This is a genomic window from Nocardia rosealba, assembly GCF_020216065.1.
GTDB lineage: Bacteria > Actinomycetota > Actinomycetes > Mycobacteriales > Mycobacteriaceae > Nocardia > Nocardia rosealba.
The window spans coordinates 372088-428266 of record NZ_JAIWNA010000005.1 but is presented as its reverse complement, the minus strand read 5'-3'; the positions used below and the strand labels follow the sequence as shown (position 1 = coordinate 428266).

Below are 56179 nucleotides of genomic sequence, written 5' to 3'. Positions count from 1 at the left end.
ACCACCGACATGACCTCGGCGATGTTCTCGAGATCCGGCGGTGCGTGCTCGCTGACCGACCGCTTCACCGATTCCTGCAGTACCGGGTCGAGAGTGGTTCTGATCAGGTAGCCGCCCTTGTCGATCTGTTCGCGGCTGATGCCCGACTCGGCCAGGTACTGCAGGGCGTAATCACAGAAGAAGCCTTTGTCCTGGGCGGCGATACAGCCGCGCGGCAGACCCTTCGGCTCGGGCAGCACGCCGAGTGGTTCGGTCTTGGCCTTGCGGAACTCCTCGGCCCGGCTCGGGATGTTCTGGATGAGCGTGTCGAGCACGGTGTTGCGGCGGTCGGTGACGCCCTGGACGTTGGTGTAGGGGTTCAGCTTGGAGCTGGACTGCACCATGCCCGCCAGCATCGCCGACTGGGTGATGTTCAGGTCGGCCGCGTCGACACCGAAGTAGGTCTGGGCGGCGTCCTGGATGCCGTAGGAACCGTTGCCGAAGGGCACCAGGTTCAGGTAGCGGGTGAGGATCTCGTCCTTGGACAGCTCGCGGTCGAGGGTGAGCGCCATCCGGATCTCGCGCAGCTTGCGCGCGGGGGTGGTCTCGATGGCGGCGCGCCGTTCGGCGTCGGTCTTGGCGACGACGAGCAGGTTGAAGTTCTTCACGTACTGCTGATCCAGCGTCGAGGCGCCTTGCTGCACCTCACCGGAGGACGTGTTGGTCAGGAACGCACGCAGCGTGCCCTGCCAGTCGACACCCTTGTGGTCGGCGAAGCGCTTGTCCTCGATGGACACGATCGCCAGCTTCATGTTGTTCGAGATCCGATCGCTCGGCACCTCGAACCGTCTCTGCTCGTAGAGCCAGGCGATGGGTGTCCCGTTGGCGTCGACCATCGTCGACACAGCCGGGACGGTGCCCTCCACCAGCTCGGCTGACACGTTGTCGACGGCATCGGCGGCTCGGTTGGAGATGAACCCGAACCCACCGGCCAAGGGGAACAACAGCCCGGCGACTAGCACGGCGGCCAGCGCGCAGCTGCCGGCCAGCCTCGCAAGCGTTTGAGTGATCGGCACCGGTCCAGACTAAAGGGTGGCGTGTCGAGGGACACGGTCTGCTGGCCGACGTCAGTTGTCCGCCCGGTGCCAGGGGGGTTGCTCGGGCGTGTCAACAAAATGATCACATCGGCGTGTCGCGGCCGGGCACGCCGGTGAACAGCGCCGCTGCCGCGTCGACACGCGATTTGAATGGACGCCCGTACCAAAAAATCGGCGGCCGGTCTTGCGTAACGGCCATACCTTTACCTAGATTGAGAACCCAGTGTGATAGAGCTAACACTCAAAGTGGAATGTGGTGCGGAACGCAGCGGTAGTTGGGTTGCTGTGATCCGCGCTCGCGATTCTGGAGCGCCGCACAACGGTGTTCGGACTGCAAAGGGGCACATCAAATGCACATCACAACCCCCATCGCTCGACTGGATGTAGAGCAGGCCGAGGCAAGGATCGCTTGGGTTGCCCAGGCGCGATGCAAGGAAGTGGACCCGGATCAGCTCTTCGTGCGCGGTGCGGCGCAGCGTAAGGCGGCCACCATCTGCCGTCATTGCCCGGTATTGATGCAGTGTGGCGCCGACGCTCTCGACAATCGGGTGGAGTTCGGCGTGTGGGGCGGCATGACCGAACGCCAGCGGCGAGCGTTGCTCAAGCAGCACCCCGATGTGACCTCCTGGGCCGACTTCTTCCAGGCTCAGCGCCAGCACCAAGTGGCCATCTGACAGAGCGAAACCGCCCGTTACCACAACGGCGCCGAGACCGCTGGGTTTGCGGGATCGGCGCCGTTGGCGGGTACTACCGCCGAAGCAAGCGATAGCCGATATGTCTGATTAGGAAGCAGTCTTGCCGGTCAGCTGATCGCCGACCGCACGCAAGGCGGTGAGGTCGGAGACCTCGAACGGCAGCGCGGTCACGGACACGATCCGGACCTTGGGATGCGCCCCGGTGAACCGGTGCAGCAGCCGTTGCTCCCGTTTGTCGGTAGCCACCCGCTCGGCATGGATGCGCAACACCGACGCGGTGAGCGGGTCGGTGTCGGCGAGCTGATCGGCGGCGGTGAGCGCGTGATCGCCGGACAGGCTCGTCAGCACGGGGTGCGTGCGGTTGAGCACCAGACCGGCGAGCGGCATCTGTTCGGTCGACAACCGGTCGACGAAGAACGACGCCTCCCGCAGCGCGTCCGGTTCGGCCGCGGCGACGACGAGGAAGTGGGTGCCCGGCTTGGCCAGCATCGCGAAGGTGCGTTCGGCGCGGTCCTGGAAACCGCCGAACAGCGACTCCAGCGACTGCAGGAACGTCGAGGCGTCCTTGAGCATCTGCCCGCCGACGATCGTCGACACCCCGCGCATGGCCAGGCTCATCGCCCCGGTGACGAACCGGCCGACACCGCGACCCGGCGCCATGATGAGCCGGATCATCTTCCCGTTGAGGAACGTGCCGAGCCGTTTGGGCGCGTCGAGGAAGTCGAGCGCATTGCGCGAGGGTGGGGTGTCGACCACGATCAGGTCCCACTCCTTGCGCGCGGCCAGCTGCCCCAGCTTCTCCATCGCCATGTATTCCTGCGTGCCACCGAACGACGACGCCACCGTCTGATAGATCGGATTGGCGAAGATCTGCTCGGCCTTCTCGGGACTGGTGTGCTCGAGCACCATGTCGTCGAAGGTGCGGCGCATGTTCAGCATCATCGCGTGCAGTTCACCGGGCACCTCGGGGCCGAGCTCCACGCGCTGCGGTGAGTTGTCGAGTTCGGCGACGCCGAGCGACTGGGCGAGCCTGCGCGCCGGGTCGATGGTGAGCACCACGACTTTGCGGCCCGACTCCGCCGCGCGCAACGCGATCGAGGCGGCGGTCGTCGTCTTGCCGACACCGCCGGAACCGCAGCACACGATGACCTTGGCCTGCGGGTCGGCGATGATCTCGGCGACATCGAGGGGAGGCGGGGTGGTCACACGGTCGTTCATCGCACTCCCTGCGCGGATAGCTGTTCGGCCAGTTCGTAGAGCCCGCCGAGATCCATGCCGTCGCTCAGCGCGGGCAGGTGCAGCTGGGGAACATCGACCTCGGCCAGTTCGGCGGCGCTCGCGTCCTGGGCGGTGAGCATCGTCGCGTGGTCGGCCGTTTCGGTGATCAGGCCGGCGAAATCGTTGTCGGACAAAGTGATTCCGGCCTTGGTGAGACCGGCGGCGATCGCGGCGGTGTCGAGTTCACCGCGCACGGCGGCGACCCGGTCGGCGGGTGCGAGCTGACCGGCGGCCGCCCGGTTGACGATCACCGTGCCGATGCGCAGATCGTTCGCGGTGAGTTCGGCGACCGCGTCGGCGGTCTCCTGCACCGGCAGCGCCTCGAGCAACGTCACCAGGTGGATCATCGTCTGATCCGAATGCAGCAGCTTGGAGACGCCCTCGGCCTGCGAGGCGATCGGGCCGCCCTTGGCGATCTCGGCCATGGCCTGGGTGACGTCGAGGAACGACGCGATCCGACCGGTCGGCGGCGAGTCGACGACGATGTCGTCGTAGGCGGGCTTGCCGTCCTTGCCGACGCGCACCGCGCATTCCTTGATCTTGCCGGTGAGGATCACATCGCGCAGACCGGGCGCGATGGTGGTGACGAACTCGATGGCACCCATCCGGCGCATCGCCCGGCCCGCGAAGCCGAGGTTGTAGAACATGTCGAGGTATTCGAGGAACGCGTACTCGGTGTCCAGCGCCAGCGCCACCACCTCGCCGCCACCGTCGGCGGTGGCGATCTGGGTTTCGGTGGGCGGCAGCGGCGGCCGGTCGAACAGCTGCGCGATGGACTGGCGGTTCTCGACCTCCACCAGCAGCACCTTGCGTCCCCCTGCGGCCAGGGCGAGGGCGAGCGCGGCCGAAACCGTCGACTTACCGGTGCCGCCCTTGCCTGTCACGTAATGCAAACGGGCCTTGACCGCGCGCTCTGGCCACCCGGTCGTCGGCTCCGGAACCGAGGAAACCGGCTCTGCTGTTGGTGCTCCCACGTCGCCGAGCCTATAACCCGTTTCGCGGGGATGGTCGGGGTGAGCCCTAAACTCACACCATGAGTGAAGTCACCCTGTGGGAGTACGCGACCGTGCCGCTGTTGACGCACGCGACCAAGCAGATCCTCGATCAGTGGGGCGCCGACGGCTGGGAGCTGGTCACGGTGCTGCCCGGACCGACCGGCGAACAGCACGTCGCCTACCTGAAGCGGCGGAAGTAGTCGTGGCCACCGCGTGGAAGGACGCGCTCGACCGGCTCGGGGTCACCCTGCCGCCGGTCGCCGCTCCCGTCGCGGCCTACATTCCGGCGATCCGCACCGGTTCGCTGGTGTACACCTCCGGTCAGCTGCCCTTCGTCGACGGTGAACTGTCGGCGGTCGGCAAGGTCGGCGCCGACGTCGATGTGGAGCAGGCCAAGGAGGCCGCGCGGTTGTGCGCGCTCAACGCGCTCGCCGCGGTGCACGATCTGGTCGGGCTCGACCAGGTGGTGCGCATCGTGAAGGTCGTCGGATTCGTCGCTTCGGCGCCCGGATTCACCGATCAGCCGATCGTCATCAACGGTGCCTCGGAGTTCCTCGGTGAGGTGTTCGGCGAGGCGGGCGTGCACGCGCGTTCGGCCGTCGGCGTCTCGGAGTTGCCCAAGAACACCCCCGTCGAGGTGGAACTGATCGTCGAGGTCGGATAGGTAGCCGTCATGGCACTGGAACATCCCGCGTACGGCCAGGTCAGGCCGGTCACGCCGACCGCGTCGGTGCTGCTGGCCGACAACCCGTCCCAGATGACGCTCGACGGGACGAACACCTGGCTGCTGCGCGGACCCGGCAGCGACGACTATGTGGTCGTCGATCCGGGCCCGAAGGACAAGAAGCACACCGCCGACATCGTCGCGGCCACCGGTGGGCGCATCGCGCTCACCCTCATCACCCATCACCATCCGGACCACACCGGCGGTATCGATCACCTGGTGAAAGCCACCGGGACGCCGGTGCGGGCGGTGGATCCGAAGTACCTGCGCGGCGCCGTGACTCCGCTCGCCGACGGTGAGGTCATCGAGGCGGCGGGGTTGCGGATCACCGTGCTCGCGACGCCGGGCCACACGGGTGACTCGGTGAGTTTCCTGCTCGATGACGCGGTCGTCACCGGTGACACGGTGCTCGGCCAGGGCACCACGGTGCTCGAGTCGTCGGGTGGTGCGCTCGCCGCGTTCCTGTCGTCGCTGGAGCTGCTGCTCGAGCGCGGCGCGGGCAAGGCGCTGCTGCCCGCCCACGGTCCCGATCACCCCGATGCCGAGCCGGTGGTGCGGTACTACCTGAACCACCGCCGCGAACGGCTCGATCAGGTCCGGGCGGCGCTGGTCGAGCTGGGCTCCGACGCGGGCGCTCTCGCGGTTGTTCGCAAGGTGTACGCCGATGTGGACAAACGCCTGTGGCCCGCGGCGCGTAGCTCGGTGCGGGCCCAGCTGGAATACCTGCGGGCCGAGAAGGGCTGACCGCTTCCTGATCGCCGGCACAGCACGTGTCGGCGATCAGGTCGTGTGCGAAAACGCCGAAGTCCCGGCATGACGGAACCGCCTTGGTGTGGACGAGGCCCTCATCCTCATGAGCCACACGCAGCGGACCGCCGTACCGGGACGGCAGACGAATCTCCGGACGTCAGCGCGCGCGACGCGCGAGGCGCTCCGAATCCGAGATCAGCACGCTCTTGCCCTCGAGCCGCAGCCACCCGCGATGCGCGAAGTCGGCGAGCGCCTTGTTCACGGTTTCACGAGAAGCACCGACCAGCTGGGCGATCTCTTCCTGGGTCAGGTCGTGCGTCACGCGCAGCGCACCGGCCTCCTGCGTGCCGAAACGCTGTGCGAGCTGCAGCAGCGCCTTGGCCACACGGCCGGGCACGTCGGTGAAGATGAGGTCGGCGAGGTTGTTGTTGGTGCGGCGAAGGCGTCGGGCAAGCACGCGCAGCAGCTGCTCAGCGATCTCGGGGCGCTGATCGATCCACGACTTGAGTGCGTCGCGGTCCATCGTGACGGCGCGGACCTCGGTGACCGTGGTTGCGGTCGAGGTACGCGGACCCGGGTCGAAGATCGACAGTTCACCGAACATGTCGGACGGACCCATGATGGTCAGCAGGTTTTCCCGGCCGTCGGGGGAGCGACGACCGATCTTCACCTTGCCCGTCGTGATGATGTACAGCCGATCGCCGGGTTCGCCCTCGTTGAAGATGACGTGGCCGCGCGGAAAATCTACGGGCTGCAGCTGCTTGGCGAGCGCGGCCACCGCGGTGGGCTCGACGCCTTGGAAGATGCCTGCTCTGGCGAGGGCCTCGTCCACGAATGTGCTCCTTATGGGATATGGCTTGCGAACCTGGTCGAGCGAATCGACCAACAGCGCAGTCTACGCGGCATTACGGCAGCACAGTGACAGACACCACGTAAAGAGTGGATTGCGCGAGCCGCGACACTGTGGCTGAGGGGATCGGGAGATGGGTCAGCTGGCCCGGGCGACATCCATGTCCGGGGTCCGTGCGCGGCGCTTGCGCACCCGCGCGACCGCGGCGGGAAGCCCGAGCTTGGTCAGTTCTTTCACTTCGGCGTTGCTGGCGTTGTCCAGGTACTGCTGAACCTCTTCATCGGGTTCGAGAAGTTTGCGGAGCCGATTCTCGACCCGCTCCATCCCCAGCGCGAACAGCATCAACAGCACTGGGAAGAGCACCACAGCGAGTCCTTGCATGACAGGCAGTAAACACGGTCCAGGTCTCAGATGGAACACAGGTGCCCAACTCGGTCGCGCAATGTTGTCGGACCGGTTCCGTATGGTGGTGCGGTGCCCGTTTCCCCCGCAACCGCCGCCGCAGGCGACGCCGTTCCGGTGCCGGTGACCACCGGGATCACGGCGGCCCGCAAACGCAAGAATCGCGCTATAGCTGCGGAAACGCGGATCGGAACGGTCCGTCGTGCCCGCCGGATGAACCGCACGCTCGCCGAGGCTTTCCCGGACGCGCACTGCGAGCTCGACTTCACGACTCCACTGGAATTGGCGGTCGCGACGATCCTGTCGGCCCAGTGCACCGACGTCCGGGTGAACCTCACCACTCCCGCGCTGTTCGCCAAGTACCGCACGGCCCGCGACTATGCCGAGGCCAACCGCGTGGAGCTGGAGGAATTCATCCGGCCCACCGGCTTCTACCGCAACAAGACCAGTGCGCTGATGGGTCTGGGCCAGGCGCTGGTCGAGCAATACGACGGTGAATTGCCTCACACCCTCGACCAACTTGTGAAGTTGCCCGGCATCGGGCGCAAGACGGCCAACGTCATCCTCGGCAACGCCTTCGATGTGCCGGGTATCACCGTCGACACCCATTTCGGCAGGTTGGTGCGCCGCTGGGGGTGGACCACGGAGGAAGACCCGGTGAAGGTCGAACACGCGGTCGGCGAGCTGTTCGAGCGCAAGGACTGGACGATGCTCTCGCACCGGGTGATCTTCCACGGCCGCCGCGTGTGCCATGCGCGCAAACCGGCCTGTGGCGCGTGCGTGCTGTCCAACGATTGCCCGTCCTTCGGTGCCGGGCCGACCGATCCCGCCGTGGCCGCCGAGTTGGTGAAGGGGCCCGAGCGCGATCACCTGCTGGAAATGGCCGGGCTGTGAGCGAGGCGTCCCCGCTCGCCCGTCCCGGAGTTCGCTGGGTGCTCGCCGCGCTGATTCTCGTCGTCGCGGCGACGGTCGCTCTGTGGCCGCGCGAGGATTCCGGCTCCACCGAAACTCGCAAAACTTCGCAACAGGAGTCGGGCGTGTCGGCCGCCGAACGTGCCGCCGCCGGTTTGACAGCCTGTCCGGCCGCCGCCCCCGGTACGCCGGGTTCGGGACCGCTGGCCGGACTCACCGTCGGCTGCCTCGCCGACGGGACCCGAGCCGACCTGGCCGCCGCCCTCGCGGGCAAGCCCGCACTCCTCAATCTCTGGGCCTACTGGTGTGGTCCGTGTGCCACCGAGCTTCCTCACCTGCAGGAATTCGCGCAGCGGGCGGGTTCGGCGCTCACCGTCCTCACCGTGCACAGCGATCCCGACGAGGCGAAGGCGCTGGCCCGGCTCGCCGGTCTCGGCATCACCCTGCCCGGCGTCTCCGACCCGGCGGCCGCGGTGCGTGGTGCGGTCGGCGCGCCGCCGGTACTCCCGGTTTCGGTGTTGCTGCGGGCCGACGGCAGCGTGGCGAGTGTGGAGGTGCGAACCTTCGCCGACGTGACCGACATCGCCGATACGGTCGCCGCGAAGCTCGGTATCACGGTATGACAGACAGCGTTGTGTGGTGGCAGGCGAAGAGGATGACAGCGTGAACGGTGTGGCGAGACTGGACGACTCCGGGATTCCGGCCTGGCTCCACCCGGCGACGAGGCACGGCGGCCCCGACGCCGACGACACCCTCGCCACCTCCCGCGCCCTGCGCCGGGCCATGTCCATCACCGGCAAACCGAGGCGAGCGGCGGTACTCGTGCTGTTCGGCGGCTCCGCCGACGGCGGCCCCGGCGCGCCACCCGCCGACGCCGAGGTGCTGCTCACCCAGCGTGCCTCGACCATGCGTCAGCACCGCGGCCAGGTCGCCTTCCCCGGCGGCGCCGAGGATCCCGGCGACGACGGCCCGGTCGGCACCGCGCTGCGCGAAGCCGTGGAGGAGACCGGTCTCGACCCGGCGGGTGTGCAACCCTTCGCGACCCTGCCCACCCTGTTCGTTCCACCGTCGAAGTTCGACGTCACCCCCGTGCTGGCCTGGTGGCGGGAGCCGAGCGACGTGCGGGTCGTCGACCAGGGCGAAACCGAACGGGTGGTCCGGGTGCCGCTGAGCGAATTACTCGATCCCGCACACAGATTCATGGTGCGTGGCAGTCTCGGCTACCAGAGTCCCGCCTTCCAGGTCGACGGCATGCTGGTGTGGGGGCTCACCGGCGGTATCCTCGCCGGCGTCATCAAAACTGCTGGGTGGGAACGAGACTGGGATCGGGGCGACGTGCGTGATCTGGAGAGCTCGCTGGCTGCGGTCGGAATGACCCTGTGAGCGCGCGGCACATCGGCACAGCTGCCATCGCGGTCAGGTCGGAGCCGAGCGGCTGCGAGGCGCAAGCATGAGCGCCTCGGTTTGGCTCGATATCGCGGTGGTGTTGATCGCGCTGGTCGCGGCGTCCACGGGGTGGCGGCAAGGGGCGGTGGCCTCGGCGCTGGCGTTCTTCGGCGTCGCACTCGGTGCCGTCGCGGGCATTCTGATCGCACCGCACATCCTCAAGCACCTCAGTGAGGGCCGCAGCCGGGTACTCGGCGGCATCCTGCTGATCGTGCTGCTGGTGATCGTCGGTGAGGTCGCGGGCATGGTCCTCGGCCGGGCCGCCCGCTCCGGTATTCGGCATCCGTTCGCGCGCAGCGTCGACAGCGGTGTCGGGGCGGTGCTGCAGGCGCTCACGGTGCTCGTCGCCGCCTGGTTGATGGCATTGCCCTTGGCCACCGCCTCCCAACCGGGTGTGGCTGCCGCCATCAACGGTTCACGGGTGCTCGCCGATGTGAACGCGGTTGCCCCCGCCTGGCTGCGCAAACTGCCCAACGAGTTCTCCAAACTGCTCAACACCTCCGGACTTCCGGACGTCATCGGACCGTTCGGCCGCGCGCCCATCGCCGCTGTGGAACCGCCCGACCCGAGCGTTCTGGCCAGCCCCGTCGCCGCGTCGTTGCAGCCGAGCGTGCTGCGCATTCGTGGTGTCGCCCCGAGCTGCCAGCGGGCACTGGAAGGTTCCGGCTTCGTCGTAGCGCCGGAGCGCGTGATGACGAATGCCCACGTCGTCGCCGGCACCACGAGCGTGTCGGTCGACACCGCACGTGGACCCCTCGATGCCGACGTCGTGCTGTTCGACCCGTCAAAGGACATCGCGGTCCTCGCGGTTCCCGGCCTGACTTCGCCGGTGATTCCGCTGGCTCCCACACCCGCGACGTCCGGCGAGAGCGCGATTGTGCTCGGTTACCCCGGCGGTGGGCCGTACACCGCCAGCGCGGCCCGCGTCCGCGAGACCTTGGACCTGACCGGCCCGACGATCCATCGCGACGGAACTGTCGAACGCGAGGTCTACACAGTTCGCGGCCAGGTCCGCGCAGGCAACTCGGGCGGCCCCCTGGTCGACACCGATGGCCAGGTCCTGGGCGTCGTCTTCGGCGCCGCCGTGACCGACGACGACACAGGCTACGTGCTGACCCTCGACGAGGTCGCCTCGGAGCTGGCAGCCGCCCGCGTCAGCAACGCTTCGGTCGACACAGGAGCCTGCGTATTGAGCTGACGCGAACACCGGAAACCCGCTAGGTGTAAGTCAACCGCTAGGTGGAAGTCGTGAGTGATGCGCGTCCCTGGTGGGATTCCCAGCAGTCCGCCATGACCGCATTCCCAACCCCGTCCGACCCGACCTCGAGGAGGGTCCGCCGCGAAGCGGCGTAGCGGCCCGGCCGCGCGAACAGCGCTCGAAGCGCATGCGCGAAGCGCGAGTCTCGAGCGCTGTTCGCGCGGCCCCTCAGGGGCCGCGCTCGAGCGCGCCAGCGCTCCAAAAACACAGCCCAATACCTCCTTGGTGCACAAAACACCGAGGTGGCGCCGCACGGCTGGGTGTGCGGTAGGCGGCGGTTTGGAGTGGTGCCATGTGGCTGGAGTTCGACAGGCAGCCCATTACGAGTGGGTGCCACTCGGCTGAAAGCGCCCACCACCGCGCCGTCAGACAACGTCAGGGCGAGACCAAGTCATCCTTCGGAGTGTCATTGGCACCGTTCTGTTCATGCCAGTACGCGGTAAGCACCTCATTGACCTTGCCCGGGTTCTCCTGATGGGCGTAATGCCCCGCATTCGGAATGGTCACCAGCGCCCGACGAGGGGAGAGCTCCTGATCCCGTTCGATGGTCGCGGCCAGCAGATACTGGTCGTTCGCACCGCGCAACCCGAGTACAGGTATGTCGATCGGGTTCCGCATCGTCGCCATGAACCGCTTGCCGTCCGGCCGCCATTGGCTCCGAAAGGCCCATCGCTGGTACTCCAGTGCGCTGTGGGCGGCGCCGGGGATGCGGATAGCGGTCCGCATACGTGACGCGGTCTCGGTGAATTCGGCGGTGCGCGACCAGGAATCGCCGACACGCTCGCGGAGTAGGCGCTCCACCTCGGCTCCGCCGCGCCGGGTCAGCAGGTTCTCCGGGTATCGGGGCAGCTGGTAGCGCAGGAACTGGGGCAGCCAGGCGGAGCGTTGGGCGGGGTCGCGCAGGACGGCGCTCTTCAGAGCGGCGGGATGCGGCGAGCTCACGAGCGCGATGGATCGAACCAGCCGGGGATGCAGAACCGCGGTGGCCCAGCAGACGAGGCCGCCGTCGGCGTGGCCGACGAGGGTCGCCTCGGTGTGGCCGAGCGCGCGGATGAGCCCGGCGATGTCACCGGCGAGCGTCCATCCGTCGTAGCCGCGGGGTGGTTTGTCCGTATCGCCGTACCCGCGCAGGTCGACGGCGACGGTCCGGTACCCGTGGTCGGCGATTCCGGTGAGCTGATGACGCCAAGACCACCAGAAGTCGGCGAATCCGTGCAGCAGCAGCACCAGCGGCGCGTCGGCGCGCACCGTGGCGTCGGCTTCGACGACGTGGAAGCGGATCCCGTTGGCGTGCACGTCCCGGTGGGTCCACGGGCCGTCGTAACGGACGGTGGACGGATCCGGGAATGAGTTGGACGACACGCCGATCGAGCCTAGTGGGCGGGTCCGGTCGTGGCGACCGGGCCCGCCGGGGTCGGACCCGTCAGTTCTTCGCCTTCTCCAGCGACGGGGCGTGCTCGCGGTGGGCCAGTGCCTGCGGCAGCACCTCGGCGCTCTGCTTGAGCGAGCCGATCGTCTTCTCCGGCGCCTTCAGCTTCTTCACCTTGCGATAGCCGAGGAAGGCCAGCAGTGCGGTGGCGAGCACCATCAGCGTGAAGACGATGAGGAACGCCGCCCACCGGTACAGCCACACGTCGAGCAGTTCGGCGAGGAAGAAGAAAAAGAAGAACGAGCTGAACAGCAGGATCGTCAGCGCGAGGATGAAGAAAACGCTGCCGGTGAGGCCCTTCTTGACCTCGCCGGTGACCTCGGCCTTGGCCAGCGCGACCTCGGCGCGCACGAGCGTGGACAGCTGCTCGGTGGCGTCGCGGACAAGGCTGCCGATGCTGGCCGATCCGGGCGGATTGGCGTCGGTCAACGGGATGGAAGTGACCGTCCGACCGTCATTTCCGCCTTGGGTGTAACTCACTTCGTCGACCCTTCTCCCTGTGGTAACTGGTCCGCATCGCGGCGCGCGGTGTGCACACGTCTTGGCGCAACACTAGCGCCGATCCGATCAGCGATGCTGCCCTGGAGGTGACCGACACGGCTATCGCCGCAACCGTAGCGTGCCGGTCCCCGATCAGTTGCCGCCGGTGCGGATGGCCTCGAAGACGGCGGGGTCGACGAGGGTGGAGGTGTCGCCGAGTTCGCGTCCTTCGGCGATGTCGCGTAGGAGGCGGCGCATGATTTTGCCGCTGCGGGTTTTGGGGAGTTCGGGGACGATGTGGATTTCGCGGGGTTTGGCGATGGGGCTGATCTGTTTGGATACCTCGGCTTTGAGGGTGTCGGCGAGGGTGTCGTCGGGGGTGGTGGAGCCGGTGAGGATGACGAAGGCGACGATGCCTTGGCCTGTGGTGGGGTCGGTGGCGCCGACGACAGCGGCTTCGGCGACGGCGGGGTGGCCGACGAGGGCGGATTCGACTTCGGCGGTGGAGATGCGGTGGCCGGAGACGTTCATGACGTCGTCGACGCGGCCGAGGACCCAGAGGTCGCCGTCGGTGTCGAGTTTGGCGCCGTCACCGGCGAAGTACCAGCCCTGCTCGGCGTAGCGCTCCCAGTAGGTGGAGCGGTAGCGGTCCATGTCGCCCCAGATGCCGCGCAGCATCGACGGCCACGGCTTGTCGAGCACCAGGTACCCGTTGGCCTCGGTCTCGCCGAGCTGAACCGCCTTGCCTTCTTCGTCCACGACCTTCGCCGAGATACCGGGCAGGGGACGCATGGCGGCGCCGGGCTTGGCAGCGGTGACGCCGGGCAGCGGCGAGATCATGATGGCGCCGGTCTCGGTCTGCCACCAGGTGTCCACGATGGGGGTCTTGTTGTCGCCGAACACTTCGCGGTACCAACGCCAGGCTTCTGGGTTGATCGGTTCGCCCACCGAGCCGAGCAGACGCAGGCTGGTGAGGTCGTGGGCATCCGGAATTTCGCGACCCCACTTCATGAACGTGCGGATCAGGGTCGGAGCGGTGTAGTAGATGGTGACACCGTATTTTTCGATGATCTCGAAGTGTCGGTGCTCGTTGGGCGAGTTCGGGGTGCCTTCGTAGACGACCTGGGTGGCGCGGTTGGCCAGGGGTCCGTAGACGATGTAGCTGTGCCCGGTTACCCACCCGATGTCGGCGGTGCACCAGTAGACGTCTTGTCCGGCCTTGTGATCGAAGACGTTGTGGTGGGTGTAGGCGGCTTGGGTGAGGTATCCGCCGCTGGTGTGCAGGATGCCCTTGGGCTTTCCGGTGGTCCCGGAGGTGTAGAGGATGAACAGCGGATGCTCGGCCGGGAACGCCTGCGCCTCGTGTGAGGGCGAAGCGGCGGAGACGGTTTCGTGCCACCACAGATCGCGCCCATCGGTCCACGGCACCTCGGTCCCCACGCGGCGCACCACCAGCACGTGCTCCACCGACGACGGCACATCGCCTTTGGCGGCCAGCGCCTCGTCGACAGCCTCCTTCAGCGGCGCGGGCTTACCCCGCCGCCACTGCCCGTCGGTCGTGATGACCAGCCGCGCCTGCGCGTCGTCGACCCGCTGACGCAGCGCGCTCGGCGAGAACCCGGCGAACACCACCGAATGGGTGAGCCCCAGCCGCGCACACGCCAGCATCGCCACGATCGCCTCGGGCACCATCGGCATGTAGATCGCGACCCGGTCCCCGGCGACCAGCCCGAGCTCGGTCAGGTAGTTGGCCGCCCGCGAAACCTCCTCGAGCAGTTCCCGATAGGTGATCGCCCGCGAATCGCCGGGTTCGCCCTCCCAGTGGATGGCCACCTGGTCGCCGTGGCCGTCGAGAACATGGCGGTCGACGCAGTTGTAACTAATGTTCAGCTCGCCATCGGCGAACCAGCGCGCCACGGGTGCATCGTCCCAGTCCAGGACCTGTGTGAAGGGTGTGTGCCAGTGCAGGCGGCGCGCCTGTTCGGCCCAGAAGCCCTCGCGGTCGGCGTCGGCCCGCTCGTAGAGTTCGGCACCGGCATTGGCGGCAGCCGCGAACTCGACGCTCGGCGGATACGAATCCTGATGTCCTGCAGCGGTTTCGGTCATGTCGATGTCAGCCTCACATGCCTGGTGCGGTCGGGTCGGTCGCCAGGGCGCAGCCGTGGCACCTCGACAGTAACGAACGTATCCGCCCCCTTGTGAGCGTTGCGTGAGCTCGGTTTCCGAGACGTTCAGTGGGCTTGATTCATCCGGTGAGTTCGCGGACAGGGCAGGCGATCCCGGGCTATCGTTTTAGATCAACCGTTCAGCTGATGGTTCCGAGAATTGTTCATTTTTTTCTGTCGAACAGGAAGGGTTCGGCAATCTTTTCCGCGTATTCGGCATGTAACCGTAGGGATACATGTGACGCGGAAGATGACTGCGCCCCCTTCATGTCATGGAAGCGAACCGGGAGAGATCGTTGAGATTCATCAGAGCGACCGCGCTGATCGCGGCGGGACTCGTGGCCACAAGCCTCGGTCTCACCGCGTGCTCGTCCGATGACAGTGCCGATGCAGGCATTGTCACCACCAATGCGGGAGAGCCACAGAATCCCCTGGTACCGACCAATACCAACGAGAACATGGGCGGTCGCGTGGTCGACCGTTTGTTCGCGGGCCTGAAGTACTACGACGCCAACGGCGAAGCACGCGACGAGATGGCCGAGAAGATCGAGACCACCGACCGCAAGTCGTATCGCATCACCATCAAGCCGAACTGGAAATTCACCGACGGCACAACGGTCACCGCCAAGTCCTTCGTCGATGCCTGGAATTACGGTGCGCTCGGCACGAACGCGCAGTTGCAGGGCTACGCATTCAGCCAGATCGCCGGTTTCGACGAGGTGAATGCCGAACAGCCCAAGGCGCAGACCATGTCCGGCCTGAAGCTGGTCGACGACCGCACCTTCACCGTGGAACTCAAGTCGCCGTCGATCGACTTCGAGAGCGCCCTCGGTTACGCACCGTTCTATCCGCTGCCCGAGGTGGCGTTCAAGGACATGAAAGCCTTCGGTGAGAAGCCGGTCGGCAACGGCCCCTACGCTTTCGAATCCTGGGAACACAACGTCAAGATCGATCTGAAGCCCAACCCGGATTACCCGGGTGGCAGGCCCGCCAAGAACAAGGGCCTGCGCTTCGTGATGTACCAGTCCTACGAGACGGCCTACGCCGATCTGCAGGCAGGCAATCTCGACGCGCTCGACACCATTCCCGACAGCGCCCTGAGCACCTACAAGAGCGATCTCGGCGACCGCGCGATCACCAAGCCGACCGCGCAGAACCAGCACATCGGCATCCAGTCCAATGTCCCGCATTTCGCGGGCGCGGAGGGCGTGCTGCGTCGCAAGGCCATTTCCATGGCGATCAACCGCCCGCAGATCATCGAGAAGATCTTCAACGGCTTGCGTAACCCGGCACGCGATTTCACCGCGTCGACGCTGCCCGGCTTCAACCCGAACCTGCCGGGCGCCGAGGTGTTCGAGTACAACCCGGAGGAGGCCAAGAAGCTGTGGGCCCAGGCCGACGCCATGTCGCCGTGGGCCGGTTCGCGCTACACCATCACCTACAACTCCGACGGCGGCCACCAGGCCTGGATCGAAGCGGTGGCCAACAGCGTGAAGAACACCCTCAACATCGACGCCGTCGCCAATCCGGTGCCCACGTTCAAGGACGTGCGTGACGCGGTGAACGCCGAAACCATCGGCGCCGCTTTCCGTTACGGCTGGCAGGGTGACTACCCGACGATGATGCAGTTCCTCGGGTCGAACTACTACAGCTACTCCGAGACCAACAATGTCAACTACAACAACCCCGAGGTGGACCGCCTCTTCGACGCCGCCATGGCCGCGGCGACGAAGGAGGAGTCCTACAAACTCATCGGGCAGGCACAGGCGATCATGATCCGGGAAATGGCCGATATCCCGGTGTTCGATTACATCGCCGCCGCGGGTCGCTCCGACCGGGTCACCAAGGCCGAACTCGCCTGGAACGGCCTGTTCGACTTCGAGAACATCGAGAAGTAACCACTCGCCGCCGGGCCGGGTCACGAAAAGTGGCTCGGCCCGGCCGTTTTCGGAGGAATGATGACTTGGTACATACTCCGGCGCCTGCTCCAGATGATCCCGGTCTTCCTCGGCGCCACTCTGTTGATCTACGCGATGGTCTTCCTTATTCCCGGCGACCCGATCAAGGCGCTGGCCGGTGAAAAGGCGCTGACCCCGGCGGCCGAGGCGGCATTGCGCGCCCGCTACCACCTCGATCAGCCGTTCATCATGCAATACCTGCACTACTTGCAGGGCATTCTCACCCTCGACTTCGGTACCTCGTTCTCCGGCAGGCCGGTCCGCGAGGAACTCGAACGCGCCTTCCCGATCACCATCAAACTGGCGTTTCTCGCCGTGCTGATCGAAGGCTTCTTCGGCATCCTGTTCGGTCTCATCGCCGGTTTGCGCAAGGGCAAACTGTTCGATTCGACGATGCTGATCGCGAGCCTGGTGATCATCGCGCTCCCGGTGTTCGTCGTCGGTTATCTCGCGCAGTTCCTGCTCGGGGTGAAATGGGGCATCGCGCCGGTAACCGTTACCGGGAGCGCCAGTCTCGGTGAACTGATCGTCCCGGCTTTCGTGCTCGGCTCGCTCTCGTTCGCCTATGTGCTGCGCCTGACGCGAAACTCCGTGGCGGAGAACAAATCCGCCGACTACGTGCGCACGGCGACGGCGAAAGGTCTCGGCCGCCGGCGCGTGGTCACGGTGCATATTCTGCGCAATTCGATGATTCCGGTCGTCACCTTTCTCGGTGCCGATTTCGGTGCGCTGATGGCGGGCGCCATCGTCACCGAGGGCATCTTCAACATCCCCGGTGTCGGCGGAACCATGTATCAGGCGATCATCCGTGGTGAGCCGCCGACGGTCGTGTCGTTCGTGACGGTGCTCGTCGTGCTGTTCCTGCTGATGAACCTGGTCATCGACCTGCTCTATGCCGCGCTCGACCCGAGGATCCGCTATGCCTGACAAGCAACCGCATTTCGTGGCCCCCGCCGACGAGGTGGAGGTGCTCGCCACCGACCGTGTGCTCGACGCGGGCACTCCGACCAGCATCTGGGGCGATGCGTGGCGGCGGCTGCGGCGCAACCCGGTGTTCCTCGTGGCCGTCGTGCTGATCGTGCTCGTGCTGCTGGTCGTGGTGTGGCCGTCGCTGTTCACCAGCCAGGATCCCCGCCACTGCCTCGGCGAATTCGGAATGGACGGGCCGCGCCCCGGTCACCCGTTCGGTTTCGACAAGCAGGGCTGCGACATCTACGCGCGCACCATCTACGGCGCCCGCGCCTCGGTGACCGTCGGTGTCGGCTCGGCGCTGCTGTTCCTGGTGGTGGGCGGGGTGCTCGGCGCACTGTCGGGGTTCTACGGCGGACTGCTCGACACCGTCGTCTCGCGCATCGCCGAGATCTTCTACGCCATCCCGATGGTGCTCGCCGCCATCGTGCTGCTGCAGCTGCTGCGGCCGGCCGGGATCGGCACGGTGATCGCGATCCTCGTGGCGTTCACCTGGCCGCAGGCCGCGCGCATCGCCCGTGGCGCGGTGATCGAGGCCAAGAACAGCGAATACGTGACGGCGGCGAAGGCGCTCGGTGTGTCGCGGTTCGGCACGCTGATGCGGCACGTGCTGCCGAACGCGGCGAGCCCGCTCATCGTCGTCGCGACCATCTGGCTCGGCGTCTTCATCGTCACCGAGGCCACGCTGTCCTACCTCGGTGTCGGTCTGCCGCCCGACATCGTGGCCTGGGGCGCCGACATCTCCCGTGCCAAGTCCGAGATCCGTACCTCGCCGATCCTGTTCTACCCGGCGACCGCGCTGGCCATCACGGTGCTGAGCTTCATCATGCTCGGCGACGCGGTGCGCGACGCGCTCGATCCGAAGGAGCGCACCCGATGACCACCGAACCCCTGCTCGAAATCCGCGATCTGGAGGTGAGTTTCACCTCCGACGGCAAGCCGGTGCCCGCCGTGCGCGGGGTGAATCTGACCGTCTATCCCGGACAGACCGTCGCCATCGTCGGCGAGTCCGGGTCGGGCAAGTCGACGACCGCGCACGCGATCATCGATCTGCTGCCCGGCACCGGCAAGGTGACCGGCGGGTCCATCCGGTTCGAGGGCAAGGACCTGACCAAGGCCTCGGCCAAGGAGATCGTCGCCGTCCGGGGCAACGGGATCGGTCTGGTTCCCCAGGACCCGATGTCGAACCTGAACCCGGTGTGGAAGATCGGTTTCCAGATCCGGGAAACCCTGGAGGCCAACGGCATCGCCAAGGGCGCGGCCGCGCGTGAACGGGCGGTGGAACTGCTCACCGAGGCCGGGATGACCGATGCCGAGCGGCGGGTGAACCAGTACCCGCACGAGTTCTCCGGCGGTATGCGCCAGCGTGCGCTCATCGCGATCGGGCTGTCGTGCAGGCCGAAACTGCTCATCGCCGACGAACCCACCTCGGCGCTCGACGTCACCGTGCAACGCCAGATCCTCGGTCACCTCGAAGAGCTCACCACCGAGCTGGGGACGGCCGTGCTGCTCATCACCCACGACCTCGGCCTGGCCGCCGAACGCGCCGAACACCTCGTGGTGATGTATCGCGGGCGGGTGGTGGAATCCGGTCCGGCCCTGCAGATCCTGCGCGACCCGCAGCACGCCTACACCAAGAAGCTGGTGAATTCGGCACCCTCGCTGGCGGCGCAGCGGATGTCGTCGTCGCGGCAGCGGGCGAAGGTGCGTGACCGTGCCGTCGAGGTGGCCGCCACCGAGGCGCTGCCCGACACCGTGCTCGACGTGCGAAACCTCACCAAGGCGTTCAAGATTCGCGGCAAACGACCGTGGCAGTCGACGGCTTTCACCGCCGTCGACGACGTGAGTTTCTGTGTGGAACGCGGCACGACCACCGCGATCGTCGGTGAGTCCGGCTCGGGCAAGTCGACCATCGCGCAGATGGTGCTCGGGTTGCTCGAACCGACGGCAGGCTCGGTGTTGTTCGACGGTCAGGAGGTGTCGTCGCTGGACAGCAAGGCCGCCTTCGCCTTCCGCCGCCGCGTGCAACCGATCTTCCAGAACCCCTACGGTTCCCTCGACCCGATGTACTCCATCTTCCGCACCGTCGAGGAACCCCTGCGGGTGCACAAGATCGGTACCGCCGCCGAACGCGAGAAGGTGGTGCGCGACCTGCTCGACAAGGTGTCGCTGCCGTCGTCGGTGCTGCGTCGCTATCCCAACGAGCTGTCCGGTGGGCAACGTCAGCGGGTGGCGATCGCCCGCGCGCTCGCGTTGTCGCCGGAACTGGTCGTCTGCGACGAGGCGGTGTCCGCGCTCGACGTGCTGGTCCAGGCGCAGATCCTAACCCTCCTCAACGACCTGCAAGCCGAGCTGGGCTTGACGTACCTGTTCATCACTCACGACCTGGCCGTCGTCCGGCAGATCGCGGACAACGTGCTGGTCATGCGAGCCGGGAAGGTCGTCGAGTCGGCCACGACGGATGAGGTGTTCGCCGCGCCGCGGGAGGAGTACACGCGGGATTTGCTCGAGGCGATCCCGGGGCGGGAGTTGTTGGCTGGGTAGCGAGAGCGCCGGCTGTCGCTGGACTACGGGGGGCGGCGGGAGCTCGTGAAATGGCCGCGTCAGCGCAGCTCAGCAGCGTATCGTTGACTGGTCCGAGGTGGTGCGATGTGACTCGCTGAGGTGGGGAGGCGCCGGTGGATCGAATCGATGCGGAGCGGCAGGCCGAGCTGGAGGCGCGTCGCCGCCGGGCCAAGACCCCGGCGGCGAAACGCCTCGCCGAGGTGCTGTGGCCCGACCGGGTCTGGCCGAGGGCGGGCGGGATGCATGTGGCCGTCGGGGACGGTGCGCTGGAACGGTAGCCTCGTATGTCGTGACTGATCCGCTGCAGCCCCTGGTCGACCTGCCCGGCGTGCGTGAGGCCGCCGACAAGGCGCGCGACGCGCTCGCCGCGGTGCACCGGCACAAGTCCAACCGGCGCGGCTGGGCGACCACCGCGGCCGAGGCCGCGGTCCGCGCGGCGCGTTCATCCGCGGCCATCGAGGGCGCGAGCACCGATCTGCCCGCCGACGGCAAGGTCAGCGATCCGGTGCTGGCCGGCGCGCTGCGGGTAGGGCAGGCGCTCGACGGTGACGCGCTCACCAATCTGGTCGGCACCTGGCGCCGGGCCCCGCTGCAGGCGCTGGCCCGGCTGCATCTGCTCGCCGCCGCCGACCTCGTCACCGATCAGCAGGAACTCGGCAGGCCACGCCCGGTACCCGGGGTGGCGGAGCGGCTGGACCTGCTGGCTCAGACCGTGCAGACCAGCAAGGCACCCGCGCCGGTGATCGCCGCCGTCGTGCACGGCGAGTTGATGACACTTCGCCCGTTCGGCACCGCCGACGGCGTGGTCGCCCGCGCGGCATCGCGACTGGTCGCGGTGTCGACCGGGCTCGATCCCCGCAGCCTCGGCGTTCCTGAGGTGTTCTGGCTGCGGCGCAGGCAGGCCTACCTCGATGCGGCCGCCGGCTTCGGCATGGGCACGCCGGAGGGTGTCGGCGGGTGGGTGCTGTTCTGTGCGGGCGCACTCGAAGACGGTGCGCGAGAGGCCAACTCGATCGCCGACGCGGCCGCGGGCTGACCTTCCCCACACATCGAAACGGGCGGCGTGCCGATTGCTCGACTTCGCCGCCCGCTAGCACGGAACACCTGGTTACCAAGCGTGCTGGGGTGGGTTGTGTTCGGTGGCCTCGGCGATCATCCGAACCCCGCCGGTTCATCCCCGCAACCTGTGCGAGGCTCTCGCCGACGACTGCCCGAATTTCGCAGGCCCACAACTCTGCTGCCCTTGTCGCGGCGCGCTCCGCGTGGGTGCCTGGCGTCCGTGCTGGGAAGGGTGGGATGGGAGGCGAAACCTTCTCTTCCGGTCCCGTCTTGGCCTTCCGTCCTTCCGTGACTCCATTCTTACACTGTGACCGTGCTCACTTCAAGCGTTTCTCCGGCATTACCGAATCCGCGTGTTTTCGGCGTGTCAGTCCGCGATCCGTGCTTGTGGGCCAAGCCTTCGTCGCAGGTCAGCGGCGTTTACGCAGCAGCCGGTAACTGATCGCGCCCGCCAGGACGGCGCTGAGTCCGACCGCCGCTGTCGCCGCCACCGTGGTGCTCGACGGCGCCTGGAACCGCGACCACAGCGACACCGGATTGGAGAAGGTGAGCACCGGCCAGCCGCGTGCGACGGCCTCCTTGCGCAGCGCGCGGTCGGGGTTCACGGCCGTCGGGTGACCGACCGTGCTCAGCATCGGCAGGTCGGTCGCCGAGTCGGAGTAGGCGTAGCACCGGGACAGGTCGTAACCCTCTGCGGCGGCCAGCTTTTCGATCGCGGCCACCTTTCCCTCTCCGTAGCAGTAGAACTCGATCTCGCCGGTGTATTTTCCGTCCTCGACGACCATCCGCGTCGCCTCGGTGTGGGAGGCGCCGAGCGCCTCGGCTATCGGCCCGACCATCTCCTCGCCGGACGCCGAAACGATCACCACGTCGTGGCCGCGGATCTTGTGATCGGCGATCAGGTCGGCGGCTTCGGCGTAGATCAGCGGGTCGACCAACTCGTGAAGCGTCTCGGCCACAATGGATTTCACCTGTTGCACATCCCAGCCCGCGCACATGTTGGCCAGGTTTGCCCGCATTCGTTCCATCTGGTCGTGATCGGCACCCGACAGCAGGAACAAAAAGTGTGCGTAGCTGCTCTCCAGTACGGCTCTGCGGTTGAGCAGGCCCTGCGCGTAGAAGGGTTTGCTGAACACGAACGCGCTCGATTTCGCGATCACCGTTTTGTCGAGATCGAAGAACGCGGCCACACGCCCGCCGGCCGTCGGCGCACGGCCCGAGGAATCGAGTCTTGTGTCCGTAGGCGGAGTCTGGCGGGGATCGGCGGTCACGACAACAGGATAGGCACGCGCACCGACGGGTGTGGGATCCGCCCGCTCAGGCAACTGTTCGGCGTTTGCCCCGTGGACGCCGGAGGGCGCGAATCGCCGAAGAATGTCGGCCGACGCTACTTGCGCCCTCGGCGGGTGATGGGTGTAGTATTGCTGGCACCTGGACATGGTCCAGGCGCGTTCAGCCCGACCCCCCGGGGCTGAACCCGACGGCCCCAGCCTCCTCCCCCCCGGCTGGGGCCGTCCTCTATTTTCAGGACGATTAGTTTCATCCGGCAGCGTATTCGGAAGTTATCCACACCCCGCGAGTTATCCACAATCGCCGTTCGACGGGTGTCGGCCGAGGTCCTCCGCGAGCACGCTGAACCGCATGAACCTCGCCCCCGCCTCCGCTCCGATCTCGCCCGCCCTCGTGCTCGTGCGCGACGAACGGCTGCGCGCCGAGGTGCGCCGCGTGGCCGCGGCCGCCGAGCGGGTGACCGACGAACGGAACATGCCCGTCGGCAGGCACGCCTGGGCGAGCGCGGGCCTGGTGATCCTCGACACCGATGCCGCGATCGCCGCCGCCGCGGCGGGCTGCCCGCGACGGGCGGGGATCGTGCTCGTCACCGAAGGTGAACCGGCCGTTGCCGACTGGCAGGCCGCCACCGCCGTTGGTGCCGAACGCGTCGTCGGGCTGCCGGGCGCGGCAGTCGCGCTGGTCGAGCAGTTCGCCGAGCATGCCGAGTCGCGCACCGGGGAGGGGGTGGTCGTCGCCGTGACCGGTGCGGGTGGGGGAGCCGGCGCGTCGACGCTCGCCGCCGCGACGGCCTTACGCGGTGCGGCGCTGCGTGTGCGGCGCGATGCGGTGCTCATCGACGGTGCGCCCCTGGACGGTGGCATCGACCTCGTGCTCGGGATGGAGAACGTCGCCGGGCTGCGCTGGCCCGACCTGGTGATCGAGGACGGGCGGGTTTCCGCCGCCGCGCTGCACAACGCGCTGCCCGCCGCCTGTCCCGGATTGGCTGTGCTCTCCTGTGGGCGCGCGGGTCCGCCCGCCGAGCTGGCGCCCGCGGCGGTGCGTGCGGTGATCGAATCCGGTAGGTCCGCAGGTGATCTGGTCGTCTGCGATGTGTCGGGGGAGCGCGGTGCGGCGGCCGACGTGATGGTTGATGCCGCCGATCTCGTCGTTCTCGTCGTGCCCGCCCGGTTGCGTTCGGTTGCCGCCGCCGAGGTGGTGTCGGCGTATCTCGGCGAGCGGAACCCGAACCGGGGCTTGGTGGTTCGCGGCCCGGCACCGGGCGGTTTGCGCGGCGCGGAGGTGGCCGAGGTGCTGGGGTTGCCGTTGCTCGCGGCCGTGCGTGGACAGGCCGGGCTGGCCGCGCGGCTCGAACGCGGCGGGCTCAGCGTGCGCAGGCGCGGTCCGCTGCGCGACGCGGCCGACGCGGTCCTCGCCATGGTCGGGGCTGAGGTGTGATGACGACGTTCGTCACCGTCGACCTGCTCGAGCGGGTCCGCGAACGCCTCGCTGAGCACGCGGGCGCACCCGATGCCGCCCAACTCGCCGCCGCGATCCGGGCCGAAGCGGGCGGTGTCCTCGCCGACACCGACCTGCTGCGCGCCCTGCGTCTGCTGCAGACCGAGATGACCGGCGCCGGCCTGCTCGAACCGCTGCTGCACGATCCGCGGGTGGCCGATGTTCTGGTCACCGGACCCGATGCGGTGTGGATAGATCGTGGCCACGGCCTCGAGCGCACCGACGTGCGTTTCGCCGATGAAGCGGCAGTGCGCAGGCTCGCCCAGCGTCTCGCCCTGGCGGCGGGTCGCAGGCTCGACGACGCCCAGCCGTGGGTGGACGGCAAACTCACCGGCACCGAGGCGACCCTCGGCGATGCGTTCGGCGTGCGGCTGCATGCCGTCCTCGCGCCTGTCGCCCACGACGGCACCTGCCTGTCGCTGCGTGTCCTGCGCCCAGCCACCCAGGGTCTCGACGCCCTCGCGGCCGCCGGCTCGCTACCTCCCGCGGCCCGTGCGCTTCTCGGCGATATCGTGCGCGCCCGCCTCGCATTCCTCGTGGTCGGTGGAACCGGTGCGGGAAAGACGACCTTGTTGTCCGCGCTGCTGGCGGCCGTGGATCCCGCCGAGCGGATCGTCTGCGTGGAAGACGCCGCGGAACTGGCACCCGTACATCCGCACGTGGTGCGCCTGGTTGCGCGCACGGCCAATGTGGAAGGAGTAGGCGAGGTCACCGTTCGCGATCTGGTCCGTCAAGCGCTGCGGATGCGCCCCGACCGCATCGTCGTCGGTGAGGTCCGCGGCGCGGAGGTCGTCGATCTGCTCACCGCTCTCAACACCGGTCACGACGGCGGCGCGGGGACGGTCCACGCCAATTCGCCCCAGGAAGTTCCTGCCCGGCTGGAAGCCCTTGCCGCCCTGGGTGGAATGGACCGCGCGGCTCTGCACAGTCAGCTGGCCGCGGCGGTCCAGGTCGTCCTGCACGTGCACCGCCGCGCCGACGGCACCCGAGGCCTCCGGGAAATAGGGATCCTCCAGCGCGACACCGACTCCATCCACATCACCCCCGCCTGGCGTTCCGATGCGGCCCCGACCCCGGGCGCTCCGGAACTGGCCCGGCTTCTGGAATCGAGGCTCGCATGAGTGAGCGATCTGCCCGCCTCGCCGGTCATCGGCGCCGGACACACCCGACCTCGGTCCGCACCTTCCCGAGTGGCGAGACGAGGCGCGAGGACGCGCGTACCTCGGCCTGCTGCGTCGCCGCCTCGAGAAGCTCGTCGCGAGTTGTGCACAGAGCTCCCAAGGGTGACGTGCACAGAGCTCCCAAGGGTGACGTGCACAGAGCTCCCAAGGGTGACGTGCACAGAGCTCTCGAGGGTGAGTCGCCCACCGGCGCAACCCTGCAAGTGGATTCTCCTCGGTTGCCGCCGAACGGCACGTATGCGTATGCGGCTCCGTCGACGGGCGAGAGATGTTCAACCGATGTGGGCGCCTGTGGACAACAGCTGCTTGTCGAACGTGTTGTCGCGAAACGTGAGTGGAGGTGAGAGAGGTGGGCGTTGGACTGCTCTGCTGTGCGGTCGCGATGCTTGTGCTTCCGGTTTCGGGAGGGCAGCGGAGGTTCGGGCGGCTGTTCGAGGTGGGGCAGCGGAGCCGGTTGCCGCGTGTGCCTGTGGAGTGGTGTGCAGGAATCCTGGTCGGGTGCGCGGCTTTCGGCTTCGGCGTCGGAACGGGGTCGGCCGCGCTCATACTCGGTGTGACTGTCGCTGTGCGCAATCGGCGCGGGCGGGCTGAGCGGGAGCGTCGGCAGGAATGCGCGCATCTGCTGGCCGGGCTGGAAGCTGTCGTCGGTGAGCTGCGGGTCGGAGCTCACCCGAGCGCGGCGGCGGAATCGGCTGCGGGCGAGTCACGGGGTGAGGCGGCGCGCGTGCTTGCGATCAGCGCGGGTCGAAGCCGTCTCGGTGGTTCGGGCGCCGATGGATTGGTGCATCCGGATTCCGTTGTCGCCGAAGAGCTGTCGCGGATATCGACCGCCTGGCGCGTCGCCGAGCAACACGGCCTGGCGCTGGCCGAACTCCTTTCCGCCGCCCGCACCGACCTCCTCGCCCGTACCCGCTTTCGCGACCGCACCGAATCCGCGCTGGCGGGCGCCCGAGCCTCCGCCACGGTCCTCGCCGGACTCCCGCTCGTAGGGATAGGACTCGGCCAGCTGATGGGTGCCGCACCCCTGTCCGTCCTCTTCGCTTCTCCCGCAGGTGAATTCCTCCTGCCCCTCGGCACCGCCTTGGCCTGCTGTGGACTGCTGTGGACGGATGTCATCACCCGAAGGGGGACGGCATGAGCGTTCCGGTGATTCTCGAGTCACTGCCGACTTGTGAACTGCTGTGGAGGGTGTCCCCACCCAGGACGAGTGCACACGCGCGTTCATGTTCGCCGGGCGGGAGCCGGCCGCATGTGTTCGTCCGCCTGCGCGGTGCCGACTCGAGCCGGAGTGCGCCGACCCGGCGAGACGTGCACCGCCCACGCGCCGACCCAGAGTCGGCCCACCAGCGGTTGCGGACTGTGCACAGAGCTGTGGATCGGTGTGGACGGTTGTCGATGTCGAGTGAAAGGGGTTGTTGTGCAGCGTGATTTCGGTGCGCCGCTACCGCTCGCGGTGCTGATTCTGGCTGTTGCACTGCTGGTATTGCCCGGGAGGGTGGCAGTCAGTCGGAGGTTGCGACGATTCGGACCTGTGGCGGCACTGGCTCCGGTGCGGCAGACGGCGAAGGCGGACCCGTTGGGGTCGGCTTCGGCATTCGATCTGCTTGCCGCGTGTCTGCGCGCCGGGCTGCCGATGGCAGCAGCCGCACGAGCCAGCGCTCCCACCGCACCACCGGTCTTATGCGCGGCTCTGCTGAGGGCCGCCGACCTACTGGCGCTCGGCGCCGACGCCACCACGGCATGGGAGCGCGCCGCCGCCGACGCGGTCGGCTCCGCGGGTGCCGACGAAGTCGAGTCGCTGGCGCGGATGGCGCGACGCTCGGCCCGGTCGGGCGCTTCACTTGCCACCGCGGTCGCCGAATTGGCAACGCAGCGGCGCGAAGTGGTGGAAGACGCCGCCGTGGCACGCGCCGAACGTGCGGGGGTACTGATCGGCGGACCACTCGGTCTCTGCTTTCTGCCCGCCTTCGTCTGCCTCGGGATCGTCCCGGTCGTAGTCGGTTTGGCGGGCCGGGTCCTCGGCAACGGCGGCCTGCCGTGAACGCCCGCCACACGGGCCACGAAACGTCACCGGGCGGATCGTCCGCGCGGTGGGAAATGAGAGGGGATCACGATGACGCACGTACGCACCGTCTGCCTGGAGGTCCGAGCCCGCTTCACCCGTCTGCTCTTCGACGACGCCGGGATGTCGACGGCGGAATACGCGATCGGGACCATTGCCGCGGCCGCCTTCGGCGCGGTGCTCTACGCGGTGGTCACGGGGGACAACATCGTCAACGCGCTGACGTCGATCATCGACAAGGCGCTCAACACAAGCGTGTAAATCGCTGTCGCACTGACGGTCTCGCCGATGAGACGGGAGCGGTGACGGTCGAGGCCGCCATCGCCCTCGCCGCCCTCGTATGCGCGGTCGCTCTCTGCGTCGGCGCGCTGCTCGCGGCGTCGACCCAGGTGCGCTGTGTCGACGCCGCCCGCGAAACCGCGCGCCTGGCCGCACGTGGTGACACCACCCACGCCATCGCCGCAGGCCGCACCGTCGCGCCACCCGGGGCCACCGTCGAACTCCGCGACGACGGCGACCGCGTCACCGCCACGGTCGCCGCAACCACCCCACTACTCCCCGGCCTGCACCTCCGAGCCGAAGCGGTAGCCGTCATCGAACCCGGATCCCAGCCATGACCACACCGATCCCACCTCGGGACACGCCATCTATCGACCACGCGGCCTGTTCTCCCTGCCCATGTGACTCAGGACCGATGCGCACCGCACTCGCCCAGGCTCTGCGTCACCCGAACGGCCAGGGGCCGCACAGCCGCCGTCTGGCCGGACCCCGGTGTGGCTCGGCCTCCCGCAACCGGCGGCGGTACCGGTCCGCAGCTTCGGGAGGCGACCAGGGTGGTGCGACAGTTTTCGCGTGCGTGGCGTTGGCGGGGCTGATTTGTTCGACCTTGATGGTGGGGCAGGTCGGTGCCGTGGTGGTGGCGCGGCATCGAGTGCAGGCGGCGGCCGATCTGGGGGCGCTGGCCGCTGCGGGTGCTTTGGTGGAGGGGGCTGAGGTGGGGTGCGCGGAGGCGGACGATGTCGCGCGGCGGATGGGGGCGCGCGTGTCACGGTGCGAGGTGGCGCAGTGGGATGCCGTGGTGACTGTCGAACGGCAGGTGGGGCTCGGGGTGTTCGGTGTGCGGTCCGTGGTCGGCGCGGCGCGGGCCGGCCCGGTCGAGGAGAGCGGGTGATGCCACGCGTTTGCACAGGTCGGCGTGCTTCCGTGCTGAACTAACTCGAATTTACCGGAACGCCTCCCCGGCCATTTCCAGCGCTTTTATTGGAGGTGCCGCGAAAAAAATGAAACAAATGACGATGAACACGATCGATGCCTGATTGGCAATGTGTCAGTTAATGGAAGGAGATTCCTTTTTATTCTACCGGCGAGTAACACGCAGGGCGTTAGGACTGGTCAGGGCAAATTCGGACAACTGACCAGTAAACTTTCGGTCGGGTGTAGCGGCGGTCACGATGGCGCGACGGCGGCATCACACCGTTGCGGAGCCGTCGGAATGGCCCGCGAGTTCGCCGAGAACCGCCACCAGCAGACGTTCGGCGGCCGCTTTGTCGAGCGGATTGTTGCCGTTGCCGCACTTGGGCGATTGCACACAGGACGGACAACCCTCGTGGCACCCGCAGCTGCGGATCGCGTCGAGGGTTGCCGTCAACCACGCCCTGAGCTGGGCGAATCCACGCTCGGCGAAGCCTGAACCACCCGGCTGTCCGTCGTAGACGAATACCGTCGGTGCGCCGGTATCGGGGTGCTCGGCGATGGAGACACCGCCGATATCCCAGCGGTCACACCCCGCCACCAGCGGCAACATCCCGATGGCCGCATGCTCGGCGGCGTGCAGGGCGCCGGGAAGCTGGTCGTCGGTGATACCCGCGGCGGCGAGCAACCCCGGCGTCACGGTGTAGAGGACGGCCTTGGTGTGCAAGGTCTGCGCGGGCAGATCGAGCTCGACCTGGTCGAGCACCTCGCCGGTCACCAGCGTGCGCAGGTAGCCGATCACCTGGCTGGTCACCGCGACCTGCGCCGACGCCGTCGTAACCGCCCCGAATATCCGCTGCTCGAGCACCGCTTCGATGCTGATGGAGGTGACCTGTCTGGCGCTGGTCGTGAATCCGGGATCCACCTCGTTGACGAACGCGACGCCACCATCCAGGTCGAGTTCGTCGACCAGGTAGGTCTCGCCCTGATGCAGGTGCACAGCACCGTCGTGCAGGGTCGCCGGTGCCCGGCCGGCGTCGGCGGTGCCGAGCAACCGCCCGCTCTCGGCGTCGACGATCGCGATGGGCGTGCCGAGTCCGCCGCGCACATCGACGGCGTCGTGCGGGTGACTCTGCGCGGTCACATGCCAGCGCGCCGGCAGGCGCCCGGATCCGGGCCTGCGCCTGATCAGACCCTGTTCGGCCAGTTCAGCGAGTACGTCGGCGGCCCGGAGCTCGATCACCTCGGCATCGGTGAGCGGCAGTTCCAGTGCGGCGCACAGCAGTTGCGGACCGAGGATGTACGGGTTGTACGGGTCGGTGATCGTCGCCTCGATCGGTCGGTCGAGGAGGGCTTCCGGGTGATGCACGAGATAGGTGTCGAGGGGATCGTCGGTTGCGACGAGCACCACCAGCGAACCCTGTGTACGCCTGCCCGCCCGGCCCGCCTGCTGCCAGAAGGATGCGACCGTGCCCGGAAAACCGGCGATGACGACGGCATCGAGTCCGGCGATGTCGACACCGAGCTCGAGCGCATTGGTGCTCGCCACGCCGAGTAGGTCGCCGCGTGACAGCGCCTGCTCGAGCTCCCGCCTGTCCTCGGCCAGATAGCCCGCGCGATACGCGGCGATGTGTTCTCGCAGCTCAGGTGCGGTATCAGCGAGGACTCGGCGCGCCTCGAGCGCGATCAACTCGGCTCCGCGCCGGGAACGCACGAAGGTCAGCGTCCGCGCGCCTTCGGCCACCAGGCTCGCCATGATCTTCGCGGCCTCGCCCGTCGCGGTACGCCGAACAGGCGCCCCGTTCTCCCCGGTCACCACGGCGCTCAACGGCGGTTCCCACAGGGCGACAGTGCGCGCGCCGCGCGGTGAACCGTCCTCGGTGACGGCGGTGACCGGCGCCCCCACGAGCCGGCTCGCCGACTCGGCCGGATCGGCGCTGGTGGCCGAGCACAGGATGAACACCGGGTCGGCACCGTAGAACCGTGCGAGCCTTCGCAACCTGCGCAGCACCAGCGCGACATGCGACCCGAACACCCCTCGGTAGGCGTGGCACTCGTCGACCACCACGTACCGAAGGTTGCGCAAGACCCGTGACCAGCGTTGATGCGACCGAAGCACCCCGACGTGCAGCATGTCCGGATTGGTGAAGATCCAGCGCGCATTGGCCCGAACCCACTGCCTGACCTCGGCGGGAGTGTCACCGTCGTAGCTCGCCGGATGGGCCTCGCGCAGCGGGTTGTCGTGGATCAGCGAGCCGACGGCCCGCAACTGATCAGCACCCAGAGCCTTCGTCGGGGACAGGTACAGGGCGGTCGCGCGCGGGTCCTCGCGCAGGGCGGTGAGGACCGGCAACTGGTATCCGAGGGACTTACCGGAGGCGGTTCCGGTGCTCACGACGACGTGTTCGCCCGCGGCGGCGAGCTCGGCCGTCCGCGTCTGATGCGCCCACGGCCGCTCGATTCCCTGTGCACTCAGCGCGCTGACCAGCTCCGACGGCACCCAATCCGGCCAGACCGTTGTATGGGCCGCCCGCGCGGGCAGCTCCGCGACGTGGGTCAGCGGACCAGTGCTCGATGCCGCATCGAGCAGGACACGATTCAGCAACGATCGACCGTAGCTTTCGGCCGCGGACGACGCGCGGAGCTCGGTCCGCCCTGTCGGATTCATCCGGTTGCCCTCTCATGCGACATCGGAAGTGTGAAACGTGTGTGTGCGCCGAGGGCCACCTGGGTTTTCGTAACCCAATAGCGACCTGGGTCACAGGAGGTTTGCTGGAAGCTCACCCGGTTATCCTTAAGCAAACAGACTGAAAGTACGGATACACCCAATCGTCCCCTTACCTGCGCATTCGCAAGATCAAGAATTTTGCAAATTGTCGGTAACTCGACTGTTGAATTGCTCGGAGACATGGTTCACTGGGTCTCGGTCGCAAGCTTCTGTGTTCGAGGTACGGATCCAAAGTCCAACCATCAGCAGGATCGATGTTGCGAACGCCGTGCTCAGGTTTTCCTTGCAGGGGGATCCAACAGTACAGCGGTCTCAACGGACCCGGTGGACGAACCCAGTTGTCCGCCGTTCCGGTAAGAAAGAGAAGGAACAGAATGGCACAGGGAACTGTGAAGTGGTTCAACGCGGAGAAGGGCTTCGGCTTCATCGCGCCCGAGGACGGCTCCGCTGACGTCTTCGTCCACTACTCGGAGATCCAGGGGTCGGGCTTCCGTACCCTCGAGGAAAACCAGAAGGTCGAGTTCGAGGTCGGCCAGGGCACCAAGGGCCCGCAGGCCACCGGCGTTCGCGCGCTCTCCTGAGCTGCGAAACACAACTACGCCCGTCCCCCACCCCCGTGCGCGGAGGTGGGGGACGAGCCATTTCCGGGTACGATCGGCCAGAACGGCAGACCCGGGACACGCGAGCACGCGCACCTGAAAACCCCGGCGCCAGCCGCCGACGGCGCTTCTTCCCATGGGCGCAGGGTATAAACGTCACTGGTGGCGATGTCGAACGTCGCGCCGTCTGCCCCAGCCGCGCTCCGAGCGGACCTCCCGAGGCGCGGATCTAGAAGGAAGGTGTTCGCCGGTGGCAACACGAGACCGCAGTTCAGCCGACCAGGGGCGACCCCTGCGTCGTCTCGTGATCGTCGAGTCCCCGACGAAGGCCCGCAAGATCGCGCCTTATCTCGGCCGCAACTACACCGTCGAAGCTTCCGTCGGCCACATCCGCGACCTCCCACGCGGTGCCGCCGACGTGCCTGCCAAATACAAGGGCCAGCCTTGGGCTCGCCTCGGTGTCGATGTCGATCACGACTTCGAGCCGATCTACGTCGTGAGCCCCGACAAGAAGGCCAAGGTCGCCGAGCTGAAGGGCCTGCTGGCCGACGCCGACGAGCTCTACCTCGCCACCGACCCCGACCGCGAGGGCGAGGCCATCGCCTGGCACCTGCTCGAAACGCTCAAGCCGAAGGTCCCGGTGCGCCGGATGGTCTTCCACGAGATCACCGAGCCCGCCATCCTCGCGGCCGCCGCCGACACCCGCGACCTGGACAACGACCTGGTCGACGCGCAGGAAACCCGCCGCATCCTCGACCGGCTCTACGGCTACGAGGTCAGCCCGGTGCTGTGGAAGAAGGTCATGCCGCGGCTTTCGGCCGGTCGCGTGCAGTCCGTCGCCACCCGGGTGATCGTGCAGCGTGAGCGTGAGCGCATCGCGTTCCGCTCCGCCGAGTACTGGGACATCGCCGCCAAGCTCGACGCGGGCCCCGACGAGAAGTCCGATTCCACCAACCCGCGTACCTTCGGCGCCCGCTTGGTGCAGGTCGAGGGCGCGCGCGTGGCGTCGGGTCGCGATTTCGGTTCCGACGGTCAGCTCAAGTCGGCCTCCGGTGTCGTGGTGCTGGACGAGGCCTACGCGCGCCGGCTCGCCGAGTCGCTCGACGGTGTCGACCTGGTGGTCAGCTCGGCCGAGGCCAAGCCGTACACGCGCAAACCGTATCCGCCGTTCATGACTTCGACGTTGCAGCAGGAAGCGGGCCGCAAGCTGCGGTTCACCTCTGAGCGCACCATGCGCGTCGCGCAGCGGCTGTACGAAAACGGCTACATCACCTATATGCGAACCGACTCGACCACGCTGTCGGAGTCGGCGATCGCGGCGGCCCGCTCGCAGGCCACCCAGCTCTACGGCGCGGAGTACGTGTCACCCACGCCGCGTCAGTACAACCGCAAGGTCAAGAACGCGCAGGAGGCACACGAGGCGATCCGCCCGTCGGGTGACACCTTCATGACGCCGGGCCAGCTCGCGTCGAAGGTCGACCAGGACGAATTCCGCCTCTACGAGCTGATCTGGCAGCGCACCGTCGCCTCGCAGATGGCCGACGCGCGCGGCACCACGCTCACCCTGCGCATCACCGGCACCGCACGCTCCGGTGAGGAGTGCGTGTTCTCCTCCTCGGGCCGCACCATCACCTTCCCCGGCTTCCTCAAGGCTTATGTCGAGAGTGTCGACGAGGAGGCGGGCGGCCAGTCCGACGACGCCGAGTCGCGCCTGCCCGCGCTCGAAGAAGGCCAGGCGGTCACCGCCGTCGAACTCGACCCCGACGGCCACAGCACCAACCCGCCCGCCCGCTACACCGAGGCATCGCTGATCAAGACGCTCGAGGAACTCGGCATCGGCCGCCCCTCGACCTACTCCTCGATCATCAAGACGATTCTCGATCGTGGGTATGTGTACAAGCGTGGCAGTGCGCTCGTGCCGTCGTGGGTGGCCTTCGCGGTGATCGGTTTGCTCGAGGCGTACTTCGGCAGGCTCGTCGACTTCGACTTCACCGCCGCCATGGAGGACGATCTCGACGCGATCGCCGGTGGCCGCGAGCAGCGCGGAAACTGGTTGTCCAGCTTCTATTTCGGTGGCGAGAACGGCGCCGAGGGTTCGGTCGCGCGTTCGGGTGGCCTCAAGAAGATGGTCTCCGTGCAGCTCGACGACATCGACGCGCGCGAAGTGAACTCGATCAAGATGTTCGTCGACGACGAGGGCCGCGACGTGGTGGTCCGCGTCGGTCGTTTCGGGCCGTATCTGGAGCGCATGGTCGTCAATCCCGATGACCCGGACGGTGATCCGATCTCGCAGCGCGCCAACCTGCCCGACGATCTGCCGCCCGACGAGCTGACTCCCGAGGTCGCCGAGAAGCTGTTCTCGACGCCGCAGGAAGGTCGTTCGCTCGGCGTCGACCCGGCCACCGGGCACGAAATCGTCGCCAAGGAAGGACGTTTCGGGCCGTACGTCACCGAGATCCTGCCGGAACCGCCCGCGCCGGACCCGGCCGCCGCGCCCGCGAAGAAGACGACGAAGAAGGCCGCGGAGGTCAAACCGCGCACCGGGTCGTTGTTCAAGTCGATGGATCTGTCGACGATCACGCTCGACGACGCGTTGAAGCTGCTGTCGCTGCCGCGCGTGGTCGGTAACGACCCCACCTCGGGCGAGGAGATCACCGCACAGAACGGCCGCTACGGCCCATACCTGAAGAAGGGCACCGACTCCCGTTCGCTGGCATCGGAAGAGCAGTTGTTCACCGTCACCCTGGACGAGGCGCTCAAGCTCTACGCCGAACCCAAGCGGCGTGGGCGGCAGGCGGCGAGCGCGGCACCGCTGCGTGAGCTCGGCAAGGATTCGGCCACTGACAAACCCATGGTCATCAAGGACGGCCGTTTCGGTCCGTACGTCACCGATGGTGAGACCAACGCGAGCCTGCGCAAGGGTGACGAAGTGGAGTCGATCACCGACGAGCGCGCCTCCGAGTTGCTGGCGGAACGGCGCGCGCGGGGCCCGGTGAAGAAGAAGGCGACGGCGAAGAAGGCGGCCAAGAAGGCGCCCGCCAAGAAGACCGCGGCCAAGTCGACGGCGACCAAGACGGCGGCCAAGAAGACCACAGCCAAGAAGACGACCGTGAAGAAGACTGCTGCGAAAAAGGCCCCTGCCAAGAAGGCGGCATCGAAAAGTGCTGGGGCGAGCGAGGACTGACGCGCGAGCGCCCTCGCCCTGGACGGGTTCGGCGATGAAGCAGGCGATCGGCTTGGAACAGTTCCATGCGGGTGCGCAGGGATTCGTCGGAAGACGCGAGGACGCGGACGGCGAGGAGCACGTTCTTCGACAGTTCGGGCCGTGGCGGCTGACGGTGAGTGATGGCTCGACGTTCTCAACGGCTGGGCAGCGGCGCTTGGGGCAGCGCTCAGCGAGCGCGGCTGACGGTGTTCGGCGGTGTCGCCCGATCGCGGCGGTAACTCCGTGCGGCTGACGAGCGGCGGCCGTGAGCGGGTTCTGCGCCAGGGTGCGGCTGCCGGCCACCGCTCTCGAGGTTGTCGGTGCGCGCGACTAGGGTGTGTGCCGTGGCAGGAGTCTTCGATCGACTGGTCGGCCAGGACGTGGTCGAGACCGAGCTGACCGCTGCCGCCACAGCGGCGCGGGCCGGTGTCGTCACCGGTGCGATGACGCATTCCTGGCTCTTCACCGGGCCGCCCGGCTCCGGGCGTTCCATCGCCGCGCTGTGTTTCGCGGCGGCTCTGCAGTGCACGGACCCGGAGACCGTCGGCTGCGGTAGGTGCCATGCCTGCACGACCACGATGGCCGGAACGCATGGTGACGTGCGTCGGGTCGTACCCGAAGGCCTCAGCATCAGCACGAAGGAGATGCGCGAGATCGTGCAGGTCGCCTCGCGGCGCCCGAGTACCGGCCGGTGGCAGGTAGTCGTGGTCGAGGACGCCGATCGTCTCACGGAGGCGGCGGGCAATGTGCTGCTCAAGGTGGTGGAGGAACCGCCGGACCGCACGGTCTTCCTGCTGTGCGCGCCCTCGGTCGACCCCGAGGACATCTCGGTCACGCTGCGTTCGCGTTGCAGGCATGTGCACCTGGTCACGCCGTCGGTGCCGTCCATCGCGCAAGTGCTGAAAGAGCGCGACGGGCTCGATGCGAAGACCGCCGACTGGGCCGCTTCGGTGAGCGGCGGGCACGTCGGCCGGGCGCGTCGCCTGGCCACCGACGACGACGCCCGCAAACGCCGTCAGCGCGCCCTCGCCCTGGTCAAGGCCACCGAGCGCCCGGGTGCCGCCTACGCCGCCGCCGACGAACTGGTGAAATCGGCCGACGACGAAGCCAAACAGATGAGCTCCGAACGCGACGACCGCGAACGCGACGAACTCGCCACCGCCCTCGGTGCGGGCGGCACCGGCAAGGGCGCGGCCACGGCCACCCGCGGCTCGGCAGGCGTACTGAAAGAACTCGAACGCCGCCAGAAATCCCGCGCCACCCGCACCGGCCGCGACGCCCTCGACCGCGCCCTCATCGACGTAGCGGGCATGTACCGCGACGCCCTCGCCCTCCGCTTCGCCGGCCGAGGCGCCGCCATCACCCTCACCCACCCCGACATGGCCGACGAGATCACCGACCTCGCCGCCTCGGTCCGCCCCGAAGGCCTCCTCCGCAGCATCGACGCCGTACTCGCCTGCCGCGAAGCCCTCGACCTCAACGTCAAACCCCGCTTCGCGGTAGCCGCCATGGTCGCCACCCTCATCGCCGCCCGCTTCACCTGACCTGTTGCCGCCCTGGCTATTTCACCCAAACCTTCGCTGCCGGATCCGATGAATCCCGCCGGACGCACCGGCATACTTTCCCCATGGAATGGGGCACCGGCGGGGGAGCGTTCGAGGTGGCGTCTCGGAGATCAGGGCCGAATCGATGAGCAGGCGACGTTCCCGCCCCGGTCGCTACCGCTCGCTGCACGTCCACGGTTATCGCAGCGCGGCGCCGACGCCGATCCTGTGGGTATTCGCCGCAGTCGTCGTCGGCGCCTTCCTCTTCCTGGCAGTTCTGACCGCCCTCAACATGCAGTCGCCGGAGAAGGAGAGCACGCCCACCACCGTGATCGCGCCGGAGCCGTCGGCCACCCCGATTCCGCCGGCCCCACCTCTCACACCCCCCTCCTGCTACCCCTTCCAACCTTCTTGCTGACCCCACAATGACCAGCGGTTTTCGCGTTCCGACCCCGAGGCGATAGACTCGCACCGCCGAAAGGTACGCCGCCTTAGCTCAGTCGGTAGAGCGCTTCACTCGTAATGAAAAGGTCGGGGGTTCGATTCCCCCAGGCGGCTCCGAGGTCAAAGGCCCTTCCGGGATTCCGGAGAGGGCCTTTGCCGATTCTGGCCGAACAATGGTCGCCTGGCGAAGCCACGCGAGGCGCTGCCGAATCCGAGTAGTTGATTCCGCTTGGGCTCCGCAGAGCGCCGTGCCTGTATCCGGGGCTAGTCCTGGCACACTGAGGACTGGACGATCGGGTTCGGGCCGGATGAAACCCCGACGGCGTTCGCGGTGGCCTCTGCGCGATTGCCTGCCCGTGCCCATGACCACGTGCCATCGCTTGCCAGTGCCACGGCGGCGCACCATCCGCTCTCGACGGTCACGTAGGCGTAGCAGTCGGATACATCGCAGGAGTCGACTGCAGCCGATTCGGCGTCGTAGGCCGAATCGTAGTTCCACGAACGTCCGGTGGTCCCGGTCGATTCCGAGATGGCGATGGATCCGTAGTAGATGCTGTCCGCTTGCGCTGGTGCGGCGAGCACGATCGTCGGCGCGGCGACGGCAAGAGCTATGGCGATCGGCGGAACCAACTGTCCTGCTAGAGAATTCATGTGATCAGGTTGCCGCTACGGACTTAACGATCCGTTTGAATCTTCTTGGCTTTCGCCTCGCCCGCGCTGCGCAGGTTGCCACATCTCAGCTTGCTGGGGGCTGCGGAGCTGCCTGGTGACTGCCTCGCAGGGTCGATCGCGTACTTCCTTTGATTTTCGGGCGCCTGTGCCAGAGGTCGCAGCGTCCCATTCGAGGATGTGTGCATATCGTTCTTTGCACAGAATGCTTTGCAAAGACTAGTGTGCATGTATGGACGGTGTGGAACCCAGGGAGATTACGGATCCGGTGGCGCTCAGGGCTTTGGCTCACCCGCTGCGGCAGCGGATTCTGCGGGCGTTGGCGGAGAAGGGACCGGCGACCGCTACGGGGTTGGCTGAGGTTTTGGGGGAGAACACGGGGGCTACCAGTTATCACCTGCGGCAGCTGGCCGAGCACGGGTTCATCGAGGAGGCGCCGGAGCTGGCCAAGGGGAAGGAGCGGTGGTGGCGGTCGCCGCCGAAGGATCTGCGGTATCGGCTGGACAAGTCGCAATCGCCGGAGATGCGCGAGCTGCTCGAGGGGTTGGTGGCGCAGCACATCGCTGAGGATGTCGAGCTGTTCGGGCGGTTCCAGGCCGAGCGGGACAGGCTCGGCGAGTGGGGTGACGTGATGCCGTTTTCGCGCGGGGCGATCTATGCGACGCGCGAGGAACTCGACGCCTTCTGCGAGGAGTATCTCGCGTTGCTCAAACGCTTTCAGGCCACGCACGCCGAAAACCGGCCTGGGGCGCGCCGGGTGCTGACCCGTTTCATCGCGTTCCCCGCACCGGGGATGGACGAGTAGGAACCCGCATGATCACCCGAATCATCCTGCTCACCAGCATGATCGCGGCTCTCGTCGCCTTCGCGCCGCCAGCAGGCGCCGACCACACCACCACCACCGACATCACCTTCACCCGCTTCGACGGCACCACAACCACGGCCACCGTGCACGCCCCGGTGGGTGCCACCGGGCTGCCGGGAGTTGTCCTCGTGCACGGATCCGGCGATGGACGCAGTCCTCAATACGCGCAGATCGCAACTGCTTTCGCACGTCAGGGCATCGTCACGCTCCGGTACGAGAAGCGAACGGAGGACTACACACCGGCGCACCGCGACTACTCGCTGCTCGCCGATGACGCCCTCGCGGGTGCGGCGGCCCTGCGCGATCGACCCGAAGTGGACCCCGCACGAGTCGGTCTGTGGGGTTTGTCCGAAGGCGGATGGGTTGCGCCGCTCGCTGCTTCGCGTTCGCAGGACGTCGCATTCCTGATCGTCGTCGGTGCGAATGCCGGTGCCCCGGCGGCGCAGCAGGCCTGGGCGAACGAGACCCGGTTCGGGGCTGCGGGCGTGCGCGGTTCGATGGTGGATACGTTGGGTCGCAACGCGATTCGTGTCAGCGCGGCCGCGGGTCTGTTCGCCCAGGCGTACTACGATCCGGTGCCGGTGCTGGAAACCATCGGGCAGCCGGTGCTCGCCATCTGGGGCGACAAGGACCGGCTCACCCCACCCGGCGACAGTCTGCGCGGGTTCCGCGACGCCTTCGATCGAGTAGGGAAAACCGACTACACCCTGCGCACGCTGACGGATGCGCAGCACGGCGCCTTCACGACCACCGACGGTTTCGACAAGGGTGCGGACCTGGCGCCCGGATACCCCGGGCTCGTGGGCGATTGGGTGAAAGGCCTGCCCGGATCAGCGGGCAAGCACTCGGATGAACCTGCCCCGCAAGCACATTCGGTGACACCGCTGGAACCACAGGCGTGGTGGGCATCGCCGACGGCGTTGTCGGTGCTCTTCCTCGGTACCGTGTTCGCCCTGCTCGGCTACGCGTGCACCGGATTTGCCAGTACCTGGCGTCTGCCGCGAGCCGGAGTCGCACGCCTGCTGGTGACAACAGCGGGGACAGGCATCATCGGCACGATCGCGCAGGTGCTGTACGTGGCGTCGACCAGGGCGACCTCGTTCGGACCGTTGCTGTTCGGTCGCACGCTGCCCTGGCTGGCCCTGCAGGTGATCGCGGTGTGTGCGGTGTGCTCGCTGGTCTACCTCATCGCCCGACGCGGGTCCATACTCGAGGGCGCGGGGAAGGGTGCGCGCGTCCGATGGGTACTGGTCGTCGTCGGCGGCATCGGATTCACCCTGTGGGCCCTGTACTGGGGACTGCTGTCGCCCTGATGTGTAACAACGCTAACGATATGCCCGACTGCTATATAACGAGCCAAGGGAGATTCCGTATGAGGAAATCAGTGATCGCGGCAGTTCGCCTCACCGCCGCCGCAGCGTCGGTGGTGGGGTTCTCGGCTGTTGTCGGTTCCGGCGCCGCGCACGCGGGCCCACAGGACTGTGTTGTCACCCGCGATCTGGTCGGCGCTTCGGTCAGCTGTCATGACACCGGTGCACCCGCGAGTCGCGAGTACAGCCTGATCGTCGAATGCTGGGGACTGGCCGGCATCCCGAATGCGTTCCCGCTCATGGGAATCGGGCCCTACCAGGGCTCGTGGAGCGGCGCGATCAAGGCGACGGGGCAGGGATCGGCTTCGTGCATCGGGCCCTACAGCGTCGGGACCGCGACCAACGCCTATGTCGTGGTGTATCGCGACTAGGAACGCAGCGGCCCACCGAGGAGCCTCCAGACCGTTTCGCGTTCCTCGGTGAGGTCGATGTCGGTGCCTGCGAGGATGGCCAGCAGGTGGGTGAGGGGCCAGGTTTCCAGATGGGCGTAGCGGGCGGAGTAGATGCCTACCTCGGTCAGGTGGTAGGCATCGGAGTGGTCGAAGAGGGCGTAGGTGATGATCTGGTACAGGTCGTTGCTGGTCAGGGCGTCGGAGCGGATGCCGGTGCGTTGATTCTTCGGGCCCAGATGTGTTTTCAGGTCGAGCAGGGTGTGGGCGCTGATGAGGTCGGCGTCGGCGTTGCACAGGACCGATGCGTCGAACGTGGGGCCGGGGTATGTCGGGGATCCCAGGTGGGGGAAGAGGTGTTCTTCGGCGAGGCCGCGCAGTTCCCAGAGTTGGCGGATCGCGTCGGGTGGGGCAAGGGCGAGCAGGTGGTCGGGGGTGAAGCGGCCCGTTCTGAGCAGGTTGTCGAGGGCGGATTCGCGCAATAGGCCGCGGCGGTACACATCCGTGCACAGGGCCAGTGCCCAGCAGGCGCGGCCGAGCCGGTCGACGTCCTCGGCCGTCGAGGCGACCGCGGCCTGGGCGGTCTCGATCACCGATTCGATCACCGCCGACTCCTGCGGGAAACCGAAGAAGCCGAGTAGCGGCAGCACCGGCTCATGGTCGGGGACGAGCAGGAACCGGACCTCGAAGTCGAACGCTGCGCCCAGCGTGGCGGGGTTGGCGCCGCCCGTGTCGACGAGCAGCGGTCCGGCCGCGCGACGATAAGCACCCTGCACGGCGCGGGTATTCGGATAACGGCTGTGCAGGTACTCGCGCAGCGGCGAGGTCTTGTCGCGCAGTGCCGCGGACAGATTCGTGTAGACGTACATCAGCCCTCCGAACAGTCGGGCGAGTCGTCTCGATCATGCCAGAGCCGGGAACTGGAAAGGCCCTCGACCGCGACGGTCGAGGGCCTTCGGTGGCGGGTCCTCCTGAGCCGATCGCCGTTGATCGGACTCAGGAAGAGCAAGCTCGGGTCAGCTCGTGGCGGTCGCGCCTCGGGTGAACCGAGAGTTCGTGGCAGTGCGCAAAATTCGGCGCAGGGCGGTGTCGAAGGCGTCGGTGTCTTCGATATTGCTGAGGTGACCGTGCGGCAGGACGTGGAAGTCGGTCAGGTGGCCGGAGCGGCGCAGGACCTCGACCATGGGCCGTGACATGCGCGGCGGGAGGAGGCGGTCCTGGGCGCTGGCGATCACCGTGGTGGGGACCGTCAGGTTGGCGGTGCCCGCGGTGAGGTCCATGTCGGCCATGGCCGCGGCGTGCCGGGCGCGGGCGAGCGGACGACACGAGCGGATGATGCCGATCGCGAAGTCGATCTCGTCGGCGGTCGCCGCCGGGGTGAGGATGCGGTAGCGGAACACCTGCTCGGTGAGCCAGCCGCCGGGAATCGGGACCGGCGTGAACAGCACGGTTTCGCTGATCTGCTGCGGCATCCGAATCGGTGCACCGAGGATGGTCACGGGGGTGGTGGCTACGGTGAGCTGCTTGTTGAGCAGCGGCAGCAGGTCGGTCTCGGCGCGGATGTCGGAGTTGGCGGTGTTGGCCAGCAGCACGGCGGCGGCTCGCTCGGTGACCTGCTCCGGATGATGCTTGGCCCAGGCCTGAATCGTCAGGCCGCCCATGCTGTGACCGGCGAGTACGGCCTGCTCACCGGGGCGAAGGGTCGCTTCGAGGACGGTGGCGAGGTCGTCGGCGAGCGTGTGCTCGCTGGGGGCCGCGGTGCCGAGCGTCGATTCGCCGTGGCCGCGCTGGTCGTAGGCGACCACGCGATAGCTGTCGGCGAAGGCGCTGATCTGCGGGTTCCAGTACTCGATGCTGCACGCCCAGCCGTGGATGAGCACCAGCGTCGGTGCGGTGTCGTCGCCGTAGACGTGCACCCGGAGCTCGGCTCCGTCGGCCGTGGTGACCGGGACGACCCGGTGCGGGGCGGCGGGGGCGTTGAGTTTCGCGGTGGCGAAACTGCGGGTACGCAGCCCGGCACGGAACTGGGCGGTCAGTGCGCCGGACTCGAAACTCGAGACCGTGGAACGCGCTGCCGCGAGCGTCATCATCGACTTCGCAAGCATATCGGCACTCCTTTGTGTCGTAGGCCACCGTACAGTGCGAGCTTGCGTGCTAGCTAGTGTTAGCGGGTCAGAGTGTCCCATTTGTTGCCGAGTGGGTATCGACACCTGCTTACCTTGTGAAATCGTCCGAGGCGGCCGGGGAATTACAGGCGTTGTGGCGGCCCCCAGCGGGCGCCGTTACCGTAAGAGGGTGGACAACGCGCACGTCGCGACCGGGATTTCCGGCGCAGCCAGCACCCCGGCGCCGGCCTGGCGACGGTTCGCGCCGCCGCTGATCGCCGCAGGTCTCGGAATCGGCACCCTGGCTCTGCTGCATTTCCGCGACCCGCACGTGGAGGGTTCCTACGGCCTGTGCCCGGTGTACGCGATGTTCGGGGTGTACTGCCCCGGCTGCGGCGGGATGCGCGCGATGCACAACCTCACCGACGGCCGCATCATCGATTCCCTGCACAGCAACCTGCTCGCGCTGCCGCTGACCCTCGCGTTCGCGGCCTTCGTCGTCGACTGGTTCCTGCGCGCCGGACGTGGGCAAGGCTGGCGGTTACCCGGCCTGAGCCCGGTGACGGTGTGGACATTCTTCGGCCTGCTCATCGGGTATTCGGTGCTGCGCAACACCCCGTGGGGAACCTGGCTCACGCCCGTCTGAGGCTGGCGTGCGCGCGGGTCGACGGGCAACCTGGAACTATGCGCGATTCACTGAAGGACCGGGTCCGGCAGAAGTTGCAGCGTCATCTCGCCGAGGACGGGCCCGACCCCGAGCAGGACGACAACCGCCACATCTCGGTGGCCGACGATCTGGAAGCACTCGAGATGGTGCCCGCCGACGACCCGCTCGTCGAGGAATTGGCCCAGCGCTACTTGGTGTTCTGAGGCAGCTGCGGCAACGGTTTGGTGCCCAGCCACACCGCGAACAGCCCGCGCAGCGGCGCGACGCTGTAATGGCCCGCGAGGTCGACGAAGTCCTCGGTGGTCGCCGACGAATGCCGGTAGCGCGCGGTCCATTCGCGGATGAGCTGGAAGAACAGGTGGTCGCGCAGTTCCAGGCGCAACGCGTGCAGGGTGAGGGCGCCGCGCTTGTACACGCGGTCGTCGAACATGTCCGCCGGGCCGGGATCGCCGACGATGATGTCCTGCGGTTGGCGGGCGAGGTTCGCGTGCGCGGCGCGCGCCAGCTGATCGGCGCCCGGCCCGCCGGAGGCCTCCGACCAGAGCCATTCGGCGTAACAGGCGAAGCCTTCGTGTAGCCAGATGTCGCGCCACTGCCGCAGGGTGAGGCTGTTGCCGAACCACTGGTGTGCCAGTTCGTGGGCGACGAGTCGTTCGGCGCCGCGCCTGCCGTCGCAGTGGTTGGCGCCGAAGATGGAGATGCCCTGTGCCTCGATCGGGATGTCGAGATCGTCGTCGGTGACGACCACGCTGTAGTTCTCGAACGGGTACGGCCCGAATTTCTCGGTGAACAACGCCATCATCTGCGGCTGGCGCGCGAAGTCGTGCTCGAAGTTCGTGCGCAGGCGCGGCGGGACGATGGCCTGCATCGGCACCGGCTCGCCGGGACTGCCCACGCGGTACTTGCGGTAGTTGCCGATCTGGATGGTCGCCAGGTAGCTGGCCATCGGTTCGGGTGCCTCGTACACCCAGGTGGTCTGGCTCGCCTTGGCCTGTTTACGCATCAGGGTGCCGTTGGCCAGTGCGTAGTACGGGCTGTCGGTGGTGATCGAAATACGGTAGGACGCTTTGGAACTCGGGTGGTCGTCGCAGGGGAACCACGACGCCGCGCCGTTGGGCTGGCTGGCAACCAGTGAGCCCTCGGTGAGTTCCTCCCAGCCCACCTCGCCCCACGGACCGCGCACCGGTTTCGGCGTGCCCGAGTAGTGGACAGCGATCTCGAGCACCCCGCCCGCCGGGATCTTCTGCTGCGGGGTGAGCGCCAGCTTGCTGCGCTGATGACTGAACTTCACCGACTTGGACCCGTTGACGAACACCTTCGACACCCCTAGCGCGGGGGACAGGTCGAGGGTGAACGACGAACGGACCTCGGTGGTGACCGCGATGATCACCGCGCGCCCGGCCAGCCGATTGCTGGCCGGTTTGTAGCTCAGCTCCAGCTCGTAGCGCGACACCCGGTAGCCGCGATTGCCGTTCTGCGGGAGGTAGACGTCGATCGGGTCCTCGTAGAACGAGCGCATCAACTGGCCCAGGGCGTGATGGGGTTGCCCCACCAGCGGGTCGAGGGCGGAACCACGTCGCCGCGCATGACGAGCGAGGCCGGTCCGATGGTGGCGCCCGCGCCGATGTGGGCGGCGGGCAGGGCGACGCAGTGCGGGCCGAGGGTCGCGCCGGCGTCGAGGGTCACCGTGTCCATGGACATGATGCGGTCGTGGAACAGGTGGGTCTGCACCACGCAGCCGCGTTCCACGGTCGCGCCGTCACCGAGTGTCACCAGGTCTGCCTCCGGAAGCCAATAGGATTCGCACCATACCCCTCGGCCGATCTTGGCACCGAGTCCGCGCAACCACAGATTCATCACCGGGGTACCCGTGGCGGCCCGGGCGAACCAGGGCGCGGCGACGGTCTCGACGAAGGCGTCCGACACCTCGTTGCGCCACACGAACGAGCTCCACAGCGGATGCTCCACGGCCCGGATGCGGCCTACCAGCAGCCATTTCGCGGCGACGGCGATCATGCCCGCCACCGCGCCCGCCACCATCAGCACCAGACCCGACAGCAGCGCCGCGACCAGATAGTCGCTGTGCTGGGCGATCAGGGCCATGGTGAACAGCACGCCGAGGCCGATGGCGAAGGTCACCATCACCGGGATCAGCCGGCAGGTCTCCACGAACGCGCGCGCGAGTTTCAACCGCAGCGGCGGGTCGAAAGTGCGAGAGGTATCGGAGGATTCGGCCGCGCGACGCAACCGCACGGGCGGGCTGCCCAGCCACGACGACCCGGCCTTCGCCTTGCTCGGCGCCGCCGACAGCACCGCGACGAGCCCGTTCTTCGGCACCCGGCGACCGGGCGCCGTCATCCCGGAATTGCCGAGGAAGGCGCGCTTTCCGACCTTGGCCTCGCCGATGCGCAGCCAGCCGCCGCCGAGTTCGTAGCTGCCGATCATGGTGTCGTCGGCCAGGAACGCACCGTCGGCGACCACGGTGAACTTGGGCAGCAACAGCACCGTCGAGGCTTCGACGTTCTTGCCGATCCGCGCGCCGAGCAGCCGCAACCAGATCGGGGTGAGCAAGCTGGCGTACAGCGGGAACAGGAAGGTTCGGGCCGAGTCGAGCAGGCGTTCGGTGGCCCACACCTGCCAGCCCGTGCGGCTGCGCACCGGGTGGTAGCCCTCGCGCAGGCCGATGCCGAGCAGGCGGACCGCGATCACGGTCGCCACCGCGTACACACCGAGGCTGAGCAGGGTGGCGACCGGCAGGATCGCGAAGCCGCGCAGGGCGGCGGCGCCGATGGTCGTCTCCTCGCGGACCCACCAGGCGATGAACGTGCCGCCGACGGCCAGGCCGAGCACCGGCATCGCGGCGAGCGCCATCGACGACAGGCCGAACACGATCAGCCAGTGCCTGGCGCGCTCGGGGGAGTGGTCGGGCCAGCGACGCGGCGCCTTACCGGTCTTCGCCGCTGGTGAGCCCGCCCATTCCTGTTCGCCCTTGACCTTGCCGGACACCGCCGAACCGGGCGCGATCTCGGCCCGCTTACCGATCTTGGTTCCGGGCAGCAGGATCGACCTGGCGCCGATCACCGCGCCGTCGCCGATGGTGATGCCGCCGATGTGCACGCGGTCGCCGTCGACCCAGTAACCGGACAGATCGACCTCGGGTTCCACGCTCGCGCCGTCGCCGAGTTCGAGCATGCCGGTGACCGGCGGCAGGGAGTGCAAGTCGACGCCCTTGCCGATCTTGGCACCGAGCGCCCGCGCGAACGGCACCATCAGCGGTGCGCCCGAAAGACTTTCGGCGCCACTGGCTTCCGAGAGCCGCACGGCCGCCCACAGGCGAAGATGCACCCACGAACCGCGCGGGTAGGTGCCGGGGCGCAACCCGGCGAGCAGCACGCGGGCGCCCGCCACGCACAGTGTCATCCGGCCGATCGGCGAGATGAACAGCACGAACGCCAGCACGATCCACCACCACGACAACCGGGGCAGCCACGGCAGCGAACCGGACCAGCCGGCGATCGCCGACACCACCGCCAGCCAGGTGACCCACTGCAACCCGGTGAGCGTGGTGAGCGGGATGGTGGCCAGTACCTGGGTGAGCTGAGCGCGCAGGGGAGTCGGTTCCACCACCCGCGCGTCGACGGCGGCGACAGGGGCGCTGCCGTCGAGGAACTGCACCAGCGAACCCAGGCGCGGATGATCGTAGAGATCGGCCACGGTGACATGCGGATACCGCTCACGCAGCGCGCCGACCAGCTGGGCGGCCGAGAGCGAACCGCCGCCCACATCGAAGAAGTCGGTGTCGAGATCGGTGACCTCGGCGCCGAGAATGGCGTCCCACAGTCCCGCGACCCAGGCGGCGGTGCCGCTCAGCCCGTGGTCGGCGGTGTCGTCGGTGCTCGGCAGCGGCCACGGCAGAGCGTCGCGGTCGACCTTGCCGGAGGTGCGCGTCGGCAGGTCTGCCACCACGGCGAGGCGCGGGACCAGCGGTGCCGGAAGTTGTTCGGCCAGTATCTTTCTGGCCTGTTTGGCGTCGAAATCCGGTCCGGCGCCGGTGAGGTAGCCGACGAGGATCTTGTTGCCCGCCTTGGTGGTCCGGATCGCGGCGGCCGCACCGCTCACGCCGGGCAGATGCTGGAGGGCATTGTCGATCTCGCCGAGTTCGATGCGGCGGCCACCGATCTTGATCTGATCGTCGGCGCGGCCGAGGAAGATCAGGCCCCCGGGGTCGTTGCGCACGAGATCGCCACTGCGATAAGCGCGTTCCCAACCGAGCGACGGCAGCGGTGCGTACTTCTCGGCATCCTTGGCCGGGTCGAGGTAGCGGGCCAGGCCGACACCGCCGATCACGAGTTCACCGGTTTCGCCCGTCGGTACCGGATTGCCCTGCGGGTCAACGACAGTGAGGTCCCAGCCGTCGAGCGGCAGACCGATGCGCACCGGCATTTCACCGGTGAGCAGCGCCGCGCACGCGACGACCGTCGCCTCGGTGGGGCCGTAGGTGTTCCACACCTCGCGGTCGGCACCCGCCAGACGTTCGGCCAGCTCCGGCGGCACGGCCTCGCCACCGAAGATCAGCAGCCGCACCGATTCCAGGGCATCCGAGGGCCACGTGGCGGCCAGTGTCGGCACTGTGGAGACGACACTGATCTCGCGGCGCATCAACCACGGCCCGAGATCGGCGCCGGTGCGGACCAGGTCGCGCGGGGCGGGAACGAGGCAGGCGCCGTTGCGCCATGCCAGCCACATCTCCTCGCAGGAGGCGTCGAACGCCACCGACAGGCCGGCCAGCACGCGGTCGCCGGGACCGATCGGGGCGTCGCGCAGGAACAACCTGGCCTCGGCGTCGACGAACGCGGCGGCGTTGCGGTGGGTCACCGCAACACCTTTCGGGGTGCCGGTGGAACCGGAGGTGAAGATGATCCAGGCATCGTCGGCGGGAGTGGGCAGGGTGTGCGGATCGCTGTGACCGTTGCCCGCGACGGCGGTGTCGGACTCGATGCCCGCGGCGGTCGCGATCGCGCTCACCCGCGCCTCACCGAAGACGAGCCGGGCACGTTCCTCCGGATCGTCGGCGTCGACGGGCACGTAGGCGGCACCGCAGTAGAGCACCGCGAGAATGGTGACGTACAGCGCGGCGCTGCCCGAGGGCATCCGCACGCCCACCCGGTCGCCCGGGCGGACCCCGGCCTCGGCGAGCTCGGTCATCCTGGCTTCGATCGCGGCGACCAGCTCCATGTAACTGAGCACGGTCGTGCCGTCGTCGATCGCGGGCGCGTCGGGGTGGGCAAGGGCAGTGCTGGTGAGAATGTCGACCAGGGTGCGTGGCGGCGCGGCCAGATCGGCGCGCAGCAGCGGATCGTGCCGCCGGTTCGCCGGGCCCTCGGTGCGTGGCTCGAGCATCGTGCTCAGTCCACCTCTCATCGGTTGACCCCCATCGGTGTCTGTTGTTTCACGGTCGGGTTACCGGAGGGCAAACGGGATGGTCACCAGTTGCCAACGGTACCGGGAGTTGTCGGGCGCGCCCGGCAGCTACGGGGCGGGCGCCGCGGGTGTCTCGCCGAGTGCGGTGAGCGCGAGCCGGTGCAGGGTGGCCTGTTCGTCGGCGTCGAGCCGGGCGAGAGCGCGAGCGGTGGCCTCGGCGATCAGCTTGTCGGTGCGCTTGCACTGCTTGCGGCCCGCGTCGGTGATGCGCAGCCGGTATTTGCGGCGATCCTTGCCGTCGCGGGTGCGTTCGACCAGGCCCGCGCCCTCCAGTGCGTCGATCAGGCGGACCACCTCGCTGCGGTCGATGCCGAGCGACTCGCCGACTTTCTTCTGGGTGAGGTCGGCGTTCTCCTCGATGAAGGTGAGCACCCAGTGGTCACGCAGCGGGACGTCGATCTCGGCGTGCATGGCTTTGGTGAGCCTGCCGAGCGCGTACACCGGGTAGCGCGCCAGGCCGCGTTCGGGGTTCGTGGTCGAAGGCATGGCGGCCACTCTAGCAAATAGTGGGGGGACTCAATCATTTGGGGTGTCCATGATCGGGATTGCCGCCTGTTGGCGCATGGGCAATCCAGGGGCAATCGAGACATGGTGGCGAGCAACATCTTTCGATCGGTGGTTGACAGCGGCCCGGATCGTCTGCCAATCTCGATGCCAGGTCACGAGTACCAGCGACAAGCCCCGGCTAGCTGGTCGGCAACCCTCCTCCGCGGTGGGGTGCTCCGGGTGACGACCAGGCCGACGTCCGAAGTGGACGCGGCAAGCGCGGACTCTCTCTACGTGGTGAGTCCCTGAGCCGACGGGATATTCGTCATGACCGCTGTTATCGACCCCACCTGTGCCCTCGCCGCCGTTTCCGGTGCCGACCTGCGCGTTCCGCTCGTCCAGGGCGGAACGAACACCTACGCCAACTTCGACTACGCGGCGAGCGCACCCGCATTGCGCCAGGTCACCGACCGGATTTCGCAACTGCTGCCGTACTACGCCAGCGTGCACCGCGGCGCCGGGTACGCCTCGCGGATCTCCACCGAGTGCTATGAGGCCTCGCGCGGCTCGGTCGCCCGGTTCCTCGACGCCGCCGACGACCAGGTCGTGGTGTTCACCCGCAACACCACCGACTCGCTGAACCTGCTGGCCGGATGCGTGCCGGGGGAGACGGTGGTGCTCGATATCGAACACCACGCCAACTTCCTGCCGTGGACGCGCAACGGGCGAAGGGTTGTCCGGGCCGCCGCGACGCTCGAGGAGACCATTCAGCGGATCGTCGCCGAATTGTGCAGCAGGCCGGCGGCTCTGCTCGCCGTCACCGGCGCGTCGAATGTGACCGGTGAGGTGCTGCCGCTGGAGGGCCTGGCCCATATCGCGCATCTGTGTGGTGCCCGGATCCTCGTCGACGCCGCCCAGCTGGCGCCGCACCGGCGGATCTCCTTGCGCGAGAGCGGCATCGACTACCTGGCCTTCTCCGGGCACAAGCTGTACGCGCCGTTCGGATCCGGGGTGCTCGTCGGCAGGCGCGACTGGCTCGACGCGGCCGAGCCGTACCTGGCCGGTGGTGGCGCGGTGCGCAATGTCGGTGTGGCGGAAGCGGAGTGGGCGCCGGCGCCGCAACGCCACGAAGCCGGCTCACCCAATGTCCTCGGCGCGGCCGCCATCGCCGCCGCCTGTGACGCGCTCGCCGCCCTCGACCCCGAGGAACTGGTCACTCACGAACGCACCCTGGCCGACCGGCTGCGCGACGGCCTCGCCGCGATCCCCGGTGTGCGACCCGTCCGCATCTGGTCCGACAGCCCCGACTCCGTCGGCATCGTCGCCTTCACCGTCGACGGCTACACCCCCGGCCACGTCGCCGCCTACCTCTCCGCCGAACACGCCATCGGCCTGCGCGACGGCCGTTTCTGCGCCCATCCGCTCCTGACGAGTCTCGGCCTCGACGCCGCCCTCCGCGCCAGCATCGGCCTCGGCACCACCCCCGCCGACATCGACCGCCTGATCACCGCCCTCACCACCCTGGTAACCACCGGCCCCACCTGGACTTACGCCCCCACCAACGGCCACTGGAACCCCACCCCCGAAACCCGCCCCCTCACCCCCGACCCCACCGGCGCTACCCCTTGCCTCATCGGCTGATCGGCTGATCGGGAAGCAAAGTTCGACCAATGCGTTTGGCGTGTCACCGAATTGGGTAACGAGCCCCGAATCGGTCGCGATGAAGCCCCCGACCTACCAGGTACTTCTAAGGGGAAATAATGACGCGACCGATTCAGCCACCCGATCCGTGGGCTCGTCCGCCGAGGCAGCGCGACAAGAAGCGGCGATGGCCGTGGGTGGTCGGAATCGGTGTTCTCGGATTGTGTGGGCTCTCGGTGATCGGAGCTGTGTTCGGCGAATCGGAGTCCGACAAGATCGTGTCGACCTCGACGACGCGCGTCGTCCCATCGTCGACCACCTCGATCGTCTTGCCCCCTACCTCGGTCGAGACAGCGGCACCGATTGCGCCGCCACCGGTCGCGACGGTGACGACGACGGTGGCGCGTCCGACGGTGGTGGTACCGACAACGACGGTCACCTCGGCCCCGCCGGTTATCACGCCGGTTGCCCCGCCCCCACCGGCGACTACGCCGTATGTGCCGCCGCCTACGGTCGATTTGCCCGAACCCGAGCTTCCGTCGCCCGCCGACGTCTACTACGACAGCTGCGAGGCCGCGCGACGAGCCGGCGCTGCTCCGCTCCATCGCGGTGAACCCGGCTATGGCAGCCATCTGGACCGAGACGGCGACGGCGTGGCCTGCGAACGGCGCTGACAACGCGGAACCGGCTACGCGTCGAGCAGCTAAGCCGTGGTGTCGATGGTGTGGATGACATCGTCGATGCGGACGTGTTCGGAGATGTTGTCCGAGAAGAAGAACGAGTATTCGCCTCGAGGGCTGAGGTGGATGTGCATCCCCTGTAGGACCCCTCGAGCAATCGGAGTGCCTGCTCGCCGGAGTTCGACGGTATCGCCCGTATCGAAATTCCCGCTGGCATAGCCGACTACGAACGGAGTCGGCCGGAAGCTCACGGGGTAGACGCCGGTCACGCGGAACTCGCTCATGGCGGGGAGCGGATCAGGTGTCGAGGGGGGTGGGGCGGTGGTATCTGCCGTTGTAATACAGCAGGGGGGCGGCGGAGGGGGAGTCGGCTGATTCGTCGTGGACTCGGGTTACCAGGCCTACCGCGAGGGTGTGGTCGCCCAGGTCGATGAGTTGGTGGATGGTGGTGCGGAGCCAGATGGGGGTGCCGTGCAGGATCGGTTCGCCGGTGTCGAGGGTGGTCCAGAGGGCTCGGTCGGTGAAGCGGTCGGCGGCGGAGCGGGAGAAGCGGTGGGCCAGGTGGTGCTGGTGCTCGCCGAGAAAATGGATGACCACGGAGTCGGCGGCGCGCAGGGCCGCGATGCTCGACGAGGTGTGCGCGATATTGAACGACACCAGCGGCGGTTCCAGCGACAGCGACGCGAACGAGGTGGCGGTGAAACCCACCGGTCCGGTCTCGGCGCCGATCGTCACCACCGTGACGCCCGCCGGATAGTGCCGCATCGACGCCCGATACTGCTCGGCGGTGATCCCACTCAGGTCGTCGGGAACGACGAGGTCGGCCGGAGTTCGTTGCATATCACCCACAGGCCCCAAACTACGCCCGCCATCCGAGCCCGCCTATGGACAGGCTCACGCCGAGGAAAACCCTTCAGTCGATGTCCACCGGCAATCCCGCGGTGATGCGGATGAGTTCGCGGTAGCTGGTACGGAAGACGGTGGTGGGGTGGCCGCCCGCTGCCCAGATTTCGCGATGGGCGGACAGGGCGGTGTCGACCCAGGTGGGCAGGTTGGTCGGGTGGCCGACGGGGGCGGTGCCGGTGATGGGCTGACCGGTGACGCGCTCGGCGAGGGCGGTGGGGCAGGGGGTGAGCTTTCCTTCGAGGCGGGGGCCGGTGCGGTGCAGGTCCACCTGGTGATGGGCGGCTACCAGCAGCAGGACCGGGTCGTTGTCGAGGAGGAACAGCTGCGCGGTGGTGATGGCGCTGGGGTGGGCACCGAAGGCGCGCGCGGCATCGAGGGCGCTGGTGGTCGGCGTGTCGGGGGAGACGATGACGCCGTGGTGGCCGCGCGCGATGAGCGTGTCGGCCACCCGGCACGCGACCATAGGCAAGGACGACCTGCGCATGTCATCCAGAGTAGGACTGTCGGTCGAATTATGCCGGGAGAGTGAGATTTTCGGGTTGCCGCGAATTCGCTCCGGACGCCGGACGGGGTGGGCGCACCCGATGAGGCCATAATCAGCGCATGAGTGAATGGAAGGCCTTCGCCGTCGAGATCGCCGACAATATCGCCCAGGTCACCCTGACCGGGCCCGGCAAGGGCAATGCGATGGGACCGGATTTCTGGCGCGAACTGCCGGAGATCTTCGCCGAGCTGGACGCCGATCCGCAGGTGCGCGCCGTGGTGCTCACCGGGTCGGGCAAGCATTTCTCCTACGGCCTCGACCTGGCCGCGATGGGTGGCACGCTCGGCCCGGTGCTGGCCGACGGCGCCAAGGCGGCCCAGCGCACCGAGTTCCTCAAGGAGGTCCGGCGCATGCAGGACTCCGTCACCTCGGTGGCCACCTGCGTGAAGCCGGTGATCGCGGCGGTGTCGGGCTGGTGCATCGGTGGCGGGCTCGACCTGATCGCGGCCGCCGACATCCGCCTGGCCAGCGCCGACGCCAAGTTCAGCCTGCGTGAGGCGAAGGTGGCGATCGTGGCCGATATCGGTTCGCTGCAGCGTCTGCCGGGCATCATCGGTGAGGGCCACCTGCGCGAATTGGCTTACACCGCAAAGGATATCGACGCGGCCCGGGCCGAGCGGATCGGTCTGGTGAACGAGGTGTTCGCCGATCAGGAAGCGGTGCTCGCGGCGGCGCACGCGATGGCGCGCGAGATCGCCGACAATCCGCCGCTGGTGGTGCAGGGCATCAAGGATGTGCTCGAGCACCGCACCGCCCCGGGCGTGGCCGACGGTCTGCGCTACGTCTCGGCGTGGAACGCGGCGTTCCTGCCCTCGCACGACCTCACCGAGGCGATGACGGCGGTCTTCCAGAAGCGCGCCCCGCAGTTCAAGGGCGAGTAAAGCCAGCTTAAACGGTTGCCCCGGCAGCCGGTCTGCCCACATACTTGCATTACACAACTAGTTGACTGATACAAGTAAAGGGTGATGCGGTGACGGAGTACGACCCGGCGATCGACACGATCGCCGTCCAACTCGTGCGCCTGCACCGGCTGCGCGACCGCGCCCTCGCCCAGATGAAGGACCGCTCGGGCATCGAACCGGCGGGCTTCGTTGTGCTGTTCCGGCTGGTCTGCGACGGGCCGATGCGCTCGGGCGCGCTGGCCGAGGCGGTGAATTCGGATGCCTCGACGGTGAGCAGGCAGGTGGCGCAGCTGGTGGAACGCGGGCTCGTGGTCCGCATGGCCGACCCCGACGACGGCCGCGCCACCGTGCTGGCTGCCACCGACTACGGCCGCGAGACCGCCGACCGGATCCGGGAGCGGCGTCGCGAATCCATCACCATCGTCACCCAGGACTGGCCCGAACCCGACCGCGAGCGTTTCGCCGCCCTGCTCACCCGCTTCGTGGAGGACTACGACCGGGCCCGGCCCCTGCTCCTCACGCTCAACCCATCGGAGAACGACTCGTGACGACGACCGTGGCCTTGGAGGAATCGCCCGCCGGTTTCACCCATCGCCAGATTCTGACCATCCTGTCCGGGTTGATGCTCGGCATGCTGCTGGCTTCGCTCGATCAGACGATCGTGTCGACCTCCATCCGCACCATCGCCGACGACCTGCACGGCTACTCGCTGCAGGCCTGGGCGACAACGGCCTACCTCATCACCGCGACGATCAGCACCCCGCTCTACGGCAAGCTCTCGGACATGTTCGGCCGAAAGCCGTTCTTCCTCACCGCGATCGGGCTGTTCATCATCGGTTCGCTGCTGTGCACGCTGGCGCAATCGATGTATCAGCTCGCCGCGTTCCGCGCCTTCCAGGGCCTCGGCGCGGGCGGCCTGATGTCGCTGGCGCTCGCCATCATGGGCGACATCATCGGACCGCGTGAACGCGCCCGCTACCAGGGCTATTTCCTTGCCGTGTTCGGTATTTCGAGTGTGCTCGGCCCGGTGCTCGGCGGCCTGCTGGCCGGGCAGGACAGCATTCTCGGCATCACCGGCTGGCGCTGGGTTTTCCTGGTGAACGTGCCGCTCGGCCTGCTCGCACTGGTCGTCGTGACGCGGGTGCTGCACCTGCCGCGCAAGCCGCACGCCACGCACCGCATCGACTTCGCGGGTGCGCTCGTGCTGGCGGTCGGCTTGGTCCCGCTGCTGATCGTGGCCGAACAGGGGCGCGAGTGGGGCTGGGGCAGTACCGGTTCGGTGGTCTGCTACGTGATCGGCGCGCTCGGGCTGATCGGGTTCGTCGCGATCGAGAAGTACATGGGTGACGCGGCGCTGATCCCGTTGCGCATCTTCGACAATGTCACCTTCACCCTCGGGGTGGTCATCTCGTTCGTCGTCGGTGCGGCGATGTTCGGCGGGATGCTGCTGCTGCCGCAATACCTGCAGGTGGTGCGCGGTGCGGGGCCGACCGAGGCGGGTCTGCAGATGCTGCCGATGGTGCTCGGGCTGATGCTCGGGTCCATCCTCTCGGGCCGGTTGATCTCCAAAACCGGGCGCTACCGCGCCTTTCCGCTGATCGGTGCGGCCACGCTCACTCTCGGCCTGTTCCTGCTGCACCTGCTCGACGCGCACAGCCCGCTGTGGCTGGCGATGATCTTCATGGCGGTCGCCGGTTTCGGCCTCGGCAATCTGATGCAGCCGCTCACCCTCGCCCTGCAGAACGCGTTGCCGCCCAAGGACATGGGTGTGTCCACCGCCGCGGCCACGTTCTTCCGGCAGATCGGTGGCACCCTCGGTGCCGCGGTGTTCCTCTCGGTCCTGTTCACCCTGCTCACCCCGAACATCACCGACGAACTGCGGCAGGCGGCGACCGATCCGGCCTACCAGCAGGCCGTGGTCGAGGGCGCCCGCAGCAGCAACCCGGCCGACGCCGCGCTGTCGCAGGGTCTGCTGGCCCAGGACACCTCGGCGGCCGGAAAGGTCTTGCAGGACAGCTCGATCATCCAGCAGCTCGACCCGCAGCTGGCCGAACCGTTCCAGGTGGGCTTCGCCGACTCCATGTCGACGGTGTTCCTGTTCGCCACCGGTGTCGCGCTGCTGGCACTGCTGCTCGTGCTGTTCTGGAAGGAAGTGCCGCTGCGAATGTCGGGTGGCCTGCAGGCGGCGGGCGACGCGAAAGCCGCGGAGGGCATCGGCGCCCTGACCGACACCGCCGCGCAGTCGTTGAAGGGTGGGAAAGGTGAAGCGACCTAGGTGGGCCCGAAAGGCCCCCTAGGGGTGGCTGTTTCGGCGGTCGAACAGCCATAACGTTCCTGATGTCGCAACGAACATCAGGAGAACGACATGCGCATCAAGACCACCATCGCCGCCGCACTGCTGGCCCTGGCTACCGTCGCCGGGGTGTCGACGGTCACCGCGGGCACCGCCGCAGCGGCCGCGCCGGAGGGCACGTACTACGGCACCTACTACGAGCTCTACCAGTGCCGCGCCGACGGCGAGTCGTCCTACACCGGCGGCTACTACTGGCAGTGCGTCGAGACCTGGGAGGGCTGGGACCTCTACATCTGGTACTGATCCACCAGGAACAGAAAAGCGGGAAGTCCAATCCCCTTCGGACTTCCCGCTTTTCGGCGTCTATCGGCTCAGTGGCCGGATTCCTTCAGCCGGGCGAAGGCCTCGTCGATGATCTTGACGGCCTCG

57 protein-coding genes, 1 tRNA gene and 1 riboswitch (2 of these 59 running past the window's edge) are annotated in these 56179 nt (G+C 67.8%); of the genes, 37 read left to right on the top strand and 21 right to left on the bottom strand.

Annotated elements, in window-relative coordinates; translation table 11 throughout:
• Positions 1-1055, bottom strand: the beginning of a protein-coding gene (locus LDL21_RS21130; protein WP_225281439.1) for a penicillin-binding protein. The gene continues 1324 nt to the left of window position 1, outside the view; the window shows 1055 of its 2379 coding nt (coding positions 1-1055); its start codon is at positions 1053-1055; its stop codon lies off the left edge, out of view.
• Positions 1056-1426: 371 nt separating this feature from the next.
• On the opposite strand from LDL21_RS21130, the gene LDL21_RS21125 reads away from it, so the two are divergent.
• Positions 1427-1750, top strand: a complete 324-nt coding sequence (locus LDL21_RS21125) for a WhiB family transcriptional regulator (RefSeq protein ID WP_019044565.1) — start codon at positions 1427-1429, stop codon at positions 1748-1750.
• Positions 1751-1858: 108 nt separating this feature from the next.
• Here the strand turns inward: LDL21_RS21125 and bagB are convergent, their stop codons facing one another.
• Together bagB and bagA are read right to left on the bottom strand one after the other, a co-directional pair.
• A complete protein-coding gene (bagB, locus tag LDL21_RS21120) occupies positions 1859-2989 on the bottom strand; it encodes an ATPase BagB (RefSeq protein WP_225281438.1) in 1131 nt (376 codons plus the stop codon).
• Positions 2986-4023, bottom strand: a complete 1038-nt coding sequence (gene bagA, locus LDL21_RS21115; RefSeq protein WP_225281437.1) for an ATPase BagA — start codon at positions 4021-4023, stop codon at positions 2986-2988. Before bagA ends, bagB begins: the two co-directional genes overlap by 4 nt.
• Positions 4024-4082: 59 nt before the next feature.
• Between bagA and sp36 the strand changes: the two genes are divergently transcribed.
• The 3 genes from sp36 to LDL21_RS21100 are packed head-to-tail and all read left to right on the top strand — an operon-like array spanning position 4083 to position 5512.
• On the top strand, positions 4083-4244 hold the full coding sequence (gene sp36 / locus LDL21_RS21110; protein ID WP_110038224.1) for a Sp36 family protein: 162 nt from the start codon (positions 4083-4085) through the stop codon (positions 4242-4244).
• A gap of 2 nt (positions 4245-4246) precedes the next feature.
• Positions 4247-4708, top strand: coding sequence for a RidA family protein (locus LDL21_RS21105; protein ID WP_225281436.1), 462 nt, complete (start codon positions 4247-4249; stop codon positions 4706-4708).
• 9 nt (positions 4709-4717) lie between these two features.
• Positions 4718-5512 carry an MBL fold metallo-hydrolase gene (locus tag LDL21_RS21100; RefSeq protein WP_225281435.1) on the top strand — a complete coding sequence of 265 codons (795 nt, stop codon included), beginning with the start codon at positions 4718-4720 and terminating at the stop codon, positions 5510-5512.
• A gap of 163 nt (positions 5513-5675) precedes the next feature.
• Here the strand turns inward: LDL21_RS21100 and LDL21_RS21095 are convergent, their stop codons facing one another.
• Together LDL21_RS21095 and LDL21_RS21090 are read right to left on the bottom strand one after the other, a co-directional pair.
• A complete protein-coding gene (locus tag LDL21_RS21095) occupies positions 5676-6350 on the bottom strand; it encodes a Crp/Fnr family transcriptional regulator (protein WP_040703546.1) in 675 nt (224 codons plus the stop codon).
• A gap of 156 nt (positions 6351-6506) precedes the next feature.
• Positions 6507-6749, bottom strand: coding sequence for a hypothetical protein (locus LDL21_RS21090; RefSeq protein ID WP_067640470.1), 243 nt, complete (start codon positions 6747-6749; stop codon positions 6507-6509).
• Between the two features lie 234 nt (positions 6750-6983).
• Between LDL21_RS21090 and nth the strand changes: the two genes are divergently transcribed.
• The 4 genes from nth (at position 6984) to LDL21_RS21070 (ending at position 10326) form a co-directional block, all read left to right on the top strand.
• Positions 6984-7664, top strand: coding sequence for an endonuclease III (gene nth, locus LDL21_RS21085; RefSeq protein WP_225281486.1), 681 nt, complete (start codon positions 6984-6986; stop codon positions 7662-7664).
• Positions 7661-8305 carry a TlpA disulfide reductase family protein gene (locus tag LDL21_RS21080; protein WP_225281434.1) on the top strand — a complete coding sequence of 215 codons (645 nt, stop codon included), beginning with the start codon at positions 7661-7663 and terminating at the stop codon, positions 8303-8305. The genes nth and LDL21_RS21080 overlap by 4 nt, the downstream gene beginning before the upstream one ends.
• Before the next feature lie 16 nt (positions 8306-8321).
• The gene (locus LDL21_RS21075) at positions 8322-9065 is read left to right on the top strand and encodes an NUDIX hydrolase (protein ID WP_372462212.1); all 744 of its coding nucleotides are present in this window, start codon (positions 8322-8324) and stop codon (positions 9063-9065) included.
• Positions 9066-9132: 67 nt separating this feature from the next.
• The gene (locus LDL21_RS21070) at positions 9133-10326 is read left to right on the top strand and encodes a MarP family serine protease (protein ID WP_225281433.1); all 1194 of its coding nucleotides are present in this window, start codon (positions 9133-9135) and stop codon (positions 10324-10326) included.
• A gap of 435 nt (positions 10327-10761) precedes the next feature.
• On the opposite strand, the gene LDL21_RS21065 is transcribed toward LDL21_RS21070, so the two are convergent.
• From LDL21_RS21065 to acs, 3 genes are all read right to left on the bottom strand, one after another.
• Entirely contained in the window at positions 10762-11748 is a 987-nt protein-coding gene (locus tag LDL21_RS21065) for an alpha/beta fold hydrolase (RefSeq protein WP_225281432.1), read from the bottom strand.
• Positions 11749-11809: 61 nt separating this feature from the next.
• The gene (locus LDL21_RS21060) at positions 11810-12295 is read right to left on the bottom strand and encodes a phage holin family protein (RefSeq protein WP_225281431.1); all 486 of its coding nucleotides are present in this window, start codon (positions 12293-12295) and stop codon (positions 11810-11812) included.
• Between the two features lie 153 nt (positions 12296-12448).
• The gene (gene acs / locus LDL21_RS21055; RefSeq protein ID WP_225281430.1) at positions 12449-14401 is read right to left on the bottom strand and encodes an acetate--CoA ligase; all 1953 of its coding nucleotides are present in this window, start codon (positions 14399-14401) and stop codon (positions 12449-12451) included.
• 331 nt (positions 14402-14732) lie between these two features.
• On the opposite strand from acs, the gene LDL21_RS21050 reads away from it, so the two are divergent.
• From LDL21_RS21050 to LDL21_RS21025, 6 genes are all read left to right on the top strand, one after another.
• Positions 14733-16358, top strand: coding sequence for a peptide ABC transporter substrate-binding protein (locus LDL21_RS21050; protein ID WP_225281429.1), 1626 nt, complete (start codon positions 14733-14735; stop codon positions 16356-16358).
• Between the two features lie 60 nt (positions 16359-16418).
• Positions 16419-17345: an ABC transporter permease gene (locus LDL21_RS21045; protein WP_225281428.1), complete on the top strand. Its 927-nt coding sequence runs from the start codon at positions 16419-16421 to the stop codon at positions 17343-17345.
• Positions 17338-18267 (top strand): ABC transporter permease, encoded by a 930-nt coding sequence (locus tag LDL21_RS21040; protein WP_225281427.1) that lies wholly within the window; start codon positions 17338-17340, stop codon positions 18265-18267. Before LDL21_RS21045 ends, LDL21_RS21040 begins: the two co-directional genes overlap by 8 nt.
• Complete coding sequence (locus tag LDL21_RS21035) at positions 18264-19931, top strand: ABC transporter ATP-binding protein (RefSeq protein WP_225281426.1); 1668 nt, start codon at positions 18264-18266, stop codon at positions 19929-19931. Before LDL21_RS21040 ends, LDL21_RS21035 begins: the two co-directional genes overlap by 4 nt.
• A 134-nt stretch (positions 19932-20065) precedes the next feature.
• Positions 20066-20230 (top strand): hypothetical protein, encoded by a 165-nt coding sequence (locus LDL21_RS21030; RefSeq protein WP_225281425.1) that lies wholly within the window; start codon positions 20066-20068, stop codon positions 20228-20230.
• 11 nt (positions 20231-20241) lie between these two features.
• Positions 20242-20988, top strand: coding sequence for a Fic family protein (locus tag LDL21_RS21025; protein WP_225281424.1), 747 nt, complete (start codon positions 20242-20244; stop codon positions 20986-20988).
• 433 nt (positions 20989-21421) lie between these two features.
• Here the strand turns inward: LDL21_RS21025 and LDL21_RS21020 are convergent, their stop codons facing one another.
• Positions 21422-22201, bottom strand: coding sequence for an HAD family hydrolase (locus LDL21_RS21020; protein ID WP_225281484.1), 780 nt, complete (start codon positions 22199-22201; stop codon positions 21422-21424).
• Between the two features lie 451 nt (positions 22202-22652).
• Here LDL21_RS21020 and ssd point away from each other — a divergent pair, with 451 nt between their 5' ends.
• The 7 genes from ssd (at position 22653) to LDL21_RS20985 (ending at position 28212) form a co-directional block, all read left to right on the top strand.
• A complete protein-coding gene (gene ssd / locus LDL21_RS21015) occupies positions 22653-23738 on the top strand; it encodes a septum site-determining protein Ssd (RefSeq protein ID WP_225281423.1) in 1086 nt (361 codons plus the stop codon).
• Complete coding sequence (locus LDL21_RS21010; RefSeq protein WP_225281422.1) at positions 23738-24919, top strand: TadA family conjugal transfer-associated ATPase; 1182 nt, start codon at positions 23738-23740, stop codon at positions 24917-24919. Before ssd ends, LDL21_RS21010 begins: the two co-directional genes overlap by 1 nt.
• A gap of 613 nt (positions 24920-25532) precedes the next feature.
• A complete protein-coding gene (locus tag LDL21_RS21005; protein ID WP_308017155.1) occupies positions 25533-26117 on the top strand; it encodes a type II secretion system F family protein in 585 nt (194 codons plus the stop codon).
• Positions 26118-26396: 279 nt separating this feature from the next.
• Entirely contained in the window at positions 26397-27020 is a 624-nt protein-coding gene (locus LDL21_RS21000) for a type II secretion system F family protein (RefSeq protein WP_225281421.1), read from the top strand.
• 72 nt (positions 27021-27092) lie between these two features.
• A complete protein-coding gene (locus tag LDL21_RS20995; protein WP_067495857.1) occupies positions 27093-27302 on the top strand; it encodes a DUF4244 domain-containing protein in 210 nt (69 codons plus the stop codon).
• A gap of 41 nt (positions 27303-27343) precedes the next feature.
• Entirely contained in the window at positions 27344-27658 is a 315-nt protein-coding gene (locus LDL21_RS20990; RefSeq protein ID WP_225281420.1) for a TadE family type IV pilus minor pilin, read from the top strand.
• Complete coding sequence (locus LDL21_RS20985; protein ID WP_308017154.1) at positions 27655-28212, top strand: Rv3654c family TadE-like protein; 558 nt, start codon at positions 27655-27657, stop codon at positions 28210-28212. Before LDL21_RS20990 ends, LDL21_RS20985 begins: the two co-directional genes overlap by 4 nt.
• A 297-nt stretch (positions 28213-28509) precedes the next feature.
• Here the strand turns inward: LDL21_RS20985 and sftH are convergent, their stop codons facing one another.
• The gene (gene sftH / locus LDL21_RS20980) at positions 28510-30900 is read right to left on the bottom strand and encodes a DEAD/DEAH box helicase (protein ID WP_225281418.1); all 2391 of its coding nucleotides are present in this window, start codon (positions 30898-30900) and stop codon (positions 28510-28512) included.
• A 434-nt stretch (positions 30901-31334) separates the two neighbouring features.
• Here sftH and LDL21_RS20975 point away from each other — a divergent pair, with 434 nt between their 5' ends.
• The 5 genes from LDL21_RS20975 (at position 31335) to LDL21_RS20955 (ending at position 36866) form a co-directional block, all read left to right on the top strand.
• Complete coding sequence (locus LDL21_RS20975) at positions 31335-31541, top strand: cold-shock protein (RefSeq protein WP_011206895.1); 207 nt, start codon at positions 31335-31337, stop codon at positions 31539-31541.
• Positions 31542-31809: 268 nt separating this feature from the next.
• A complete protein-coding gene (topA, locus tag LDL21_RS20970) occupies positions 31810-34743 on the top strand; it encodes a type I DNA topoisomerase (RefSeq protein ID WP_443678048.1) in 2934 nt (977 codons plus the stop codon).
• A gap of 365 nt (positions 34744-35108) precedes the next feature.
• A complete protein-coding gene (locus tag LDL21_RS20965; RefSeq protein ID WP_225281417.1) occupies positions 35109-36308 on the top strand; it encodes a DNA polymerase III subunit delta' in 1200 nt (399 codons plus the stop codon).
• Positions 36309-36453: 145 nt separating this feature from the next.
• The gene (locus tag LDL21_RS20960) at positions 36454-36726 is read left to right on the top strand and encodes a hypothetical protein (protein WP_225281416.1); all 273 of its coding nucleotides are present in this window, start codon (positions 36454-36456) and stop codon (positions 36724-36726) included.
• Between the two features lie 67 nt (positions 36727-36793).
• Positions 36794-36866 (top strand) — tRNA-Thr (locus LDL21_RS20955).
• A 150-nt stretch (positions 36867-37016) separates the two neighbouring features.
• Here the strand turns inward: LDL21_RS20955 and LDL21_RS20950 are convergent.
• Complete coding sequence (locus tag LDL21_RS20950; protein WP_225281415.1) at positions 37017-37403, bottom strand: DUF4189 domain-containing protein; 387 nt, start codon at positions 37401-37403, stop codon at positions 37017-37019.
• A 250-nt stretch (positions 37404-37653) separates the two neighbouring features.
• Here LDL21_RS20950 and LDL21_RS20945 point away from each other — a divergent pair, with 250 nt between their 5' ends.
• Genes LDL21_RS20945 through LDL21_RS20935 form a run of 3 tightly spaced genes read left to right on the top strand, consistent with a single transcriptional unit; the run spans position 37654 to position 40027 of the window.
• A complete protein-coding gene (locus LDL21_RS20945; RefSeq protein WP_225281414.1) occupies positions 37654-38226 on the top strand; it encodes an ArsR/SmtB family transcription factor in 573 nt (190 codons plus the stop codon).
• A gap of 8 nt (positions 38227-38234) precedes the next feature.
• Entirely contained in the window at positions 38235-39599 is a 1365-nt protein-coding gene (locus LDL21_RS20940; RefSeq protein WP_225281413.1) for an alpha/beta hydrolase family protein, read from the top strand.
• A gap of 59 nt (positions 39600-39658) precedes the next feature.
• Complete coding sequence (locus tag LDL21_RS20935) at positions 39659-40027, top strand: hypothetical protein (RefSeq protein ID WP_225281412.1); 369 nt, start codon at positions 39659-39661, stop codon at positions 40025-40027.
• Here the strand turns inward: LDL21_RS20935 and LDL21_RS20930 are convergent.
• Both LDL21_RS20930 and LDL21_RS20925 read right to left on the bottom strand, forming a co-directional pair.
• Positions 40024-40914 (bottom strand): hypothetical protein, encoded by an 891-nt coding sequence (locus LDL21_RS20930; RefSeq protein WP_225281411.1) that lies wholly within the window; start codon positions 40912-40914, stop codon positions 40024-40026. The genes LDL21_RS20935 and LDL21_RS20930 overlap by 4 nt on opposite strands.
• A 147-nt stretch (positions 40915-41061) precedes the next feature.
• The gene (locus LDL21_RS20925; RefSeq protein ID WP_225281410.1) at positions 41062-42150 is read right to left on the bottom strand and encodes an alpha/beta fold hydrolase; all 1089 of its coding nucleotides are present in this window, start codon (positions 42148-42150) and stop codon (positions 41062-41064) included.
• A gap of 190 nt (positions 42151-42340) precedes the next feature.
• On the opposite strand from LDL21_RS20925, the gene LDL21_RS30090 reads away from it, so the two are divergent.
• A complete protein-coding gene (locus LDL21_RS30090) occupies positions 42341-42796 on the top strand; it encodes a DUF2752 domain-containing protein (RefSeq protein WP_225281409.1) in 456 nt (151 codons plus the stop codon).
• A gap of 38 nt (positions 42797-42834) precedes the next feature.
• On the top strand, positions 42835-43020 hold the full coding sequence (locus LDL21_RS20915) for a hypothetical protein (protein WP_067495829.1): 186 nt from the start codon (positions 42835-42837) through the stop codon (positions 43018-43020).
• On the opposite strand, the gene LDL21_RS20910 is transcribed toward LDL21_RS20915, so the two are convergent.
• The 3 genes from LDL21_RS20910 to LDL21_RS20900 form a co-directional block, all read right to left on the bottom strand.
• Positions 43005-44336 (bottom strand): M1 family metallopeptidase, encoded by a 1332-nt coding sequence (locus LDL21_RS20910; RefSeq protein ID WP_225281481.1) that lies wholly within the window; start codon positions 44334-44336, stop codon positions 43005-43007. The two genes, LDL21_RS20915 and LDL21_RS20910, sit on opposite strands and share 16 nt — an antisense overlap.
• Entirely contained in the window at positions 44336-48217 is a 3882-nt protein-coding gene (locus LDL21_RS20905; RefSeq protein ID WP_225281480.1) for a Pls/PosA family non-ribosomal peptide synthetase, read from the bottom strand. The genes LDL21_RS20910 and LDL21_RS20905 overlap by 1 nt, the downstream gene beginning before the upstream one ends.
• Before the next feature lie 129 nt (positions 48218-48346).
• Positions 48347-48784: a MarR family winged helix-turn-helix transcriptional regulator gene (locus LDL21_RS20900; protein WP_225281408.1), complete on the bottom strand. Its 438-nt coding sequence runs from the start codon at positions 48782-48784 to the stop codon at positions 48347-48349.
• Positions 48785-48955: 171 nt separating this feature from the next.
• Positions 48956-49070, top strand: a riboswitch (SAM riboswitch).
• Between the two features lie 41 nt (positions 49071-49111).
• On the opposite strand from LDL21_RS20900, the gene LDL21_RS20895 reads away from it, so the two are divergent.
• Positions 49112-50425, top strand: a complete 1314-nt coding sequence (locus LDL21_RS20895; RefSeq protein ID WP_225281407.1) for an aminotransferase class V-fold PLP-dependent enzyme — start codon at positions 49112-49114, stop codon at positions 50423-50425.
• A gap of 133 nt (positions 50426-50558) precedes the next feature.
• Here the strand turns inward: LDL21_RS20895 and LDL21_RS30085 are convergent, their stop codons facing one another.
• A complete protein-coding gene (locus LDL21_RS30085; RefSeq protein WP_225281489.1) occupies positions 50559-50864 on the bottom strand; it encodes a hypothetical protein in 306 nt (101 codons plus the stop codon).
• On the opposite strand from LDL21_RS30085, the gene LDL21_RS30080 reads away from it, so the two are divergent.
• Positions 50812-51099 carry an excalibur calcium-binding domain-containing protein gene (locus tag LDL21_RS30080; RefSeq protein ID WP_225281479.1) on the top strand — a complete coding sequence of 96 codons (288 nt, stop codon included), beginning with the start codon at positions 50812-50814 and terminating at the stop codon, positions 51097-51099. The two genes, LDL21_RS30085 and LDL21_RS30080, sit on opposite strands and share 53 nt — an antisense overlap.
• A 29-nt stretch (positions 51100-51128) precedes the next feature.
• Here the strand turns inward: LDL21_RS30080 and LDL21_RS20880 are convergent, their stop codons facing one another.
• From LDL21_RS20880 to LDL21_RS20870, 3 genes are all read right to left on the bottom strand, one after another.
• A complete protein-coding gene (locus tag LDL21_RS20880) occupies positions 51129-51389 on the bottom strand; it encodes a hypothetical protein (RefSeq protein WP_225281406.1) in 261 nt (86 codons plus the stop codon).
• 13 nt (positions 51390-51402) lie between these two features.
• Complete coding sequence (locus LDL21_RS20875) at positions 51403-51945, bottom strand: flavin reductase family protein (RefSeq protein ID WP_181701095.1); 543 nt, start codon at positions 51943-51945, stop codon at positions 51403-51405.
• A gap of 73 nt (positions 51946-52018) precedes the next feature.
• Positions 52019-52495, bottom strand: a complete 477-nt coding sequence (locus tag LDL21_RS20870; protein ID WP_225281405.1) for a YbaK/EbsC family protein — start codon at positions 52493-52495, stop codon at positions 52019-52021.
• 119 nt (positions 52496-52614) lie between these two features.
• On the opposite strand from LDL21_RS20870, the gene LDL21_RS20865 reads away from it, so the two are divergent.
• The 4 genes from LDL21_RS20865 to LDL21_RS20850 all read left to right on the top strand — a co-directional run bounded on the left by LDL21_RS20865 (position 52615) and on the right by LDL21_RS20850 (position 56053).
• Positions 52615-53436: a crotonase/enoyl-CoA hydratase family protein gene (locus LDL21_RS20865; protein WP_067640525.1), complete on the top strand. Its 822-nt coding sequence runs from the start codon at positions 52615-52617 to the stop codon at positions 53434-53436.
• A gap of 89 nt (positions 53437-53525) precedes the next feature.
• Positions 53526-54005: a MarR family winged helix-turn-helix transcriptional regulator gene (locus tag LDL21_RS20860; protein WP_181701077.1), complete on the top strand. Its 480-nt coding sequence runs from the start codon at positions 53526-53528 to the stop codon at positions 54003-54005.
• The gene (locus LDL21_RS20855) at positions 54002-55732 is read left to right on the top strand and encodes a DHA2 family efflux MFS transporter permease subunit (RefSeq protein ID WP_225281404.1); all 1731 of its coding nucleotides are present in this window, start codon (positions 54002-54004) and stop codon (positions 55730-55732) included. Before LDL21_RS20860 ends, LDL21_RS20855 begins: the two co-directional genes overlap by 4 nt.
• A gap of 90 nt (positions 55733-55822) precedes the next feature.
• Positions 55823-56053, top strand: coding sequence for a hypothetical protein (locus tag LDL21_RS20850; protein WP_067495806.1), 231 nt, complete (start codon positions 55823-55825; stop codon positions 56051-56053).
• A 68-nt stretch (positions 56054-56121) separates the two neighbouring features.
• On the opposite strand, the gene LDL21_RS20845 is transcribed toward LDL21_RS20850, so the two are convergent.
• Positions 56122-56179, bottom strand: partial view of an inorganic diphosphatase gene (locus LDL21_RS20845; RefSeq protein WP_181701073.1) — the 3' portion only. 431 nt of this gene lie beyond the right edge of the window; 58 of the gene's 489 nt are visible here — the last part of the coding sequence; the start codon falls outside the window, past its right edge; its stop codon occupies positions 56122-56124.

Bases quoted from the DNA above. Each gene is read 5' to 3' on its own strand.
- LDL21_RS21125 (WP_019044565.1), top strand. From the start codon at position 1,427: ATGCACATCACAACCCCCATCGCTCGACTGGATGTAGAGCAGGCCGAG.
- bagB (WP_225281438.1), bottom strand. From the start codon at position 2,989: ATGAACGACCGTGTGACCACCCCGCCTCCCCTCGATGTCGCCGAGATC.
- sp36 (WP_110038224.1), top strand. From the start codon at position 4,083: ATGAGTGAAGTCACCCTGTGGGAGTACGCGACCGTGCCGCTGTTGACG.
- LDL21_RS21100 (WP_225281435.1), top strand. From the start codon at position 4,718: ATGGCACTGGAACATCCCGCGTACGGCCAGGTCAGGCCGGTCACGCCG.
- LDL21_RS21090 (WP_067640470.1), bottom strand. From the start codon at position 6,749: ATGCAAGGACTCGCTGTGGTGCTCTTCCCAGTGCTGTTGATGCTGTTC.
- nth (WP_225281486.1), top strand. From the start codon at position 6,984: ATGAACCGCACGCTCGCCGAGGCTTTCCCGGACGCGCACTGCGAGCTC.
- LDL21_RS21070 (WP_225281433.1), top strand. From the start codon at position 9,133: ATGAGCGCCTCGGTTTGGCTCGATATCGCGGTGGTGTTGATCGCGCTG.
- acs (WP_225281430.1), bottom strand. From the start codon at position 14,401: ATGACCGAAACCGCTGCAGGACATCAGGATTCGTATCCGCCGAGCGTC.
- LDL21_RS21050 (WP_225281429.1), top strand. From the start codon at position 14,733: ATGGAAGCGAACCGGGAGAGATCGTTGAGATTCATCAGAGCGACCGCG.
- LDL21_RS21045 (WP_225281428.1), top strand. From the start codon at position 16,419: ATGACTTGGTACATACTCCGGCGCCTGCTCCAGATGATCCCGGTCTTC.
- LDL21_RS21040 (WP_225281427.1), top strand. From the start codon at position 17,338: ATGCCTGACAAGCAACCGCATTTCGTGGCCCCCGCCGACGAGGTGGAG.
- LDL21_RS21035 (WP_225281426.1), top strand. From the start codon at position 18,264: ATGACCACCGAACCCCTGCTCGAAATCCGCGATCTGGAGGTGAGTTTC.
- ssd (WP_225281423.1), top strand. From the start codon at position 22,653: ATGAACCTCGCCCCCGCCTCCGCTCCGATCTCGCCCGCCCTCGTGCTC.
- LDL21_RS21010 (WP_225281422.1), top strand. From the start codon at position 23,738: ATGACGACGTTCGTCACCGTCGACCTGCTCGAGCGGGTCCGCGAACGC.
- LDL21_RS20995 (WP_067495857.1), top strand. From the start codon at position 27,093: ATGACGCACGTACGCACCGTCTGCCTGGAGGTCCGAGCCCGCTTCACC.
- LDL21_RS20985 (WP_308017154.1), top strand. From the start codon at position 27,655: ATGACCACACCGATCCCACCTCGGGACACGCCATCTATCGACCACGCG.
- sftH (WP_225281418.1), bottom strand. From the start codon at position 30,900: ATGAATCCGACAGGGCGGACCGAGCTCCGCGCGTCGTCCGCGGCCGAA.
- LDL21_RS20975 (WP_011206895.1), top strand. From the start codon at position 31,335: ATGGCACAGGGAACTGTGAAGTGGTTCAACGCGGAGAAGGGCTTCGGC.
- LDL21_RS20960 (WP_225281416.1), top strand. From the start codon at position 36,454: ATGAGCAGGCGACGTTCCCGCCCCGGTCGCTACCGCTCGCTGCACGTC.
- LDL21_RS20950 (WP_225281415.1), bottom strand. From the start codon at position 37,403: ATGAATTCTCTAGCAGGACAGTTGGTTCCGCCGATCGCCATAGCTCTT.
- LDL21_RS20945 (WP_225281414.1), top strand. From the start codon at position 37,654: ATGGACGGTGTGGAACCCAGGGAGATTACGGATCCGGTGGCGCTCAGG.
- LDL21_RS20940 (WP_225281413.1), top strand. From the start codon at position 38,235: ATGATCACCCGAATCATCCTGCTCACCAGCATGATCGCGGCTCTCGTC.
- LDL21_RS20935 (WP_225281412.1), top strand. From the start codon at position 39,659: ATGAGGAAATCAGTGATCGCGGCAGTTCGCCTCACCGCCGCCGCAGCG.
- LDL21_RS20930 (WP_225281411.1), bottom strand. From the start codon at position 40,914: ATGTACGTCTACACGAATCTGTCCGCGGCACTGCGCGACAAGACCTCG.
- LDL21_RS20925 (WP_225281410.1), bottom strand. From the start codon at position 42,150: ATGCTTGCGAAGTCGATGATGACGCTCGCGGCAGCGCGTTCCACGGTC.
- LDL21_RS20915 (WP_067495829.1), top strand. From the start codon at position 42,835: ATGCGCGATTCACTGAAGGACCGGGTCCGGCAGAAGTTGCAGCGTCAT.
- LDL21_RS20910 (WP_225281481.1), bottom strand. From the start codon at position 44,336: ATGCGCTCGTTCTACGAGGACCCGATCGACGTCTACCTCCCGCAGAAC.
- LDL21_RS20905 (WP_225281480.1), bottom strand. From the start codon at position 48,217: ATGCTCGAGCCACGCACCGAGGGCCCGGCGAACCGGCGGCACGATCCG.
- LDL21_RS20900 (WP_225281408.1), bottom strand. From the start codon at position 48,784: ATGCCTTCGACCACGAACCCCGAACGCGGCCTGGCGCGCTACCCGGTG.
- LDL21_RS20895 (WP_225281407.1), top strand. From the start codon at position 49,112: ATGACCGCTGTTATCGACCCCACCTGTGCCCTCGCCGCCGTTTCCGGT.
- LDL21_RS20880 (WP_225281406.1), bottom strand. From the start codon at position 51,389: ATGAGCGAGTTCCGCGTGACCGGCGTCTACCCCGTGAGCTTCCGGCCG.
- LDL21_RS20875 (WP_181701095.1), bottom strand. From the start codon at position 51,945: ATGCAACGAACTCCGGCCGACCTCGTCGTTCCCGACGACCTGAGTGGG.
- LDL21_RS20870 (WP_225281405.1), bottom strand. From the start codon at position 52,495: ATGCGCAGGTCGTCCTTGCCTATGGTCGCGTGCCGGGTGGCCGACACG.
- LDL21_RS20865 (WP_067640525.1), top strand. From the start codon at position 52,615: ATGAGTGAATGGAAGGCCTTCGCCGTCGAGATCGCCGACAATATCGCC.
- LDL21_RS20850 (WP_067495806.1), top strand. From the start codon at position 55,823: ATGCGCATCAAGACCACCATCGCCGCCGCACTGCTGGCCCTGGCTACC.